We start from the raw sequence: 57671 nt of genomic DNA on the forward strand, positions 1-57671 counted from the left end.
TTGGTTCGCCGAAGGGGTTTTCTACAAAAAAGCGGATGACGGGTTCGAAGTGGTGCCCACCCCGGTGGGCGCTGTGGTTCCCGAGCTCCCGGAAGAGGCTGAGGCCATTGATATGAATGGCCTTGCCAGCTACGAACTCAACGATGCGATCTACAGAGAGGTTGCCGACGGCTACGAGATCATCGAGTTGCTGGACGAATGAGCGGCTCCATCCCCGCAGGCCTGAAAGAAAGAAAGCCCCTGACAATTGTCGGGGGCTTTTTCCGTAGCTGGCAGACCAGCCAATGGTAAGATTTGGGACTGACAATATGGGGATTCCCTTTGGGCACTGAAAAGAAAAGTTGTCAATTCGCAGAATCTGTATGCTAACTTTCGGCTTTCTGAGGTATGCCCGGCAGGTGGATTCAGAACAAGGCAAAACCACCCTGTTCCGGACAGGGTAGTTCTGTGAAATGATGCTGGGAGAACTAGTTGGAAGTGTCCGGTATCATCACCTGGTTCAGTACGTGGACCACGCCGTTGCCGGCCTGAACGTCCACGGCGATTATACCAATCCCGGAGGTTCCGGACCCGTCGGTGACGTCGGCGATATTGCCGCCTGTACCCGGCAGGTTGATGGTAATGGCATCGCCTTCAAGGGTTGTCGGCATGATGCCGTCCGTTAGATCGCCCGAACGGACGTTTCCGCTTACCACGTGGTGATTCAGGACGGAGGTCAGCAGGGCCTCGTCGATATCGGTCACAGTATCCCAATCCGGGTTGCTGTCCAGCAGGGCCTGGAAAGCGGCATCCGTCGGGGCGAATACGGTAAAGGGGCCGTCACCGCTGAGGACTGTCGGGAAATCCGTGGCCGTTGTGCCATCGGTCAGGGCCGTAACCAGGGGGGCAAACGTCGGGTCTGCCGTGGCAAATGTCACGACGGTGGGGATGTCGATAACCGCGTCCACTATGTGGACAATTCCATTGGACGCCGATACATCGGCCGTACTTACGTTGGAAACGCCGTTGATGGCCACCCCGCCCTCCGTATTGATATACAGGCTGAGGTTTGAAGCATCCGGGCCGGCAGTGGATAATGAGGATATGTAGCCCGTGGAGAGGTCAGTGGAAGCAACCTCCCCGGCCACTACATGATTCAGTAATAACTGTACCAGTACCTCATTGGGAATGTCATCAAGGCTTGTATACCCATTGACGCTGAGGAAAGTGGCAAATGCGTCGTTTGTCGGGGCAAAGACAGTAAAGGGGCCTTCTCCTTCCAGGGTGCTCACCAGATCGGCTTCGATCAGGGCATTCACCAGTGCGGACAGGTCTGCAGTGGCATTGGCAAGCTCCACGATATTCTGATCGGCGGCAGCTTCCTCAAGCGCGTCCAGGACGGCCTGGGGCAGTAAGACCTTATCGATAATGTGGACCACGCCGTTGGAGGCGAGTACATCGGCCGTGGAAACATTGGCCGGGATCCCGGTGGCATCCACGACGGACACGCCCCCGGAGAGGGAAGTGGTCAGCGTTTCACCCTGTACGGTAGTGACGTTGGCTCCGTCCGTAAGGTCGCCGGATTGGGCGGCTACCCCGGCTACTACATGGTAGGTCAGGATGGAAGCAAGCAGCTCTTTTTCTGCGTCCGTGTCAAAATCATCCAGACTGTCATAACCGTCCAGGGAGTTGAAGAGCTGGCCGAAAGCGGCGTTGGAGGGGGCAAAGACTGTGAAGGGCCCCGGGCCGCTGAGGATGCCGATCAGATCGGTGTTGTCGAGCTCATCAGCGGTTGAGAGGGCAGCCACCAGGCTGCTCAGGTCGGCAGTTGCCTGTGCGGTCGCCACAATATCTGCTTCCACTTCCGGCATTCCGTTGCCGTCGTCGTCGCTTGAACAGGCCGCCAGGCCCAGCAGGACGACTCCTCCAAGGAGGAATAATAGATTGTACGCAAACTTTTTCATAGCAGGATTTTTAGGAATAACAAATTGTTTAACCAAACCTACAAAACACTAAACAAAAATATCACCAGCTTAATAAAAGTTTAACAGGCATTCCGCTTTTGGGCGCTATTTAATGACATTTGCGCCCGTAGGTTGGCCCCCGCTTCGGACCCGGGAATATTTTGTAATTTTGCCGCGTTATGGGAACGACCAGGAAAGTAGTTGTCGGATTATCAGGGGGCGTAGACAGCAGCGTGACGGCGCTGCTGCTCAAGCAACAAGGCTACGAGGTGATCGGATTATTCATGAAGAATTGGCACGATGACTCCGTGACGATCTCCAGGGAATGCCCCTGGCTGGACGACAGCAACGACGCTCTCATAGTAGCGGAAAAGCTCGGCATCCCTTTCCAGACCGTCGACCTGAGTGCTGCTTACAAGGAGCGGATCGTAAATTATATGTTCCGCGAGTATCAGCAGGGCCGTACCCCGAACCCGGACGTATTGTGCAATCGGGAGATCAAGTTCGACCTGTTCCTCAAGATTGCAATGGACCTCGGGGCGGATTTTGTGGCTACCGGCCATTATTGCCGGAAGGACGAAGCCACAGGCCCCGACGGTCAGGTTCGCTACCGGCTTCTCGCCGGGGCGGACGCCAATAAGGACCAATCGTATTTCCTTTGCCAGCTCAACCAGGAGCAACTCTCCCGGGCCCTTTTTCCGATCGGCCACCTCCAGAAATCCGAGGTGCGCGCCCTGGCTGCCGAAAACGGCCTGGTTACCGCCGATAAAAAGGACTCCCAGGGCCTGTGTTTTATCGGAAAAGTCCGCTTGCCCGAGTTTCTGCAACAGCAGTTGGAGCCGCGGGAAGGCCGCATTGTGGAAATCCCCGCCACGGCACCCCAGTACCTCAGGGAAGTCCCTGAATTTTCGAACCGCCGTGAGGAGCTCGCATTCTATTCGGAGAAGCCGGTGTATGACCCGTCCGACGGCCGGGATGTTGGCCTCCACCAGGGCGCCCACTATTTTACAATCGGCCAGCGCAAAGGACTGGATGTAGGGGGGACCCCGGACCCGCTCTTCGTAATCCAGACGGACGTGGCGAAAAACATTATCTATACCGGACAGGGCAAATCGCATCCGGGCTTGTATCGCCGGACGCTGTTTGTGGCAGATGACGAATTGCACTGGGTGCGCCCCGACCTGTCGCTCAACCCCGACCAGACCATGGAGGTGCAGGCGCGGATTCGCTACCGGCAGGCACTTCAGCAGGCCACATTATACAAAATAGAAGGGGGGTTGTACGTCGATTTCAGGGAACCGCAGTCTGCTATTACCGAGGGGCAGTTTGTAGCCTGGTACCTCGGTGACGAACTTATCGGTTCCGGGGTGATTGCCTGACGGGATACCCCGAATAATACGCCTTGCAGAATGCCCCGGCTGGGAGCATATCGCCTTCTGGCGGCACGAATAATAATTGTACTATGCCACACAATCGAATTACCCGCCTATTCAATATCCGATACCCGCTTATCCAGGCCGGGATGGTCTGGGCCAGTGGCTGGCGGCTGGCCGCCGCCGTTTCGGATGCCGGGGGGCTGGGGCTGATCGGGGCCGGCAGTATGTACCCGGACATCCTGAGGGAACACATCCGCAAGTGCCAGGCCGCTACCGATCAACCCTTTGGGGTGAATGTCCCGATGCTCTACCCGGACATTGACAAGGTGATGGATATCATCCGGGATGAAGGGGTGCCGATTGTTTTCACCTCTGCGGGAAACCCCAAAACCTGGACAGCTGCGCTGAAGCGCTCGGGGATCACCGTGGTCCACGTGGTCAGTAGCGTAAAATTTGCCCTCAAGGCACAGGAGGCGGGGGTGGATGCAGTGGTTGCCGAGGGATTTGAGGCAGGCGGGCACAACGGCCGGGATGAAACCACCACCATGGCATTGATCCCTTCGGTCCGGGAAAAAGTGGATCTTCCGCTGCTGGCGGCCGGCGGCATTGCCACCGGGCGGGCCATGCTGGCAGCCATGGTCCTGGGGGCCGACGGGGTTCAGGTTGGCAGCCGGTTTGTCGCCAGCGAGGAAGCTTCCTCCCACCCGGCCTTCAAACAACGCGTGGTGGAGGCCGAAGAAGGGGATACCCGGTTGACCCTGAAGGAACTGGCCCCGGTCCGCTTGTTGAAGAACAAGTTTTACTCGGATATCGAATCGGCCTATGCCAACTGCGCCACTCCGGAAGATTTGAAAACCCTGCTGGGCCGGGCTCGTGCCAAACGCGGCATGTTTGAGGGGGACCTGGAGGAAGGGGAGCTAGAAATCGGCCAGGTTTCCGCAATTATCCGGGACATCCTGCCTGCAGCGGAAATTGTGAGGCAAATGATGTCCGAATTCGAGGCGGCGCGGAAACAGGTGCCGGACTTATTCTGAATAACCCCGGGCTCTCCCAGCATTTAAAGTACCGACCGGCTGATCGTCAGGTCCGCGGATTGCCAAACCGAGTCGAATTCCCGCTGAATGGCCCGGGCTGCTTCTTTCTTCCCCTGGGCCTCGAGCGCCTGTGTCAACCCGTAAAGCGACCAGCCATTTTGCCGCAGTTTTTCAAGATCGGAACGGTACACCGCTTCCGCGCGGTCAAAGTCCCCGGCTAACATCAGGACGGCGCCCAGGTTTTGGCGGGGCGGGATATGCCAGGCAGAAGGCTCCGTATAGGTGAGGTCGTCCTCCAGTGCCACCGCCTGTTCCAGGTGGGCCACCGCCTGTTCGTAATCCCCTTCCAATGCTGCCAGTTCCCCGGCTACCACGGCACGGGCCACCCCCGCTATCCGATCCGAAGAATTGTTGGCAGTCGCAACGATTTCCGCGAGTTCCGGCTCCCGGATTAAGGCATCGATGGCCTCGAGCTCCTCCCGGGCTTCCTTAGCATTCCCTTTCCGGATAAACGCAATCCCCCGGGCATAATGCCGCATCAGGCTGAGGTGCAGGTTTCCGGGGCCCGGTGCCGGAAAGGTCAGGATATCGTTCCATTTCCCGAACCGGGTATACGCCAATAAAGGGGTGGAGGCAAAATCCTGCAGGAAATGCAATTGCCCCATTTGCCCAACGGGTACTTTCTCTGCAGTTTTCTTTGCCGCATCTATGGCTGTGACGCTCTCCCCGATAAGGCTTGCCGCCGACCAGAGGAAGTGGATATTGTGGGGGTAGTATCCAAGCGGATAGATGCCCTGGGAATAACATTGCGAAATATAATCCTCGTCGGCCAGGATGGCCAGTTTGTTCACCCGTACGGCATCTTGATACCTGCCGACCCGGATATAAATATGGGAGGGCATGTGAACGATATGTCCGGCGGCTGGCATCAGCCCCTCCAGGCTCTCGGCACTGCTTACTGCGCGGTCCGGGTCCGGCAGCTCCATCAGATGGATATAGTAGTGATGGGCCCCGGGGTGGTCCGGTTGCAACTGTATTGCTTTTTCCAGTGCAGCCTTTGCCGCCAGGGTGTTCGGAGCCGGCTTGCCGTCCATATCCCAATAGGACCAGGGCATGGTATTCATGATCGAGGCAGCGTAAAGTGTCAATACGTCCGGGTGGTCCGGGTGTCGGAGGGCAACCTCCCGCATGGCATCCATATACGCACTATTCAACAGCGAGGTTTCAACCAATGTATCCGGGCTGTAACGCGCATTGAGGGCCCGGATCAAATCCCGTTCAAGGTCACTGGCTTGCGGCGCATGAAGATTCGCTTTTTCGAGTGCCTCCCAGGCCCTGGTTTTTCGCTCCGGATCGGGAGCCGGATCGTTGATGTTCGGGCCGAGGTCATAGGCCTGTCCCCAGTAGGCCATGGCCGTAGCCGGAGCGAGCCTGGCCGCTTCCATAAACGAACGGTGTCCTTCGGCATGATTGAATGCATAGGTCAGCCGCAGACCCTGGTCAAAAAAAGCCTGGGCCCGGGGCGGCGCATTGTATACGGGCATAGAGTGGGTCCCGAGATTTTCGAACAAAGGTGCAATTTGACGTGAACTGTCCACCGGTTCGAGCATAAATCGGGCTACCGTACATTTCAGGGCGCCGATGGAAGCTGCCGATCGCTTGGGCAATACGTTTGATTTTTCAGTTTGGCGGATCAGGAAGGCAGCCAGAAGGACGAGGCAGGCAAAAATACCCGGATACAGCTTGTTTTTCATCGGAAGGCGAATTAGGCGGTTGCAGAAGCATTTCTTGTCGCAGCCTGGGGAACCGAAGGGCTGTAAGGGTCTGTATCGCATGAAGATACATAAAAGCAATCAGCTGGTCAATAAAAATAGTACCCGCCAAGGGGTGCCTGGCCGGGAAGCCCGGTCTATTCCGCTTTTAAATCCAATTTGAGCAGGTAGGAATCTGCCGTTATAAACAAGGCGCTCTGGTCGGCATTCAGGGCGCAATTAGAGGTTTTTTCCCCGGTAAATATTTTCCCGAGTATAGTACCCTGCGGCCCAAAAACCAATACGCCTCCTGGGCCGGTGGCAAAGACATGGCCCGAAGGGTGCACCTTCAGCCCGTCCGGATTGCCGGTTTCTGCAGGATTCTGGTCGGTTGCGTCGAAGAAGATTCGCCCATTTGACAACGAGCCATTTTCGGAAAGCTCATAGACCATCCAGATTGCATGGTCGGGATCGGAATTGGAAACGTACAGCCGCGACCCGTCCGGGGAAAGCCCGATTCCGTTCGGGCGGCTCAGGGCATCGGTCAACAATTCCGGTTCCCCTCCGGGTTCGAGCCTGAAAACGCCCTGGAAATTCAACTCCTTCCCGGGGTCATCCACAAGCCCCGGCAGGCCGTAAGGGGGGTCGGTGAAATAGAGTACGCCTTTTGAATCGTAGACGGCATCGTTTGGGCTGTTCAGCCGGGCACCCCGGTAAGTTTCCGCGAGGGTTTCGAAGGTATCCGCCGGACGGTCCAGGGGAGCTGTCATGCGGGCAATTCTACGGTCGCCGTGCTGACAGAGTACCAGGTTGCCGGATGGATCCAGCAACAATCCGTTCGAACCCGGTTCGGATCCTCTGAAATCCTCCCCTGTAAATCCCGAGGGCTCCAGGTAGGTGCGGCTGCCGGTCTCCGGGTCCCACCGGTAAATGGCATTCCGCGGGATGTCGGAATACAGCAGGTAGCCCCCGCCATCCACCCATAGCGGGCCCTCCGTCCAGTCGTGTCCCTCCGCCAGGATTTCCAGCCGGCTCCCCCTGGGGACAATCTCGAAAAATGCCTCGTCATACGCTGCCAATTTCCCCGCTTCCAGATAGCGGCTTTCGGCAGGCACGGCAACCGAGGTTTCGGCCTGTGGCTCTTTACGGCCCCGGCAGGCGCCCAGGCATAGCGCCAGGGCAAGGGGGAGCCATATAGCAGGCCGGGTGGCCGGATGACTTTCCAGGGTCTTCATCAGGTGCCGCTGCGATTTTCTTTAAGCGAGGCCAGGTATTCGATCAGGTCGCGGAGCTCCCGCTTGCTGATCACCCGCCCCATGGGCGGCATGGAGGAAGGCAGGTTTGTACGCCTTGAAATCCTCGCCAGCGGGATTTCGATAGGTTCCGGTTCGGCACCCCTGAGGAGCAGGTGGTCGCTGTGTTCTTCAAGCAGCAACCCGGTGATGTTCTGCCCATCCGTCAGGGTCAGGGAGACCGAGCCGTAGCCCGGGGCAATCCGCTTCCCGGGTTCGATAAGGGATTCCAGGATCTGTTCCCGCGTCAGGATTGCCCCGATATTGTCCAGGGGAGGGCCCACCTGCCCACCGGCCCCGTCAACGGCATGGCAGCGCACGCACTGGGCGGCAGGGTTGCTGGTGAAGACGGTACGGCCGGCCCACCAGCTGCCTCCTTCCAGGGTGGCCCGGTAGGCATCCGAACTGTACCCCTGTCGCTTGAGATTTTCCAGGGAGGCAACGAGGGGCTCGGACCCGGTAGATTCCACGGCTTCAATAAGATCCAGGATCACACCCGCATCCAGGCGGTCGGCTGCGGCCTGGGCCACCAGGTTTTCCAGCACCGGCCCGCTTTTGCCGATTGGCATCTCCGCCAGGGACCCCAGGATCGTCTGCTGTTCCCGGATCGTCCCGCTGCGGAATATGGGCCAGACGATGTCCGGGAGTTCATTTCGGGGCAGGTCGAGCAGGGGCAATAGCGCAATCGCGGTAGTCCGTACCCCGGCCTCGGCATCCCGCATGCCCTTTTTCAAATAACTCCCCATTTCCGGGTCGCCTACTGAGCCAAGGGCCTGCAGGACAGCAGTCCGGACCCCCGGGTTGCCATGCCGGTCGTATAGCGACTTCAGCCGTTGGTTGTAGCTGCTGATCCCCAGGTTGGAGAGTACCTGGGTGACCCCGATTAACAACTGCGGGTCATCGTTGGCCAGAAAAGTTGGCAATTCCTTTTCAATCCTGGAAATCACCAGCAGGGAATCCCGTTTAACCTCGCCGCGAAGGCGTCCGTCTACCCGATCCAGGACGGAAGGATGCGCCCAGGTTCCCACGGCTGCGAGGGCCTCTCCCCTCAGGACAGGCGCAACCCCATCCCGCCGTGCAAACCGGATCAGCCGGTCCAGGTCTGTGGTATCTCCCGTGCGCTGGGCGGCGCTGATAGCCCGTCTCAGCAAGGGTTCCGACTGCAGCCCCTCCCGGTCGAGCAGGGCGGCCAGGTCGGGGAGGGCTTCCTCTATGGACCAGTCGTCGTGGATTGCACGGGCCGCTTCTGCCAGGATGTATTCGTCGGAATCTTCCAGAAATCGTGCGATGCCCGGATGCTGCATGCGCCTGAGGGCCAGCACGGCAGCCAGACGGAGGGTCGGGTCCTGGTGACCGGCCAGTTCCAGCAGGGGTTCGGCCTGCCCGATCCGGGCAAGGGCAAGCACCCCGGCATGCCGCAGGTAAACATCCCGGTCGTCGTTTTCCGCCAGAAATTCCAACAGGGGCTCTATGGCAGGTTTATGGCCGATTCGCCCCAGGGCCTGTGCGGCAAAGAAACGCACCCGCGGAACACTGTCCTTCAACAGCGGCACCAGTACTTCGCCCGCTTCTTCGTACCGGATATCCCCCAGGACTTTGGCCGCCTGGGCGATGATTTCAGGATCGGTATCGCCGAGGAGTTCCAGCAACGGCTCGGCCCGGTCGTCGTCCCGGGCCGCCAGTTGCCCCAGGCCCCAAATGGCATGGATCCTTCGGAACTGGTTCGCGGAGTCGGCCAGGGCATCCCGGAAAGTCCGGAAGCCGCTTCGGCCCCGGTCGGCGAGTTCAAACTGGGCTTTCTTCCGGATGCGCATATCTGCGTGCCCGAGTAAAACCGAGAGCGAATCCTCCGAAGCCTTCGGATAATCCATCACCATGAGATTTTGGGTTTCGGCGCGCTGGGCCGCCAGGTCGTTTTCGGAAGCTTTGACATCCAGCTTCCAGACCCTCCCGGCATCCTTGGTGTTCCAACCGTTGATCCAGTCTGCGAGGTACAGGGCCCCGTCGGGCCCGAACCGGATACCCGTCGGCAGGATGCCGCTCAACACGTCCTGTTCGGACTTTAAGCGGAAGCCGGCGCCGTCCGGTTCCAGGTCGAATGCCCAGATGTGCGAACGGGCCGGGTCGCCGATAAATTCGACGAGGAAGAATTTGTCGCGCCATTTGCTGCCCAGGGCGGTTCCCGGGTTAAATTGCATCCCGGTGGGGCCGTTGTGGAAATTCTGGATGGGGGGCAGGATATAAGCTGCCTGCCCCTCCCAGCGGGGGAGGTAGAGCTTCTCGTCCATCCATACTTTGTAGGTATTGTTTTTAGGGTCGGTGTATTTGCCGAATTGCCAGTTGGTCCGCCATCCGGAATCCGACCCGTCCACCAGGTAAACCAGGCGTTCGCTTTCGCCCTGGTGGTCCCCGTCATTATCGGAGGTGATCAGGTTCCCGTACGCATCGAATACGAATTCGTGTGTGTTGCGGAGCCCGCGGGCAAACACTTCAAAATCGCTCCCATCCCGGTTGCAGCGCACAATGACGCCCTGGTTCGGGTAATGGTGTTTGGACCCGTCTTTAGCCGTTATGCTGGCGCCGATATCGCCGATCCCCCAGTAGAGTTTGCCGTCAGGCCCGATCACGGCCCCGGACATCCCGTGGCCCCCAAAGCCGATATGCACCTGGAACCCATGGGCCAGGGATTCCCGGGTATCCAGGACCTCGTCCCCGTTTTCATCGGTCAGCCGCCACATATCCGGGGCAACGCCTACGTAGACCTCCTCGCCGTCCACGAGTAACGCGCCGGCTACATCTGTGACTTCCTCGTTGAAATCGTGAAGGATCCGGGTGGAAATATCCGCCGTACCGTTGCCGGTGGTATCTTCCAGCCTCCAGATTTCTTCCTGTTCCACGGTCAGGTCGCGCCAGTCGTGGATGGTATCGTTGTTCAGGTCCTTGAGCCAGGAGTTTTCCTCGCTGCGCTCCGGGGCGAATTCCGCGCGGAGGAAGGCCCGCCGGTCCTCCACGGATTGAAGGCTGATGGACCGCTCTATCCAGTCCCGGTGTCCCCGGATATCGAACTCCGAATTTTTCTGCCGGCTGGTACGGGTGAGATATACCCGTCCGCGGTCGTCAATGTCCATGGCCACCGGGTCGGGGGCCAGGGAATCCGTGGCCCAGAGGCTGAGTTCGAGCCCCTCAGCAACCTTGGCCGCCACTGCTGCCCGGCCGCTCTCGGCCAGGGCTTCGGCTACCTGGTCGCCCTGGCTCCGGACGACGGCTTCTTCCACAGGGATATCCCGCCCAAAGTCACAGGATACCTGCAATACGCCTGCCAGGATCCATGCACCCAGGACCCGGCGCCTTGCGCACGCAAATTGAAGGGGAGCGAACTCCCGAAAAAGAGAAATCATAGTTGTTTAGTTTAGTTTGGATTCATTCAGGGAGCCAGGTCATGGATTTGCTGCAGGTACGCCTTCATGCCGTCCAGGGTCCCGGCCAGCCGGTTTATCTGTTCCCGGGCTTCGTCCCATTTTTTCTGTTCGATGGCCTCCCGCACGCCGGGGAGGGTTTTTACCCCGTAACCCGTATAGAATCCGGGAGCGTAAATCTGATGTTTGTACCAGGACCTCCGGGGCAGGCCTTCCGCATCCGTCAATTGTTGTTCGGCATGCATCAAAAGGTCGTTCAGGCGTTTCCGGCCCGCCGGTGCGAGCTTGGTAAAATCCTTCCCGGACAAACCGGAAACCGTTTCTTTCAAGCCGGCCAGGGCATTCTGCAAGGGGGAGAAGTCCAGGTAGGGGACCGCGGCTTTGAGTTCGGGGTCTGCTGTCGGCTCAGTTGGGTCGGCCGCGAGGCGGTACGCGTTGCGCTCCACGAGACTGTTGTGTTTTTCTACTTCTGCCCGGAGGTTATCGGCTGTTTGCATTACCTCCTCGAGGTATTCGTTGACGGTGGCATGCCAGGGTTTGAAGTCGAACGGCAGGATTTCGGCATTGGCCAGCCGGAGGACAATCCGGCCAGCGGTTTTTGCCAGGGCCACCCCGTAGCGGAACCCGGGGTCTTTAAACCGGGTGTAATGCGCATAGGTATCGTAGATGGTGTGGTACTCCCCCCCGGCATTTTCACCTCCGAAACCGAGGTTCAGGGATGCGATTCCGGCATGCTGGATAAACGGGGTATAATCGGAACCCGACCCCAGGGCGGAAAGGGCGAATTCGGCATCGCCACCCCGGGTAAGCTGGGCTGCTATCCGCCGTTCTTTTACCGAAACATCCGTTTGCGGGTCCGGGACATCCCCGGCCACCTGCGTCACCAGGGTTTGCAGCGAATGGGATCCGCCGGCTCCCAGGAAACCCCGGCCGTTGCCGTCGGTGTTGATATAGGCCACTGCTTTTTCGCGCAGTTCGGCCAGGTGGTCTTCCACCCATTCCGTGGAGCCAATCAACCCGGGCTCTTCAGCGTCCCAGGCGCAATAGACCACCGTACGGCGAGGGCGTTTGCCATCTTTGGCGAGCTCCCCGATAGCCCGGGCTTCTTCCATCAGGGCCACCATCCCGCTAACCGGGTCTGCGGCGCCGTGGACCCAGGCGTCGTGGTGGTTGCCCCGGATGACCCATTGGTCTGGGAATTCGCTCCCCTTGAGCGTGGCAATAACGTTGTGGGCGGGTTGCAGCGACCATTCAAATTCCAGCTTGAGGCGAACTTTTGCCGGACCGGGCCCGATGTGGTAGGTTAGTGGGAGGGCGCCCCTCCAGGAATCCGGGGCTACGGGTCCGCCCAGGGCTTTCAGCAGGGGCTCTGCATCCGCGTAGGAAATAGGCAGTACCGGGATCTTTGTGATGGTCGGCGCTTCTTCTTTGTCGAGCCGTTCGGCATCTTCGGTAGCCCCGTAGCCAGGCGTGAGTACGTCCCCGGGGTAGAGCGGCATATCCATGACGGAACCCCGCTGCACACCCGTGGCATTTTTAAAAGGACCTTTTGGGTAGACGTCGCCTCGGTAATACCCGTCGTCTTTCGGATCGGAATAGATGATGCAGCCAATGGCGCCTTTCTCAGCGGCCAGTTTCGGTTTGATCCCCCGCCAGGATCCGTAGTATTTTGCGATGACGATCTTCCCCTTCACGTCGATCCCGAGTTTTTCCAGTTCCTCGTAGTCGGCCGGTACCCCGTAATTGACAAATACGAGTTCCGCTTCCACGTCCCCGTCCGTGGAAAAAGCGTTGTAGGAGGGGAGGAGGGCATCCCCCTGGGCCGTATACGGATCCCCTTCAACGGCCACCGCTTCCAGGGCAGCGGTAAAAGGTTCCGGGGCGGTCATCTCCAGGAGGCGAACCCGGGGGTAGGGAAAGAGGACCTGGTAAGTATCGATCCGTGCATCATACCCCCAGGATTCAAATTGTTTTTTCATCCAACGGGCATTCTCGGCCCCGGCCTCGGTTCCCACCCAGTGGGGCCGGTCGGCCATCCGTTTCATCCAGTCGTCCAGGTTTGCTACCCGAAGCTCGGCGTCAAAAGCCGCTTCAATTTGCTGCTGTTTTCTGGCAGCTTCCGGGCTGAAACCAACCATGTCCTGGGCGTGCGATCCCGTGGCGGCCATCAGGAACAGGCCGGCGATAATCCAAATTCTCATAAAATACGTGTAAATGATACGCGTAAAGATAACTGATTTTTTCAGGGCGGGCCAACCCGTTCGGATAGTCCTCGTCCAACGCTTTTGGCAGGTCGGGTTCCCGGCAATAGGACTGGGAATCATTGGTTTTTAGTTGTCTTGCTGGTCCAGTTTCAGCAGCGTGTGCATCAGTACGTTGGCGCCGTTGGCCATATCGGCAGCCGAGGTGAATTCGTCCGGGGAATGACTGATACCCCCCTGGCTCGGGACAAAGATCATGCCCACGGGTGCGATCAGGGCAATATCCTGGGCGTCGTGCCCGGCCCCGCTCCGCATTTTCCGACTGCTCAGGCCCAGCTGGCCGGCGGCCCCGGAGATTGCCTGCTGGATGGCGGGTGCTGTCAGCGCGGGTTTCCCGGTGGTGTCCAGGGCTTCAAATTCAAATGACGTCCCCGACGAGGCCGCAATGCCGATGGCCCGATCCCGGATTTTCCGATAGAGTTCCTGGATGACGTCGGTAGACAGGTCCCGGATCTCCAGGCTGAGCACCACCCGTCCGGGGATGACGTTCGGAGCCCCGGGGTAGGCCCGGATGCGACCCACGGTTGCCACCTGTTGGCCGTCCATGGCCAGGGCTTCCTCATTGACCGCCTGGATAAACCGGGCGGCGGCGAGCAGGGCATCCCTGCGCAGGTCCATCGGGGTGGTCCCGGCGTGGTTTGCCATTCCGCGCACAGTGACGTCCCACCAGTTTAACCCGACGATTCCTTCGACGATTCCGATATCCTCTCCTTCCCGGTCCAGGATTCCCCCCTGTTCTATGTGCAGTTCCAGGAAAGCCGCCAGGCTTCCCTTTTCACGGCGAGCCTCGTCCAGCCTGAGCGTGTCACCGCCCAGGCGCTGGATGCCTTCGCCCATGGTGTAGCCGGTACTGTTCGCCACGGCGAGCGCCCCGGGAGATAATTCCCCGACCATGGCCCGGCTACCCATCACCCCTCCTTCCTCGTTGGAAAAGACGATGACCTCCAGGGGGTGGCGGGTAAGCCGGTTGTTTTCGTGAAGCGTACGCGCTACCTCGATGGCTGCCAGGGACCCCACGCAACCGTCGTAATTGCCCCCATTGGGGACCATGTCGATATGCGACCCCATCGCCAGGGGTTTAAGGCCCGGTTCTGTTCCCGGGCGGGTTCCGATCAGGTTCCCGGCTGCGTCTGTACGTACGGTTAACCCGGCTTCGCGCATCAGTCCCCGGACATACTCGCGCCCGGCAAGGTCGCCGTCGCTGAAAGCCACCCGGTTGGGTTGTCCGTCGGCATCCCGACCGTATGTGGCGAGCTGCATGAGCGTCGCCTCCAGGCGGTTGGCATCGATGCGCAGGTTTTCCTGAGCGTGCAGGGTGCACGCCAGGAGTAATAGTATTGTAAGGGCAAGGATTTTCGGATGTCGGGTCATCGGTAGTAGTCGTTGGGAAGTAAATTTTTTGCCTAAACGGCACTTAGCAATCGGAGCCAGGATTCGATCTGGCTGAAAAGGGTAAATCGTTCCACCACCCGGGTCTGGGCATTGAAGCCCCATTTATCGAGCTCTTTCTGGTGGCTGAGCATGTATTCCATGGCGGCGGCGAGACGCGGGATATCGGTTGGGTCCGGGTTGATGGACCCGGTTTCCCCGTGATTTACCTGGAATTTCAGGCCCGCGGCCCCGGAAACGAGCACGGGCGTGCGTTTCCACATGGCTTCCGTGGCTGTCAGCCCGAAACCTTCCTGGATGGAATTCTGTACTACGATGACAGAATACCGCTGCAGCGCATTCACGATCAGGGCATTTTCCTTTGGGTTGTCCAGGGGGAGGAGCATCAGGGCGATATCCTTTTGGATCTCCCCGTCCAGCGACTGGTAGTATTCGATAAGTTCCTTGAGGACTTCGGCCCCTTCGGGGTCGTCCGTCACAAAAAGCGGGTCCGGCCCGCCCAGTACCAGGCGAGACATATGAATCCGCTTGTAGTCCAGCGCATCCTTATCCGTGCGGCGGGCATTGGTTTCCTTCATATAGACAAAGGCTTCCATGAGTTGCTTAAAGCCCTTCAGCCGGTCCCAACGGGAAATTTCCGTAATTATCGGGCGGTAGATAAGCTGAAAATCGTCCGGGTGGTTGACCTGCCCGAAACTTCCGTCTGGCATCACCCGCCGAACCTGGTGTTTGTAGGCGTTGTAAAGGCGTGGTTCCCTGGATTCAATCAGGCCGGCCTGCACCAGGATGCTCAGGCATTTGTGCATCTGGAGCATGCGGTTTTTATGGCTCAGCGGGTCGATGGCCGGGGGAATCAGTGCGGTTCTCCCGGAAATTTCGGGGAGTACGTACTCCTGCAGGCTGAACACAAAATGGTCGTAATCGCCAAAATAGGGCTGCAGGAAACTCCATACGGCCCGGGTAACCTCATTGGATTCGTCCAGCCCGATATGGCACCTCCAGACGCAGCGGACATCCCGGTGTTTTTTGAGCATGCCCGCCAGCGGCATGGGCTGGGGATCGTGGATCACCACCACATCCCCGTCCTGTATGACGTCCAGGGCCTGTTGGAGGTTGTGCCGGTTTACCCGCTCATAGGGGTCCCGGTCGGATTCACTGAATTTTCCGTCCCCGCTGCCGTGGATGGCATTGTGGATGCGTTTGGTGATATTGAAGAATTCCACATCGTCCGTCTCAATCACCATCCATTCGATGGAAACGCCCATGGCGCGCATGATGCGCATTTGACTCGGGACCATTTCTGCCACCCCGCCGCCGGTGGCGGTGGAATTGATCATCCAGATGGTTTTTCCTTTGAGTTTTTCTACATATTGGGGGACGGTTTCCAAAAAGGAGTCCACAGTGCCCCTCAAACTGCTGTAAGCCTGGTAGTCTTCGAGTTTGGGGCCTGTCTTGATTTCGATCTTTCGCATAGTTGGTATTTGGTGTCGGTTTAAAAGGTACAAAACTCCATCGAATCCTGCGCCTCTGTCGAATTTCCTTAATTTGCCGCCAAAAGATCACGATGCTCTATACGACGGTTGATATGCTCGGGGTGATTGCCTTTGCGATATCCGGGGTGCTGGTAGCCATGGAAAAGCGCCTGGACCTTTTCGGGGTCGGAATCATCGCCATGGTTACCGCCATCGGGGGCGGGACCATCCGGGACCTGCTCGTCGGCGAAGTCCCGGTAGACTGGATGCGCCACGCCTATATCGTTTACGTCATCCTCCTGACCACCGTCCTGGCGGTGCTTTTCCAGAACCGCCTGAAGAACCTGCGCAAATCGCTCTTCCTGTTCGATACGATCGGGATTGGACTCTACACGCTCGTGGGGATTGAAAAGGGCCTGGCAGCCGGGTTGTCGCCGGTCATTTGCATTGCCCTGGGTACCATTACGGCCTGCTTCGGCGGGGTGCTCCGCGACATCCTCTGCAATGAAATCCCGGTCATCTTCCGCAGGGAAATCTACGCCTCGGCCTGTATTGCCGGGGGCATCCTGTTCTTTGTCCTCCTGGCCGGGGGGATCGATCCGGGTTATTGCAACATCGCGGGTATCCTGACGGTCATCCTCATCCGGCTGCTCGCGGTACGCTTCCATATCGGGATGCCGAATATCTACCGGGACCGCGGTCCGGCAGGTTAATCAATCCAGCACTTCCGCCTTGCGGATGTAGATGTTTTTCATCGGCCAGTCGCCGTCGTCCGTTTCCACCTGGTTGATAGCGTCCACCACATCCATGCCTTCGACCACCCGGCCAAAGGGCGTGTATTCCCCATCCAAATGGTAGGAGCCCGGATCCGTCACCACGATAAAAAACTCGTAAGGCGAAGCGAGCATGTGCGGGTTATCGATTTCGCTGGACGGCATGGAGACGGTTCCCCGGTGGTGCCGATGGCCCTTCCGCGTATCCGGGGGCAGCAGGTACCGGCCGATATCCGAGCGTTTCCGGGCGGTTTTGACATTGTCCGCATTGCCCCCCTGGATGATGAAATCCTTTACGACCCGGTGGAACATTGTACTGTCGAAGTACTTTTTCCGGGTCAGGTAGATGAAATTGGCTTTGTGGTAGGGGACGTTGTCGAACAGTTCGATGGTAAAACTCCCGAGGTCCGTGGTCAACCGGACCCGGCTTGCTTGCAGGTCTTTCTGGTAGTCGAAAAAGAAATCGATGGCATTCTCCTCGGTAAGCTCAAAGGCGTCGGCGGAATCCGCCACCTGCTGCCCGGCAGTACCGACGGGATTTTCGCCGGTCGTATCCCGGGCTGCACTATCTGTCGATACCGTTCCCGGATCGGGCGATTCGGGCTTATTTTGTTTACTTTGTTCCCTGCAGCCGGCCAGGAGGGCCAAAAGCACAAGTGCCCGGACGGCTGTTTTGAGTAAAGTCATGAATTTCGAGGATTTTTCCAGTTCGCTTTCAAAAATAGAAAATCTTCCCCTACCGGGCAGCAGGGCGCATCTTGCCATGGCCCCGGAATTGCGGATCCGCGAACTCGCGGGGTTGGATTCACAGCGAAAATCGCCCCGCAGAGCAGGGGTACTCGTGCTATTCTACCCGGGGCATGATTCGGGAACCCGCCTGTTGCTCATAAGGAGGCCGTCCTACCCGGGGGTCCACTCCAACCAGATTGCCCTGCCCGGCGGCAAGGAGGAGGCAGACGACCCGGACCTGCAGCATACCGCCCTGCGGGAAGCCCGGGAGGAAGTGGGGGTACCCCCCCGGCAGGTCCGCGTAGTGCGCGCGCTGAGTCCGGTATATATTCCTCCCAGCAATTTTGAGGTCAGCCCGTTTGTGGGACTGAGTGCCGGGCGGCCGGATTTCCGACGGCAGGAGTCCGAGGTGGCCGAGCTGATCGAAGTCCCTGTGACCCAGTTGCTTTCCAGGGAATTCCTGGAGGTGCGACGGATGACAACCTCGTACGCAACGGACATTGAGGTACCCGCCTTTCTGCTGAACGGCCATGTGGTATGGGGGGCGACAGCCATGATGCTCAATGAGCTGAAAAGCCTCCTGGAGGAGGTGCTCTGAACCTATTTTTGTATTTTAGCCTTCCTATGGGATTATTTAAAAAGAATCCATTCGGACATATCCTGTTCCTGAAAAAGTGGTTGATCCGCGTCATGGGGCTGTTTACGCACCAGCGGTACAAAGGCTTCAACAAACTGGAGATCGAGGGGTCGGACGTCATTCGCTCCCTTCCGGAGACCGGGGTGCTTTTTGTCAGCAACCACCAGACCTACTTTGCGGACGTGGTGGCCATGTTCCACGTCTTTAATGCGAGCCTCAGCGGGCGGGAGGACTCCATCAAGAACATCGGCTATCTCTGGAACCCGAAACTCAATATTTACTATGTGGCCGCCAAGGAGACCATGGGAAAGAGTCTGCTGACCAAAATACTCGCCTATGCGGGTTCAATCAGCATTGAGCGGACCTGGCGGGCGGAGGGCAAAAACGTCAAGCGGCAGGTAAAGATGAGCGATATCACCAACATCGGCACCGCCCTTAAGGACGGCTGGGTGATCACCTTCCCACAGGGCACCACGACCCCGTGGAAACCCCTGCGGAAGGGGACGGCCCACATTATCAAAAAATACAAGCCGGTGGTGGTCCCGGTTGTGATCGACGGGTTTCGTCGCTCCTTCGACAAAAAAGGCCTGTACATCAAAAAGAAGGGGATCCTCCAGTCCATGGTTATCAAACCACCGCTGGAGATCGATTACGAAAATGAATCGGTGGATGCGATTATCGAAAAACTCGAATACGCCATTGAGCAGCACCCGTCTTTCCTGAAGGTGATCCCTATGGAAGAGCTCAAGGCCTATGAGGCGGACCATAAAAACCGCCGGTGGCGCCCGAATAAAGCCAAGACCCCCGTCGGGGAATAGACAGCAACTTTATAAGAGCCCTGCCCCGGTTGGGAATCCCTGCCTCTGTTGGGAACGCCTGCCCCGGATGGAAAACGCCTGTCCCGGTTGGGCTGGTTAACCCTCCATGCGGCGGAGATCTTTGTAATTGCGGTACAACTTCCGGGTGAGCAGCCCGTAGAGCAAAAAGTAAATCCCGCCCATTACCGCCGTAAATACTATGCCGGCCACCGACATGATGCCCACCACAATCCATTTCAGGCGATCCGGGTCTACCTGGCCGTCCGGATGCAGGTGGAGCGCTTCAATCAGATCGTCGCTTAAGACCATCCCCCAGATAAACACGCCGAAGAATACCAGGATCATGCTCAGGCAGAATACCACGTAATTCCGAACGGTTTTCCGGGTGCGGATAATGCGGTTCATCAACTTGCCTGCGCTGTCGAGCACGGAAATTTCCCGGTAGCGCTTATAAAATTGCAGAATAAAATAGAGGGCCACCCCGTACTGGATGACCGTTAGTACAATCAGCGGGATCCGGATCCCCAGGCTGCCGGCCACGTCGTAATTCATCCCGCTGCGGAAGGAAGGCAGGAGATAGAGCAGGTGGGGGACAATAAATTCGATGATGCTGATGTAGAAAATCCAGCGGACCACCGACGAGGATTTTTTCCAGATCATCCGGTGGATCTCGTCATAGGTCAGGCGGGGCATTTCCTTCTCCCGCTTCTGCCAGTCCTGTTTCAGTAATTCCAGTTCATCCATCATAGCTTCAGGGGTTGAGAATGGTTCGAAGTTTGGTTTTGATCCGGCTCATCTTTACGCGCGCATTTACCTCGCTGATGCCCAGGGTATCCGAAATCTCGGCGTAGTTTTTATCCTCCAGGTACAGGAATACCAGGGCCTTGTCAATATCCCCCAGTTCCCGGATGGCGCTGTACATCAGGTTGAGCTGCCGTTCCTGTGTGGGGTCGTATTCCTCGGCTTTCACCTTGTAGAGCACCGTATCAAAGGCCTGCGTTTTAGGCTGTTTCCTGGATTTTCGGTACAGCGTGATGGCCGTATTCAGCGCCACGCGGTACATCCAGGTGCTGAACTTGGAGTCTCCCCGGAATTTCGGGTAAGCCTTCCAGAGCTGGATGGTGATCTCCTGAAACAGGTCGTTGTGGGCCTCCCGGTTATCCGTGTACAGGCTGCAGACCTTGTGCACGATATTTTGGTTGGCTTCCAGTTCGGAAACAAATTGATGTTCCAGTTCTTTCGTCACGCGGGTTGGTTATCGTAAAGATTGGTAGCCCAATTGGGCGAAATGTTACATCCGGAAACTAAAAAAAGGGATCCCGGGGGATCCCTTCAGCCCGGAAGTATCGCGTTAGTCCCGGTAATTCAGCGCGGGTTCCCGGTCTCCCAGGAGCGGGACATATTTAAAGTCGGAGCCCCGGCGTTCCAGGAATTCCGCCCGGGCGGCCTGGAGGGTTTCCGGGTCTTCGTACAGGTCGATGGCGGTTTTTGCCAGGGTCTTGGCGGCGATCATCATGCCTTTCAGCCCAATCGAGGTTCCGCCGGCAGCTACTGCCTGCCAGGAATGGGCCGGGGTGCCGGGGACCCATGTGGCTGTGCTGAGCCCCACGGTTGGTACGGCAAAACTCACATCCCCCACATCCGTGGAACCATAGGCCCGGGCCGTTTCGCGGAACGGCATCACGGTGGCGGCTGTCTCGGCATCCAGGGACTCCTGTCCCAGGGAGGCGGCGATCTGCTCGGCAAAGGCTTTTTCCTCGGGCGTATAGGTCATCCCGCCGATCTCCACCAGGTTCTCGTACATCACGCGTTGCAGGGCCAGGTTCGGCAAGAGCTCGTGGGTGCCCCCGATCATTTCATAATCCATGGTGGTGCCTGTGCCCAGGGCAGCCCCTTCCGCAGCTTTCACGATCCGGTCGAATACCTCGACAACCACGTCCCGGGTGTTGTGGCGGGCGTAGTAGTAAACCTCTGCGAAGTCCGGCACCACGTTGGGGGCCTTGCCGCCGTCGGTGATCACATAGTGGATCCGGGTCTCCTGGGGAATGTGTTCGCGCATCATGTTCACCATCATGTTCATCGCCTCCACCCCGTCCAGGGCGGAACGGCCGCGTTCCGGAGACCCGGCTGCGTGGGCCGAAACCCCGTGGAAGCGGAATTTGGCCGATTTGTTGGCCAGGGCGGCACCCGCATTGGCGGCATTCATGGAACCGGGGTGCCAGTGCAGGGCGGCATCCAGGTCATCGAATAGCCCGGCTCGCGTCATGTACACCTTCCCGGACCCGCCTTCTTCGGCAGGACACCCGTAAAAACGAATGGTCCCCTGGCCCCCGTTAGCCCGGATCCAGTCTTTGACGGCAATGGCTGCGGCTGCAGACGCCGTTCCGAATAGATGGTGGCCACAGGCATGGCCTGCAACCCCGCCGGCCGGTTCCTTTTTCGGGACGGCCTTCTGGGATAACCCGGGCAATGCATCGTATTCGCCCAGGATTCCGATAACCGGCGACCCGCTCCCGTATTCGGCTACAAATGCCGTCGGGATGCCGGCCACGCCTTTGCGAATGCTGAACCCGGCGTCCTCCAGGGTCTCCTGGAGCAGGGCGGCGCTCTGTTCTTCCTGATAGCCCATCTCGGCCCAGTCCCATATCTGCAGGGCGATGTCGGCATACTCCCCGGAACGGGCATCCAGTTGGTTCATAACGTCTTCCTGGGCGGTAGCCACCAGGGAGGCAGCCCCCAGGATCAAAGTGTAAATCTTTCTCATCGGTTGTGTTTTGTTGGAATGCCTAAAGATACGAATTCAGCGTTCCTGAGGTAAGGAATTCCCGGGTCCATGTCGCCCTAGCTGAATTTCCGGGGATGGTGCTCCCGGACCACCTCGGCCAGGTGGGTTCGGTCTACGTGCATATAAACCTCTGTGGTGGTGATGCTTTCATGTCCCAGCATTTGCTGGATGGCCCGGATATCCGCCCCATTCTGTAACAAATGGGTGGCAAAGGAATGCCGGAAGGTGTGCGGGCTGACGTTTTTCCGGAGGCCGGCCCGTGCGGCCAGGTCCCGGATTATGGTGAAAATCATGGCCCGGCTGAGCCCCCGGCCCCGTCGATTGAGGAACACGACGTCCTCAAAGCCGGCTTGCGGCTGTTGGTGGGGGCGTACTTCGCGGATATACCGGAGGATACATTCCCGGTTATAGGGCCCAACCGGCACAAACCGGTCTTTGCTGCCCTTGCCGGTTACCTTAATAAAGCCCTCGTCAAAAAATAAATCGCTCAGGCGGAGCCCCAGCAACTCGGAAACGCGCAGCCCGCATCCGTAAAGGGTCTCCAGGATCGCCAGGTTGCGTTCGCCCTCCGGGGCCGACCGGTCGATCTTCGCTACCAGGCGGTCGATTTCTTCCACGGAGAGTGTGTCCGGAAGCTTTCTTCCCAGTTTGGGCGCCTCGATGAGGTCCATGGGGTTGTCCTTGCGATACCCTTCAAAAATCAGGTAGCCGAAGAAGCCCTTGAGCCCCGAGATCAGCCGGGCCTGCGAACGGGCCTTCAGGTCGGTGCCAACATGGTGGATAAAGGCCTCGATATCTTTTCGGTCGATGGATTTGGGTGTGATACCCGGTTCATTTTCCGCGAGGTATCCGGCCAGTTTGCGGACATCCCTGCGGTAGCTCCGAACGGAATTCTCGGAAAGCCCCCTTTCCAGCCGAAGGTAGTGCAGGTAATCCGTTATGGCCTCTTCCCAGTTCACCTCCCAAAGATAACGGTTACCCTCCCAAAGACAACGGCTCCGCGCAGGTCCCGTTCCATTTTGGCTATTTCGCGCTGGCTCCGGCTTTGTTTGATGCATCCACTTCGAATGCTGCTGCCCGGGCCGCTTGTGGTTTTTTGCTACATTTACCCCATGAAGCTCATCATCATCAACGGACCCAACCTGAACCTGCTGGGCAAGCGGGAACCGGAGGTCTACGGCAACACCACCTTTGAAGCGTATTTCAGCGAATTGCAGTTTCGGTTCAAAGACGTGCAGCTCGAATACTTCCAGTCGAATATCGAAGGGGAAATTATCGGCAAGATCCAGGAAACGGGATTTGATTACGACGGCATCATCCTGAACGCCGCCGCCTATACCCATACCTCAGTCGGGATTGGCGACGCCGTCAGGGCTGTGGAAACCCCGGTGGTGGAAGTCCATATTTCCAACGTAGCGGAAAGGGAGTCCTTCAGGCACGCATCCTATGTCTCTCCCGGAGCCAAAGGGGTCATCTTTGGATTCGGGCTCAAAGGCTACGACCTGGCTATCCGGAGTTTCCTCCCGGATTAGACCTTGCCGAGAAAGCGGCTGTCCAGGTAAAACGTGCCAAAGGGCAGGAGGGAGGCCAGCAGAAGCCAGGCGAGGATCTTCCACCCCCATCCCTGTTCCTTCCACACCACCAGTGCGAGCGCCACATACCCGATAAAAAGGAATCCATGTGCGTACCCTACATATTGGTTGGGCTCACCAATACCCGCCCAGTATTTCAGCGGCATGGTAAGGCCGAAAAGCAGCAGGAAGCTGATGCCTTCCAAAATTGCGAGAATCCTGAAAATCGATAGCATAGGGGCGCGGCCGGACCGGGGTATTACAAGTGGATTACTTCGTCATAGGCATCTGCCACGGCTTCCATGACCGCCTCGCTCATAGTGGGGTGCGGGTGCACCGCTTTGAGGATTTCGTGCCCGGTGGTTTCGAGTTTCCGGCCCACTACGGCTTCGGCAATCATGTCGGTGACCCCGGCCCCAATCATATGGCAACCGAGCCACTCCCCGTATTTTGCATCGAAAATCACCTTGACGAAACCATCCGGGTTTCCGGAGGCCTTCGCCTTGCCGCTGGCTGAAAACGGGAACTTACCCACCTTCACGTCGTATCCCGCTTCCCTTGCCTGGGCCTCCGTCATCCCGACGGACGCCACTTCCGGCATGCAATAGGTACAACCGGGGATGTTGCCGTAGTCCAGGGGTTCTACGTGCATACCTGCAATTTTCTCCACGCACAGGATGCCTTCGGCAGAGGCCACATGCGCCAGGGCAGGCCCCGGGGTGACGTCGCCGATGGCATAGTATCCCGGGATGTTGGTCTGGTAATAGTCATTGACCATGATCTTGTCGCGGTCCGTGGCAATTCCCACGTCCTCGAGCCCGATATTTTCGATATTCGTCTTGATGCCCACAGCCGACAACACGATGTCTGCCTCCAGGGTTTGTTCCCCCTTGGAAGTCTTGACGGTGGCCTTGACCCCGTCCCCGGATGTATCCACCTTGGTGACTTCCGAGGAAGTCATCACCTTGACCCCGGCCTTTTTAAAACTGCGTTCGAGTTGCTTGGAAACTTCTTCGTCCTCAACAGGGACGATATTCGGCAGGAATTCCACCACGGTTACCTCAGTGCCCATCGCGTTGTAGAAGTAGGCAAATTCGATACCGATGGCCCCGCTCCCTACGACGATCATCTTTTTGGGTTGCTTCTCCAGGGTCATCGCTTCGCGGTACCCGATGATTTTCTTCCCGTCCTGGGGGAGGCTCGGGAGTTCACGGCTCTTCGCGCCCGTAGCGATGATGATATGCGAGGCCTCGTAGGTGGTTTCCTTGCCGTCGGCATCTTTGACGCTTACTTTTTTCCCCGGTTTCAGCGTGCCAAAACCTTGGAGCACTTCAATTTTATTCTTCTTCATGAGGAACTGCACGCCTTTGCTCATCCCGTCGGCCACGCTACGGCTCCGCTTTACCACGGCCCCGAAATCCTTATCGGCGCCTTCCACGCTGAGGCCGTAATCGCCTGCATGTTGCAGGTATTCAAACACCTGGGCCGATTTCAGCAGCGCCTTGGTGGGGATACAGCCCCAGTTGAGGCAAACGCCCCCCAGGCTTTCCTTTTCTACAATGGCGGTTTTAAAACCGAGTTGGGATGCGCGGATGGCGGTTACATACCCGCCGGGCCCGCTGCCGAGAACTAGTACGTCAAAGCTGCTCATAGATGAATTGTTTCGCTGATTTTTCACGGGCAAAGGTACGAAACCCATCCGAATGCTACCGGGGGTTTATTGCGCCGGGATAAAGTCCAGGGCGGCACCGTTGATACAATGCCTTTTACCGGTGGTTTGGCGGGGGCCGTCGTCGAAAACATGGCCCAGGTGACCACCGCAGACCGCGCAGTGTTCTTCCGTCCGGGTCATCCCGAAGGCGGTATCCACACTATAGGCCACATTGCCCTCAATTTCCCGGTCGAAACTCGGCCAGCCGGTCCCGGAATCGAATTTGTGTTCGCTCCGGAAAACCGGGGTCTGGCAACCGGCGCAGACGTAGGTCCCGGCCTGTTTGTTATTCAGCAAGTCGCTGGACCCGGGGTTTTCCGTTCCGGCTTTGCGCAGGATGTAGAATTCCAGGTCCGTCAATTCCGCCCGCCACTCGGCTTCGGTTTTCTGTACTTTAAAATTTTCGGCTACGGCCGGCCCGTCCTGGGTCGTTGCAGCGTCTTTTTCCCCGGATTGCCCCCGGCAGCTCGCAAGGAGCAGGGCAGCAATCAGGAAGCAGATGTATTTCAATTTCATAGAGGTGTTTTTTTATTCGACGAAACTGTCGGGCATTCCTTTCAAATATACGCCATAAAAAAACCCCCGGGAATGCCGGGGGGGTGTTTCGTTCATGGTATGGCGCAGTGCCATGGGGCATCCGATTCGCCCTGCCCGCGTCCTGCCCCGGGTTATTTTGGGGAAACCACGGGGATATCCGCTGCCTGTACATTCATGTAGTCCAGGACAGCCTGCATATCGGCCACGTCGATTCCTGCCTGGCTTACCCCGTCGGCGGGGAGGATCGCGATCCGGAAGGTCTGGTTATCCGTATCCGCAGGCGGCAGGGTGCCCAGGTCAAAATCGGCTTCCATGAAAATACTCACATCCAGGAAGGTGTGGTCGTAATTGTACTGCAGGATACCCTGGTCCAGCAGGCGGGTCTGGGGCAGGAGGCGCCACAGGTCAATCGGGGCGCCGCCGTCCGGGTCGTCGAGTTGGTCCCAGAGGATATAGACCAGTACCACATCCGTTTCAAAGACTTCCACCGACGGCGCATCCACTGCGAATTCAGAGAAGAGACTGTAGTCGTTTCCGGGGGTGAAATCACCGGTGATATCGTAAACCTGGCCCAGGATGTTGACACCGTCCAGGCCGTCGAGCCCGTCTACCCCATCAAAACCGGGGGGGCCGGGAGGGCCGGCAGGACCCTCACAGGAACTGATTACAAGGACCAGTATAAGACTGAGAAGTGCGTTGATTTTTTGCATAATGATCGATTTTTTTGGTTTTGACGGAACTGGAAAGGTCCCGTTTTCACAAGGTAAAGACAAAAAGCGTTCCAAAAATGTTATTTAAGGACGTCGTATACCGGGATTGGTGGATTCCAACGGGTTTGGAAAAAGTAAAAAAACCGGGGAGACGGCGTCCCCGAATACCCCCGGAAGGAGGTTGCCGCCTATCGCAGCCGGGGTTATTTCCGCTGGGATTTTCCCTATATTTAAGTCCCGCACACGCCAAACGGCAAGGCGGCCAGCCAATTGAATCGAGAACGACTCGCCCATGAAGAAAAAACGCCTGAGTTTCTGGGAAATCTGGAATATGAGTTTCGGATTCCTGGGTATCCAATTCGGATTCGCCCTGCAAAATGCCAATACCTCCCGGATATTTGAAACCCTCGGGGCGGAAATAGACCAGATCCCCATCCTCTGGATAGCAGCGCCGGTTACCGGCCTGGTGGTGCAGCCTATCATCGGGTATTTCAGCGACCGCACCTGGACGCGGCTGGGCCGCAGGCGCCCCTATTTTCTGGCCGGGGCCATCCTGGCCTCTATCGCCCTGTGCATCATGCCGAATTCACCTGCCCTGTGGGTGGCAGCGGGAATGCTTTGGATCATGGATGCCTCCATCAACGTCGCCATGGAGCCGTTCCGGGCCTTTGTAGGGGACAACCTTCCCGGAGACCAGCGAACCCTGGGCTTTGCCATGCAGAGTTTCTTTATCGGTTTGGGCGCCGTGGTGGGCTCCGTGATGCCCTATGTGTTTACCAATTGGCTGGGGATCAGCAATACGGCACCGGAAGGGGTGATCCCGGATTCGGTAAAATGGTCGTTTTATGTCGGGGGGGGCGTCTTCCTGACTGCGGTTCTCTGGACCGTCTGGCGATCCCGCGAATACAGTCCGGAAGAATTGGAGCAATTCGAGGAGAACCGGGATTTCCCCACCCCCGACCTGTCTCCGGAGGAAAACGAGCGGCGGATTGCCCGGTTGCGGCAGTATGGTATCATGTTCCTGGCCGCGGGGTTGCTCGCTACGGCCATCCCGTATTATTACAATTTGCAAAAAGAACTCTATGTCCTCACCGTGGGCTTTGCCCTGGTTGGCATCCTCTTCCTGGCGGCGTCTGCTATTCGGCGCCGGAAGGGCCGCAATGGTTTTGTGACCATCATGTCCGACCTGCTCAATATGCCGGACACCATGAAACAACTTGCCTGGGTCCAGTTTTTTTCCTGGTTCGCACTTTTTTCCATGTGGATCTATACCACCCAGGCGGTTACCGGACATGTCTACGGCACCCGGGATACGACCTCCGAACTTTACAATGACGGGGCAGACTGGGTAACTGTGCTTTTCGGGGTGTATAACGGGGTGGCCGCTGTAGTGGCGTTCCTCCTGCCGGTCCTGGCCAAGAAGACGAGCCGGAAGATCACCCATCTGATCGCCCTCACCCTGGGCGGGTTGGGCCTGATGTCCGTGTATTTCATCACCGACCCGGACTGGCTGCTCCTGTCCATGGTCGGAGTGGGAATTGCCTGGGCCAGTATCCTTTCGGTGCCTTACGCGATGCTCGCCGGCGCCCTGCCCCCGAAAAAAATGGGATACTACATGGGGGTGTTCAATTTTTTTATCGTTATCCCGCAAATGGTGGCTGCCACGATCCTTGGGTTCCTGGTCAGCGGCCTGTTCGGAGGAGAGCCCGTGTATGCCCTGGTTGTGGGCGGCTTGGCGATGATCCTGTCGGGATTGCTGACGCTCAGGGTACGCGACCGGCGCGCCATCGATTTGGCCGGGATGACCAAAAGCTGATCGCCCGGTGCTTTGTGGCAAGGGTACTGGGGGTTTCCGCACGGAGCCGCCGCCAGGGGCGGTGACGCGAGATCAACCCGATGAAAAGAACTGCCAACACATGGAAGACGCTTCAAATACTGCCATAGACACCCCGGTACCCGATTGGTTGCGGTGGTCGAACCTCTACGAGGTGAACCTGAGGCAATATACGCCGGAGGGTACATTTGCCGCATTCCGGAACCACTTACCGCGGCTGCGGGATATGGGGGTCGATATCCTTTGGTTTATGCCGGTGCAACCCGTTAGCCGGGAACGAAGGAAAGGCCCGATGGGCAGCCCCTATGCACTTTCAGATTACCTGGCTACAAACCCGGATTTCGGGTCTTTCGAGGAGTTTTGCCAGCTCGTGGAGGAGATCCACCGCCTCGGTATGCGCGTGATCCTGGACTGGGTGCCAAACCACACGGGTTGGGACCACAGCTGGATCCGGGAGCACCCGGATTGGTATATCCGGGGGGATAGTGGTAAAATAATCGACCCGGTGAACCCGGGCACGGGGAAATCCTGGGGATGGACGGACGTGGCGGCCCTGGACTATGGCAACCCGGAGATGCGCCAGGCGATGATAGACGCCATGACCTATTGGGTCCGGGAATCCGGGATCGACGGGTTCCGGGCGGACGTGGCCCATGGTGTCCCGGTCGATTTCTGGGAGGAGTGTACGCGGACCCTGTATGCGATCAGGCCGCTTTTTATGCTGGCGGAAGCCGAGGACTCCGAATTGGTGAATTCCGGGTATTTCACCGCAGATTACGGCTGGGACATGCACCACCTGTTCAACGAAATAGCCAAAAGCCTGGGGGGCGCAGCAGGGGGAAGGCAACTCGATCAGGGGAATATAGCGGCATCGCCCGTGGAGGACTCAACAGCCACAGCGGATGCCCTGGAAATCGACCGGCAACTCAGCCGGCAGGCGGAAAGGTACCGGCGCGGCCTGAAGATGTATTTTACTTCCAACCACGATGAAAACGCCTGGGCGGGAACGGAGTTCCGGCGTATGGGCGCTGCCCACCTTGTCTTTGCCGTCCTTGCCGCCACGCTTCGGGGGATCCCCCTGGTTTATTCCGGGCAGGAAGCCGCCATGGACCGCCAACTGGCTTTTTTTGAGAAAGACGAAATCTCCTGGGGGGACTACCCGTATACTGATTTTTACAAGGCGTTGAATGAATTGCGGCACCGCAACCGGGCCCTCTGGAATACGGAGGGAGGGGGCCGCGTGGTTAAAATCCCGACGGGGGTGGACCGTTGGGTCTATGCCTTTACAAGGGGTTTTGAAACAGACCGGGTGGTCGTCGTCTTAAACCTTTCGACCCACCCGAGGGAGGCCGTATTGGGCGGGCTGGGCTATTCCGGGGAGTACAAGCGGATATTCGGTGGGCAAAGCGGATTTCTGGGGCCCGGGGATACACTGGTACTGGAGCCGCTGGAATACCGGGTGTATTCAAACAGGTAAAGCCGTGGCGTTGCGTTTAACGGCTCCGGCTCGCCCGCACCTAATTGGCCCGGGTTCCCGCGGGTTTCGCCAAATCTCAGGAATTGGTTACATTTAAAGACATACCAAGCAGACAAACAAGCAGACAAATATGTTCCGACAAGAACGCGTAGTTATCGATGCCGTGAGGCCCCAGTTGGACTGCGGCAAATTTTTTATCAAACGGGTGGTAGGGGATACCGTGGAGGTATCCGCCGACATCCTTCCGGACGGTCACGACGTAATGCAGGCCGAGGTACTCTACAAACACCAATCGGAGCGGCGTTGGGACAGCGTGCGGATGCTGCCCCTGGAAAACGACCGTTACCAGGCCTCCTTTACCGTTGCCAAACAGGGATTTTATCAGTACAAGGTCCGGGGATGGGTGGATTACGCCCTGAACTGGCAACACGGGATCGGGGCAAAGATCCGGGACGGGCAGCACGTCCGGAGCGAATTGCTCGACGGGGTGCAATACCTGGAACACCTGGCCAAAGATGCCGGAAAAGCCGACAGGGCTTATGCCAGGGACCTGATCCCGGTATTTGAGGATGCAGGGCGGTACGACCAGGCGGTGGAGGCCGCGGTTTCCGACCGCCTGCACGAGCTCTTTATGGAGCACCCGGAGCGCCGGCTGGCAAATACCACGGAACCCCTGGAGGTTTACGTAGACCGGAAGAAGGCGGAGTTCAGTACGTGGTACGAGTTTTTTCCGCGTTCGGCTTCCCCGACCCCCGGAAAACACGGCACCTTCGCGGATTGCGAGCGGTTGCTGCCCCGGATTGCGGAGATGGGTTTCGACACGGTCTATTTCCCCCCGATCCACCCGATCGGGGAAAAGAACCGGAAAGGCAAAAACAATACCACCGAGGCGGAGGATGGGGACTGCGGGGTCCCCTGGGCCATCGGGTCGCGCCACGGCGGGCACCGGGCCATCCACCCGGAACTGGGAACCGAGGAGGATTTCCGGCAGTTGGTCCGGAAAGCCGGGGAACACGGGTTGGAGATCGCCATGGACCTGGCCTTCCAGGCAGCCCCGGACCACCCGTACATTGCGGAGCACCCCGAATGGTTCCGCAAGCGGCCGGACGGCACGATGCAGTACGCGGAAAACCCGCCGAAGAAATACCAGGACATCGTCAACTTTTATTTCGAAACACCCGCATACAAGGCGCTCTGGAAGGAATTGCTGGAAGTAACCCTCCAATGGGTCGGCTTCGGGGTAACGATTTTCAGGGTGGACAACCCGCATACAAAACCCTACTATTTCTGGAACTGGCTGATTGCCGAAGTCAAAAAGAAACACCCGGACGTCCTGTTCCTGGCCGAGGCGTTTTCCCGCCCGAGGATCATGCAGCAACTGGCCAAACAGGGCTTTTCCCAGTCCTACACCTATTTTACGTGGCGGGAGCACAAACAGGAGCTGATCGACTATATGGTGGAGCTCACCCAAACGGATATGCGGGAGTACTACCGGCCGAACTTCTGGCCGAATACCCCGGACATCAACCCGCACCACCTGCAGAACGCGGGGGAAGCGATCCACCTGATCCGCTATGGGCTGGCAGCCACGCTCTCGGGGAATATCGGGATCTACGGCCCCGTTTTTGAGTATATGGCCAATGCCCCGCTGCCCGGCAAGGAGGAGTACCTGGATTGCGAGAAGTACGAGATCCGCCATTGGGACTGGGGGGTGAAAAACAAACTGACGCACGTCATTTCCAAGGTGAATGCCATCCGCCGGGAACACCCGGCCCTGCAACAGACCAACAACATCTATTTCTGCGGCCTGGAAAACCCGCAGATGCTGGCCTATTATAAGTGGGATCACTTGCGCCAGGATGAAATCCTGGTGGTTATCAGCCTGGACCAGTTCGGCAGCCAGAGCGGGTTTGTGCGCATCCCCTGGGAAGCCATGGGGCCGGATTCCGGCGGGGCCCTGGAAGTGGTGGATTTGATGACCCAGACCAGCTATCGATGGGACAAGGAATGGAACTACGCGGAGTTGCATCCCGGCCTTCCTTTCCATATCTTTCATATCAGAAGATAGGTCATGGCGAAAAAAGCAGCAGAAGCAAAGCAGCAGAAAGGGTCCGATAGCGCGGAGGCCCCGGCACAGGAAGCCGTCCAGGTGGAAGGGCTCCAATTTGATATCCCCTGGGAACAGCTCATGGACGACGAGCGGTTCGTGGAGGTCTTCCTTTCGGATGTGCTGGAAAACTACGTGGTGCAGCAACGCTGGTACGGGGGCAAGTCCAGCACGATGAAGTATATCGAACTGCAGGAGTACTTCAGGATTCAGCACAACGAGGAGGTGTATTACGGCCTGCTCCTGGAGGTCAATTTCGAGGAGGCCTTCTACCAGCATTATTTTTTGCCTATTGCATTTGTATCGGATGAGAGCTTTGCGGAAAGAGACCGGATCCTGCCCCTGGCGATCCGCGGCCAGGAGGGCTTTATCATCGATGCAGTCAATTTGGAGGCATTCCGACGGCTGGTCTACGAACGCATCCTGATGGCGGAACCCAACGACACCACCCGCGTGCGGTACCACAAGAGCACGGAATTTCGGGGCACCCCGTACGAGTCATCGAAATTTATGGGGCTCGAACAGAGCAATACCTCGATCATTATCAACGGGAAGTCCGTCATCAAGTTCTTCCGCCGGATTTACGCCGATAAGAACCCGGACTACGAAATGAGCCGGTTCCTGTCCGAACGAAAAGGCTATAAGAACACCCCGGCTTATCAGGGGAGCCTCAGTATCATGGACACGGACAACGTCAATGTGACCATTGCGCTCATGCAGGAACTCGTCCCCAACCAGGGCGATGCCTGGGACTATATGCTCAAAGAGCTGCACAAAATCTTCTGCAACCTCGAATACAAGGGGATACGGGTGGACCGCCTGCCGAAACTCGAGCTTTTCCAGCGGATCAATTCGCGGCAGGTACCTCCGGAAATCATCGACTGGGCCGGTCTCAGCGTTTTTCTGAAACTCCAGAAACTGGCGCAGCGAACGGCGGAAATGCACATTGCCCTGGGTTCAGAATTCGAGGATACAGCATTTACGCCCACCCGTTTTAACGGGGATTATGAAGTATGGTTAAAAAACCGGCTCCTCTACATGTTCCAGAACCGGCTGAACATGGTGGAGAACAACCTGGGACGCCTCGAGGGGCAGGCCCTGGAACTCGCCAATGAATTTTTGGAGCGGAAGAATGAAATCCGGAAGCGGTTTGTCAATTTCGACTGGACCAAACTCAAGGGGGAGCGGTTGCGCGTACACGGCGACTACCACCTGGGCCAAATCCTCGTGCAGGGGGATGATTTTTTCCTGCTCGATTTCGAGGGGGAACCAGAGAGCACCATCCGGGACCGGAAAGTGAAACAACCCCCTTTGAAGGATATTGCCGGAATTTTCCGTTCCTTCCACTACGCAGTGTACGCCACCATTTTCGACAACCCGGGCAAGTATCCGTACCCCCAGGACGAACTTTTTGCCGCGGGCGAGGTGCTATACCGGTATTTTGTGGGGGTTTTCCTGGACACATACGTTCAGATGATCCAGGACCACAACATCAACATCGGCTACAGTGCCGAGCGGATTTTCCTGCTGAAATACTGCATGCTGGAGAAAGCCGTTTACGAACTGGGATACGAAATGAATTCGCGCCCGGACTGGGCTGTAATCCCCCTGGAAGGCATCCGGAGTATCATTAACGATTAACAAAACACAACAACTGACTATGGGCAAAGTTATCCCGCATAGCTTTTTTACGGAATTCGACATCAACCTGTTTAAATCCGGGAAGCACTACCGGCTCTACGAGAAAATGGGGTCCCACCTCACCGAAGTGGATGGTGAAAAAGGCGTGTATTTTGCCGTATGGGCGCCTTCGGCCAAATCGGTTTCCGTGGTCGGCGACTTCAATTACTGGCTGGAAGGAGAGCACCCCCTGAACGTCCGGTGGGATGAAAGTGGCATATGGGAAGGCTTTATCCCTGGCCTGGACCAGGGTACGCTTTATAAATACAAGATCCATTCGCATGTCAATGACGTCAAAACCGAAAAAGCGGATCCCTTTGCGCGGTATTCGGAGCACCCGCCTAAAACAGCCTCCGTTGTTTGGGCGGATGACCACAAATGGAAGGACGGGACCTGGATGAAAAACCGGGCCGGGCACAACGGGCTGGACAAACCGTATTCCGTGTATGAAGTCCATTTGGGTTCCTGGAGGCGAAATGCAGACAACGAATTCCTGACGTATCTGGAATTGGCCGACCAGCTTGTGGAATACGTCAAAGAGATGAACTTTACCCATGTGGAATTTATGCCGGTCATGGAGTTCCCCTACGACCCTTCCTGGGGGTACCAGCTAACGGGGTATTTTGCGCCCACTTCCCGCTTTGGGAAACCGGAGGACTTCAAGGTACTCGTGGATGCCCTGCACCGGGCCGGCATCGGGGTGATCCTGGACTGGGTGCCGTCCCACTTCCCCGAAGATGCCCACGGGCTGGGGAATTTTGACGGGTCGCACCTTTACGAGCACCCGGACCGGCGAAAAGGCTACCACCCGGACTGGAAGAGCCTGATCTTCAATTACGGCCGGAACGAAGTGCGCGCCTTCCTGATCAGCAACGCCCTCTACTGGCTGGACCACTTTCACGTGGACGGGTTGCGGGTGGATGCCGTAGCCTCCATGCTCTACCTGGACTACTCCCGGGAAGAAGGGGAGTGGGAGCCCAATATGTACGGCAATAACGAACACCTGGAAGCCATCTCCTTTATCCGGGAGCTCAATGCGCAGGTCTATGGGAACTACCCGGGGGTGCAAACCATCGCGGAGGAATCCACAGCCTTCTCCAAAGTAACCAAGCCGGTGGATGTCGGCGGATTGGGCTTTGGTATGAAATGGATGATGGGCTGGATGCACGACACCCTGGAATACTTTAAGAAGGAACCCGTTTACCGGAAACACCACCAGAACGATATTACCTTCAGCATGACCTATGCGTTTACCGAAAACTTTATGCTGCCGTTTTCGCACGACGAGGTGGTGTACGGGAAACAATCGCTGCTCTACCGGATGCCCGGGGACGAATGGCAGCGGTTTGCCAACCTGCGGCTGCTGTTCGGCTATATGTTTACCCATCCGGGGTCCAACCTGCTTTTTATGGGGGGGGAATTCGGGCAGTCGTCCGAGTGGAACTTCCAGCAGAGCCTGGACTGGCACCTCTTGCAGTACGATTTTCACAAAGGGGTACAACAGGTGGTCAGGGACCTCAATACGCTCTATCGCGAACAACCCGCCCTGTATGAAAAGCAATACAGCCACGAGGGATTCCGGTGGATCGACTACGGGGATGCGGAGAATTCCGTCCTCACCTATATGCGCATGGGGAACGAGCCCAAAGACAACCTGATCATCGCCTGCAACCTGACGCCGGTGCCCCGGGAAGGGTATCGGATCGGGGTGCCCAAAACCCGGCAGCTGAAGGAATTGTTCAACAGCGACGCCGAGAAATACGGGGGCAGCGGCATGGAAAACGGCGTGGCAAAGATCAGCAAAACCCCCTGGCACGGTTTCGACCGGTCTGTTGAAATTAACCTGCCGCCCCTTTCGGTAGTGGTTTTCCGGTAAATGAATGGTAGAATGTTCCCGGGTGCCAGCCAGCAGATTACAGCAAAACCGGCTTGGGGAACAGTCGCAAACGTTATCGTTCATATTTGACGGGGGAAACATTTCCTATTCTCGCCGTATTGTCTTTTTTTTGTGAGGCTTTAATATAACCGACTATGATCACCAATACGGAACTGGAGTACAAAGGCAATTTGTATCCCAATCAAGTGGTGGACTACCATACGGACTCCGGGAAATTTTATTTTACCACAGACAACGGGGTCGTCCTGGAAATCACCGTTTTACGGAATAGCGCCCTGCGCTTCCGTTATGCCACGGATTATAATTTCGAACCCGATTTTTCCTATGCGATAGCCCCGGATGCCACCGGGGGTTACAACGAATTGCGGGACGAGGAAACAGAATCGGATTACCGGATCTTCACCTCCCGCCTGCAGGTGCTGGTAGACAAGAAGAGCCTCCGGGTGCAAATATCCGACCTGGAGGGCAACATCATCAACGAGGACGAACTGGGATTCCACTGGGAAGAGAATTACGCTTTTGGGGGAAATACCGTAAAAATGAGCAAGATTACCCAGTCTTCGGAGAGCTTTTACGGGATGGGCGACAAGGCGACCCATTCGAACCTCAAGGGACGGCGCGTCAACAACTGGGTTACGGACCAGTACGCATTCGGCAAGGAGCAGGACCCGCTTTACAAGGCAATCCCCTTCTACATTGGCCTGCACAACAACCAGGCCTACGGTATTTTCTTTGACAATTCCTTCTGTACCCATTTTGATTTTTCGCATGAACGCCGCAACGTAACGAGCTTTTGGGCCGACGGGGGGGAGATGAATTATTACTTCTTTTACGGCCCGGCCATATCCAAAGTGGTGCAGTCCTATACGGACCTTACCGGCACCCCGGAACTTCCGCCCCTGTGGGCGCTGGGGTACCACCAGTCCAAGTGGAGCTATTACCCGGAAAAACGCGTTCGGGAACTGGCCAAAAACTTCAGGAAACTGCAAATTCCCTGCGATGCGATCTACCTGGATATCGATTACATGGATGGGTTCCGGTGCTTTACCTGGGATAAGAAGCGCTTCCCGAACCCGAAGAAAATGATTGGCGACCTGGAGAAGGACGGGTTCAAGACCGTGGTGATGATCGACCCGGGGATCAAGGTAGACCGGAACTACTGGGTGTACCAGGAAGGCCTGGAAAACGATTACTTCTGCAAACGCGCGGACGGCCCGATTATGCATGGGAAAGTATGGCCAGGGCCCTGTAGTTTTCCGGATTATACGAATCCGGAAGTCCGGGAATGGTGGGCCGGACTGTACGAGGACTTCATCAAGGAAAGCGGCTTGCACGCCGTGTGGAACGATATGAACGAACCGGCCGTGATGGAAGTCCCCACCAAAACAGCCCCCCTGGATATGCGCCACGACTATGACGGGAACCCCTGCAGCCATCGGAAGGCCCATAATATCTACGGGATGCAGATGGTCCGGGCCACGTACGAGGGGGTCAAGAAATACGTCTTTCCGAAGCGTCCTTTTGTGATTACGCGGGCGGCCTACGCAGGGACCCAGCGCTACGCCTGTACCTGGACCGGGGACAACGTAGCAACCTGGGAACATTTGTGGATTGCCAACGTTCAGGTCCAGCGCATGTGCATGAGCGGCTATTCATTTGTCGGCTCGGATATCGGGGGCTTTGCAGAACAGCCCAACGGGGAACTCTTTGCCCGGTGGGTGCAGCTGGGGATATTCCACCCCTTCTGCCGGGTGCATTCCAGCGGCGACCACGGCGACCAGGAACCCTGGTCGTTTGACGAGGAAGTGACCGGGATAGTCCGGAAATTTATCGAACTCCGGTACCAGTTGCTGCCCTACCTCTACACGAGCTTCTGGAAATACGTCAAGGAAGGCGTCCCGATGCTCAAACCCCTGGTGTATTACGACCAGGAGGATACGCAGACGCATTTCCGCACAGACGAATTCATCTTCGGGGACCAGATCCTGGTCTGCCCGATCCAGGAGCCCAATGCCAAGGGCCGCCGGATGTATATCCCGCGGGGGAAGTGGCACAATTTCTGGACCGGGGAAATCGTGGAAGGCGGGAGCGAAAAATGGGTGGTGGCCGACATCGACAAGATCCCGATCTTTATCCGGGAGGGGGCCATTATCCCGAAATTCCCGGTGCAGCAATACGTGGGGGAGAAGAAGCTCGAACAGATGGAGCTGAATGTCTATTACAAACTGGGGCAGGAGCAATCGACGCTTTACGAGGACGCCCAGGACGGCTACGACTACAAAAAGGGCGGGTACAGCATCCGGAATTTCCGATTCAGCGGAAAGGAAAAGGAGGTAATCCTGCAACAATTCAAGGACGGCTCCTTTATCACCTCCTATGATACCTTTAAGATCAACCTGGTGGGCCTGCCGTTCCGCATCAAAAGCGTCGAGATCGACAATGAAAAGGTCCCGTTGAAAGAGCTTCGCATCAACGGGGACAACACCATTGAAATCAGCAAAAATTTCAGCGTATTGCACATAAGCGGGACTTGATTTTTTCGTAATTTACCCGGTGCACGAATTCAAATTTCCTCATATGAAAAAGGCCTTGCTGGCATGTGTGTTATTCCTTTCGGTAGCCGCGTGCAAAACGAATCCGTTTACCGGAAAAAACACCCTGAACTTCTACCCGAACAGCCAGATATTCCCTATGGCTTTTGCCCAGTACGACCAGTTTCTGGAAGAGAACAACGTTGTAGAAACCGGGGCGGAGGCCAATATGATAACCGCCGTTGGGCAGCGTATTGCCAATGCGGCAGAGCGATGGCTTACCGCCAACGGATACCCGGGCTACCTGAAAGATTACCGTTGGGAATACAACCTGGTCAAAGACGAAACAGTCAATGCCTGGTGCATGCCCGGGGGTAAAATTGTCTTCTATACGGGCATCCTGCCGATCTGCCAGGGAGAAACCGGCGTGGCGGTGGTCATGGGCCATGAAGTGGCGCATGCCCTTGCCGACCACGGGGCACAGCGTATGAGTGCCGGGATGCTGCAACAAATCGGGGCTGTTGGCGTGGCCGTAGCCGTGGACGACCCGGAAAAGCGGAATGCCTATATGCAGGCCTATGGCCTGGGAACCACGGTTGGGGGCATGTTGCCGTTCAGCCGGAGCCACGAAACGGAAGCAGACCGGATCGGACTGCAGATAATGGCGATTGCCGGATACAACCCGGATGAAGCAGCCGAACTCTGGAAGCGGATGAAGGCCCAGGGTGGGCAAGCCCCCCCGGAATTCCTCAGTACGCACCCGTCCAATGAAACCCGGATCGACAACCTGACCGAGTGGGCGCCCCTGGCCAAGGAGGAGGCCCGCAAATTCGGGGTGACCAGTTTTAAGTAGTAACTTCGGGGACGTCTCGCACAATTTGGCCGGTCGGGGGACCAGAGCGCCTAATTATTGTATATTGAAAGCCATTCGGGGAACTGGATGGTTTTTTTTATGGGGAAAGCATTTGCAAACAAAGGCAGCCGCCGGCTGCTCAATGCCTGGGCCTTCTACGACTGGGCGAATTCGGTGTACAGCCTGACGGTCGTCTCGGCCGTATTCCCGCTCTACCTGGGGGCGATTTTCCGGTTGGCCGAAGTGGAACAGGTGACCGTATTTGGGGTGACCCTGGGGCGCACCCCGCTGATCAGCTATACCACCGCAGCCGCTTTTGTAGTCATCGCCCTGATCACACCCTTGCTCTCCGGAATTGCCGATTACCTGGGGAATAAGCGGTTCTTCATGAAATTTTTCTGCTACCTGGGCGGCATCTCATGTATTGGACTCTACTGGTTTACCCTGGATACGCTCCTGGTAGGGCTTGTATTTTATTTCCTGGGCGTTATCGGTTTCTGGGTGAGCTTTGCCATGAACAATTCCTACCTGCCGGACATTGCCTTCCCGGAACAACAGGACCGCCTGAGCGCCAAAGGGTTTTCCCTGGGCTACATCGGCAGTGTGATCCTGTTGTTGGTGAACCTGGCCATGGTACTTTCCCCGGATACCTTCGGGATTGTCGATACAGCCGGGGAACCCGCCGAGATCCTGGCGATGAAGTACTCATTTGTCAGTGTGGGTGTGTGGTGGATCCTGTTCAGCCAGTATACGTTCTACCACCTGCCAAAGGGGTATCGGCGGGAGGGGGAGCGCACCCGTATTATTTTCAACGGATTCCGGGAGTTGCAGGGCGTCTGGCGCCAGTTGCGGGACCTGCCGGTGCTCAAACGGTATCTGGGCGCCTTTTTCGTCTACAGTATGGCGGTGCAAACAGTCATGTTGATCGCGGCGTATTTCGGAGAAGAGGAAATAGCCTGGGGGACGGATTCCGAGCGCACCACCGGGCTGATTGTCAGCATCCTGGTGATCCAGTTGGTGGCAGTGGCCGGTGCCACGCTTACTGCCAGGGCCTCAAAGGCCTTCGGCAATATTCCCACCCTGGGGGTGATCAATGCCCTCTGGGTCGTAATCTGTATCTACGCCTACTTTGTCAGGCAACCGATGGAATTCTATATCGCCGCGGGGTGTGTTGGATTGGTTATGGGCGGCATCCAGGCACTTTCCCGGTCTACCTATTCGAAGCTGATGCCGGAAACCACAGACACGACTTCATTTTTCTCATTTTACGATGTGGCGGAGAAAATCGGCATCGTTATCGGGATGTCCATCTTTGCCCTGGTAGCCCAGATGAACAACAGCATGCGGCCGGCTGCGCTGATGCTCGGTGTTTTCTTTCTCCTGGGGATTTTCCTGCTATTGCGGGTCCGCGTTAAAAAGTAGCCCCGGAAAGGCACGGGGCGCTTTCCGGGGCGGATTGACTGTGACGTCCATTGATTGAAAACCCGTTACTCCTTCACTACATCTCCGGACCCCGAGGTTTTGGAATCCACATGGGCCGGGTTGCCCCGGTAATGGATGTCGCCCGATCCGGAAACCCGCGCCGTAAGGGATTCGCGCACCGTCACCCGGACATCTGCCGATCCGGATACCACCGCCTCCACTTCCCGGGCATCCAGGTCATAGGCCCGGACATCCCCGGACCCCGAAACCCGTATTTCAACAGCTCCTGCCGTTCCGCTCAGGACAATGTCCCCGGACCCGGAGAGGGAGGCATCCAGGTTTTCGGCTTCCACCTCCAGGGAGATATCCCCGCTACCGGACATGGTGGTCCGGAAATGTCCGGCGGCCAGCCGGGTCTTGCCGACAATATCCCCGGAACCCGAAAGGGAAACCTCCCCGATCGATTCGACGGGGACCGTAATCCGGATCCCGCCATTCCTCCAGGAGGAGGGTTGCAGGTTGTATCCTTTCTCCGTTTTGATTTTCAGGGTGCCGTCGCGGTCTACCTCCGTTTCGAGGTGTTCCAGGAGGTTCTCCTCTCCTTCCAGGGTAATGGTGCCCTCTGCACCCGATACGAGTTCAACGTCGAACCAGCCGGAGAGGGAGACCCCCTCGTATCTGCCTACATCCCGGGTTTCCGTGACGGTATTCCCATTTCCTTTGATTTTTTTACCCCATTGCCCGCTGAGGTTGCAGGCGGCCAACAGGCAGCAGATACCGAATAATAATGTGTTTTTCACGATGATAGTTGTTTAAATAATATTTGTTAATGATAATGGGCGCTATGCCCGCCCGGGCTTCAGCCTTTGCGGATATGCCCGGCACCGCTGGCCTTGCTCTCCAGGCGGGGCGGGTCTCCTTTGTACGAGAGCCCCCCGGCACCGGATACGCGGGCTTTCAGGGATTCTTTGGCCGTAACGTCCGCATCGCTGGATCCCGAAAGTCTTGCATCCACATGGCGGGCCGTCAGTCCGTATGCATCCAGGTCGGAAGCGCCGGCTCCTTCAATCTCCAGCGTTTCCGCGGAGCCCTGCAACCTGAGTTCCGATGCGCCGGAGAGTTGGACGCGGAGGAAATCTGCCGCGATATCCAATTCGGCATCGGCGGCGCCGGAGATATTGATCTCGAAACGTTCTGCGGTCAGCGCGGTTTCCCCGATCAGGTCACTGGCCCCGCTGGCCGAAACCTCGTTGACGGACTCCACCGGGACCCAGATCCGGATCCCCTCCTTGCGGAATTCCCGGCTGGGCTGGAGTTGCACGCCCCGTTCCACCCGGATTTTTAACTCGTCCCCGGAAACGTCCGTGTGGATGTACTCCATGAGGTTTTCTTCGGCCTCGATACGGATTGTGCCTTCCGCTCCGGAAACGAGGTACACGGTAAAGATGTGCGATACGGTAATGGCATCATAGGTGCCAACCTCCCGGGTTTCCGTTTGCCGGCTCCCGTTTCCCTTAATTTTTTTGCCCCACTGCCCGTTGAGATTGCAGGCGGTCAGCAGGCAAAATATCCCGATGATCCATGTGTTTTTCATTGTAGCCGATCTAGATTGATTCTGGTTATTGGTAGCCAAACTGCGCTCTTTGTTACTAATTCCGGGTAAACGAAATGCTCCCGTAGTCGCTGGTAATATTTACCATGTTCCCGCTGCCGCTGCTGCCGTGGTACCCCTGGTAAAACCGGCTGCTGTTCTTTTCCCGGCTCACATTGACGTTGAAATCTTCCTTGCCACTCACCCCGGCGTATTCCGTGCTGATTTCGAAATCGAAATGGTAGTCCGGGTCGTACCCGATCTTGATACCCGTATAATCGGTGCGGATGCTGACGTTCCCGGCATCTTCGGCCAACCGGCCGATGCGGATGGAGCCGTAATCTGCGGAAATGTCCACATGGCCGTGCAGGGTGCCCAGCTTCACGTTGATATAGTCACCGTTTCCCTTTACATTTTTCGCTTCACCAACTTCCAGGTTGCCGTAATCGCTGGCGTAGGTGAGGTTTTCCATCGATTCTACCATGGCGTCTGTATAATCCGCCGCAATATCCAGGTTCCCCGCTTTTTCAATGACAAAGCCGGAGTAATCCGCCCGGATTTTACCGGAGTTGATATAGCCGATCCGGGATTTGGAGGTGTAATCGAAATTCAGGTCGTTGTTCCTGCCCCGCAGCTCCCCGAGATCCAGCCGGCCGTAGTCGCATGAAATCCGTGCGTGGCCGTCTACCCGATCCAGGCTGATATTGCCGTAGTCGTTACTCAGGTTCACCGAGTTCTTAACCGGTAGTTTTACCGTGTAGTTGATCTGCATGTTCACATTGTTGTTGTTGCCCCACCAGCCCCAGGAACTTTCTTTCTGGAACTTTGTCCGGGCCGAGACCATGGAGGCGCTCGCCTCGAATTCCACATCGATGTCGTCGAGCTTTTTCTGGACTTTCTCTTCATTGTTGCCATTGGTGGTGATATGCACCTCGATGACCACGCGGTTCTCGTTCCAGGAGGTAAGTACCAGGTTGCCGTAGCTGTTAGCGATCTTCAGCAGGGCATCTGCATTGACCTGGTATTCCTTTTTGATGGTCTTTTCCTTGGTGTGCCTCCCCTTGAGTACCGGGTCATTCGCACGTGCCGTGCCCGCGATCGCAATCACGGCAAGTATAAGGGGGATCAGTTTAGAGGGTATTTGTCTCATCATTCGCATTTTTGAATTGTTTGATTTGTTCTATTTGCTGCATCACCTCCTGGAGGAGGTCGATGCGGGTCTGAAAATTATTGATCATGGCACTGAGGATCAGTTTGCTGTTCCCGCCGCTTACCAGGTCGGATTCCAGCTTGCCGTAATCTGCCTCCAGTTGGCCGAGCTGGCGGAGCGCATCGTCGATCAGCGGCCGGGTTTCCGGGCTGCTGAGGGCTTCCAGTTCACCCACCTGCTGCCGGACCAGGTTCGCAAAATAGTAGGAGGTTCGGGAGGCTTCCGGCGATATTTCAGCCACCTGCTCTTCCATGCTGGCGTCCGGCCGGAACAGGAAAACCGAGGCTGTGATCAGTAAGGCAAACGATGCCGCCAGGGCCAGTGGCCCCCAGAGGTTCTGCCTGCGTGTCTTTGGGGCTGCCGGTTCTCCCAGCCGTTGATTGAATCGCTCCCGGTGGCCTTCCGATGGTTCCATGTGGTCCATGGCGCCGCGGAGTTCCCCGAACAGCGATTCCAATGTGTTGTCTTTCTCTTTCATACGCTTGGTGTTATGGATAGCATCTGACGGAGCCGTTCCTTGGCCCTTGAGATGGTCGTGCGGCAATTGCCGTAACTCATATCCATGATTTCACAGATCTCCTTGTAATCATAACCTTCGATCAAGTGTAAGGTCAAAGAAATTCTGTAGCTGTCTTTTAGCTGCTTCATGGTTTCCAGGACTTTTTGAGCCAGTTGTTCCGTACTCCCGGAATCAGCATCAGCTTCATCCTTGTCTTCGACCTTGTACATGACACTTTCCAACGCCACTTCCCGGTTTTTCTGCTGTTTCCGGTAGTGGTAGATACTGTTGTTGATCACAATGCGCTTCAGCCAGGCCCCGAAGGTCACTTCACCTTTATAGGTGTGCAGCTTCGTAAACGCACTCAGAAAGGATTCCTGCATGATATCCTCGGCCTCTGCGGCATCCTTTACGATCCGGACCGCCGTGTTGTACATGGCGCGGTAGTACCGGTCGTAAATTTTCATCTGTGCGTGATGGTCGCCCTGCAGGCACGCTTGCAACAAAACATCAGTATGTTCCGTTAGTTGGCTCAAAAAGTTGTTCTTTGTCTTATAGATGATTCAATTTACGGATTGTTACAGTTGCGCCACCCAATTTAGCCGCCTTGGCATGGGAATTGTCCCACCCTAGTGATAAAAGCGCCTATAAAATGCGATACGCTCCTGAAATACAGCGCGTTTCGTATTTTATAACGGGCTGTGAAAATGAATGAATCTGTCTCCAGGTGACAGAATGACCGAAAATCGACGCATGTCTGAATCAAAGTTTATATCTCTTGACAAACTGTCGCTCCAGGACCTCGACCAGGATTCTGAGCTGATCCCGCTCCTGACCCCGGAGGACGAACAGGAAATGCACAACGAGGAACTTCCGGAAACCCTTCCGATCCTGCCATTGCGCAATACGGTGCTGTTCCCGGGGGTTGTGATCCCCATCACCGCCGGCCGGGATACCTCCATCAACCTGATCCGGGACGCCAACCAGGGCTCCAAGGTGATCGGGGTGGTGGCCCAGAAAGACGAGGAGGTGGAAAACCCCGGGATTGCCGATATACATACCCTCGGAACCGTGGCCCGCATCCTGCGGGTCCTGCAGATGCCCGATGGGAACACCACGGTAATCATCCAGGGAAAGAAGCGTTTCCGGGTAGCCGAGGTGCTCACCGAGAAGCCCTATCTCACGGCAACCGTCCGGGAAACACGGGAGAAGCGACCCGCACCGGACGACGTGGAATTTTCCACCATCATCGACTCCATCAAAGAGCTCGCACTGCAGATCATCCGGGACAACCCGAATATTCCCAGTGAGGCTTCTTTCGCCATTAAGAATATCCAGAGCGATTCCTTTCTGATCAACTTTGTTTCGTCCAACCTGAACCTGGAAGTGCGCGAAAAGCAGGAGCTCCTGGAGATATCGGATCTGCAGCAGCGGGCACTGGCCACCCTGAAGCACCTGAATACGGAATTCCAGAAACTGGAACTCCGGAACGAACTCCAGTCCAAGGTCCGCAGCGATATGGACCAGCAACAGCGGGAATACTTCCTACACCAGCAGATGAAAACCATCCAGGAGGAACTCGGGGGGCTGTCGTACGACGAGGAGATCGAGGAGATGGAGGCCCGTGCCAAGAAAAAGAAATGGTCCGATGCCGTGGGCGAGCATTTCGGGAAGGAACTGGCCAAGCTGCAGCGGATGAACCCGCAGGTAGCCGAATACTCCATCCAACGGAATTACCTGGACCTGCTGCTGGACCTTCCCTGGGGGGAGTATTCCAAAGACCGGTTCGACCTGAAACGGGCCGAAAAAATATTGGATCGGGACCACTACGGGCTGGAGGACGTGAAGCGCCGGATAGTGGAATACCTGGCAGTCCTCAAATTGAGGAATGACATGAAATCGCCCATCCTCTGTCTGTACGGCCCCCCGGGGGTTGGGAAAACCTCCCTGGGAAAATCCGTCGCCGAGGCTTTGGGGAGGGAATACGTCCGGATGTCCCTGGGCGGGCTGAGGGACGAGGCCGAAATCCGCGGACACCGGAAAACCTACATTGGCGCCATGCCCGGCCGGATTATCCAGAACCTGAAAAAGGCCGGCACATCCAACCCGGTATTTATCCTGGACGAGATCGACAAGCTTTCAAGCAGCGCCCAGGGCGACCCGTCCTCCGCGATGCTCGAGGTCCTGGATCCCGAACAGAATAGCGAATTCTACGACAATTTCCTGGAGATGGGATACGACCTGTCCAAAGTGATGTTTATCGCCACAGCCAACAACCTGGGGACCATCCAGCCGGCCCTCCGGGACCGGATGGAGATTATCAATGTCACCGGATACACCATTGAGGAGAAGGTGGAGATCGCCAAACGCCACCTGCTGCCCAAACAGCTCAAAGAGCACGGGCTGGCCTCGAAAGAACTGAAAATAGGGAAGAAGCAGCTCGAGAAAATCGTGGAGGGGTACACCCGGGAATCCGGGGTGCGGGGCCTGGAAAAACAGATCGCCAAAATGGTGCGCTACGCGGCACGGCACATCGCCACCGATGAAGACTATACCGTTAAAGTCACAAACGCGGTGGTGGAGGAGGTGCTTGGCGCCCCCCGAATGGAACGCGACAAATATGAAAACAACGAAGTGGCCGGGGTGGTTACCGGCCTGGCGTGGACCAGCGTGGGCGGGGATATCCTCTTTATTGAATCCATATTGTCCAGGGGCAAGGGAGCCCTGAACATCACCGGGAACCTGGGGAAAGTGATGAAGGAGTCCGCCACCATCGCCCTGGAATTCATCAAGTCGAATGCGGAGGCCTTTGGCATCGACCCGGAGGTTTTCGGCAGGTACAACGTGCACATCCACGTGCCGGAAGGCGCTACGCCCAAGGACGGCCCGAGCGCCGGAATCGCCATGCTCACCTCCCTGGTGAGCCTGTTCAGCCAGCGCAAGGTTAAAAAGAGCATTGCGATGACCGGGGAAATTACCCTGCGGGGCAAGGTGTTGCCCGTGGGCGGGATCAAGGAGAAAATCCTGGCAGCCAAACGCGCCCGGATCAAGGAGGTGATCCTGTGCGAGGAAAACCGGCGCGACATTGCCGAAATCAAGGAGGATTATCTGAAAGGACTTACCTTCCACTACGTAACTGAAATGAGGGAAGTGATCGAAATTGCCGTCACCAACCGGAAGGTGAAAGGGGCTAAAACGCTGTGATGAAAAAAATCTCCATCGCCATCGACGGGTATTCGTCTACCGGCAAAAGCACCCTGGCCCGGCAACTCGCCCGGGAATTGGGATATATCTATATCGACACCGGCGCCATGTACCGGGCCGTAACCCTTTTCGCCCTCCGGGAAGGCCTGATCGGGGAGGAGCCCGACGAGCCGGCCCTTGAAAAGCGGCTTGCTGCATTGGAGATCGGTTTTGAGCGCAACGATGAAACCGGCCGGTCTGAGGTTACCCTGGAAGGAAAGAATGTGGAGGGGGAGATTCGCAACCTGGATGTATCCCGCTACGTGAGCCAGATTGCAGCCCTGGGCGCTGTACGAGAAAAGCTGGTTGCCCAGCAACAGGCCATGGCAGCCCAGGGGGGCGTGGTTATGGACGGGCGGGATATCGGCACGGTGGTGCTGCCAGAGGCCGATCTGAAAATCTTTATGACAGCAAGCCCGGAAATTCGCGCCAACAGGCGCTACAAGGAACTGTTGGACCGTGGCGAGCAGGTGCGCTATGAGGAGGTGCTTCAGAATGTCCGCGACCGGGATTACATCGATTCAAACCGGGAAATCTCCCCCTTGCGCAAGGCGGCAGACGCCATTGAGTTCGACAACAGCGATATGGGCATGGAAGAGCAATTCGAGCGCATCCACGCCCATGCCTTGCGGGTTATCGACAAAAAAAAAGGCGCTTCCTGAGAAGCACCCTGTAATTCCATTTATGCCCGGTCAGGGGGTTGGGATCACCAGTACCTGGTCCGGGTGGATGATGTCCGGGTTGTTCAGGATATTCCGGTTGGCCTCAAATATCTGTTTGTATTTCATCGGGTCGCCGTAGTAGTGCTTGGCAATTTTGCTCAGGGATTCCCCGCTTTTGACCACATGGCGGTGGTAGACGGAGGCATCCTCCACCTTGATGTTCGCCTTGACATCGCCCGGTTTTTCACCCCCGATTTCCTTGATCTTGTCCCAGAGCAGGTTTTTCTCGTACTGGGTACGGGTAGTGCCTTTGATTTTCAGCACCCCGTCCTCTTCGCTGACGTCCCCGTCTTTAACGCCCAATTGCAGCCCCAGGTCCAGGACGGGCTGATACTTTGATTTTACACTCATAATACGCGATTTTCTATTGAAATTTATCGATAGACAAGATACAAAAACAGGGCGTACAGCGGGGGCTTTCGGGAGAAAATATCCCTCCCATTTTTCCGGCGGCGTGAAAAAGCTTGGTAATAAGCGGTATTCGTTGTATTTTTGCACACCTTTTCCAGCGCGTATTCAGGAGTGGAAAAGGCGAAGAATCAATTGTTAAGAACTACTTCCGGGGCAGGTGCCAGCTCCTGACGGGCCCTGGGATACAAACGAAAATCAGCAAATGGCTGAAGAAAACAAAAAGGAAGAAGCAGTGGAAACTGCTGAAACCCAGGTACAGGAAGCTCCTGCCAAACAAGAAGCTCCTGCCAAACAAGAAGATCCCCAGGAATTCCTCGAAAATTTCGACTGGGATAAGTACGAAGAGGGAATTGAGCGGGTCGAGGACGAGAAGCTCGCGGAGTTTGAGCAACTCGTCAAGGAAAACTTTGTAGATACCGCCGACGAGGAAGTGGTGAAAGGGACCATCACCCACATCACGGATCGGGAGGCGATCATCGATATCAACGCGAAATCCGAGGGGGTAATCTCCCTGAACGAGTTTCGCTACAACCCGGACCTGCAGGTAGGCGACACCGTGGATGTGCTGATCGATATCCGGGAAGACAAGAACGGCCAGCTCGTGCTGTCACACCGGAAGGCGCGCACCATCAAGGCGTGGGAAAATGTCAACGAAGCCCACGATAAGGAAGAGGTAGTTACCGGTTACGTAAAATGCCGTACCAAGGGAGGTATGATTGTGGATGTCTTTGGCATCGAGGCCTTCCTGCCCGGTTCGCAGATCGACGTAAAACCCATCCGGGATTACGACCAGTATGTCGGCAAGACCATGGAATTCAAAGTGGTCAAGATCAACCAGGAATTCAAGAACGTCGTGGTTTCCCACAAGGCGCTCATCGAGGCAGATATCGAGGAGCAGAAGAAGGAGATCATCAGCCAGCTCGAAAAGGGCCAGGTACTGGAAGGTGTGGTGAAAAACATCACCTCCTACGGGGTGTTTATCGACCTGGGCGGCGTAGACGGCCTGGTTCACATTACGGATTTGTCATGGAGCCGGATCAACCACCCGAACGAAGTGGTAGACCTGGACCAGAAGCTCAATGTGGTTATCCTGGATTTCGACGACAACAAGTCCCGGATCCAGCTGGGTATCAAGCAGCTTGAAAAGCACCCGTGGGATGCCCTGGGCGACGAGATCAAGATTGGCGACAAGGTAAAAGGAAAGGTAGTGGTCATTGCCGATTACGGAGCTTTCCTGGAAGTGGCAGAAGGAGTGGAAGGACTGATCCACGTATCCGAAATGTCCTGGTCCACGCACCTGCGCAGTGCTCAGGATTTCGTGAATGTCGGAGACGAACTGGAAGCCGTGGTGCTGACCCTGGATCGGGAAGACCGCAAGATGTCCCTGGGACTCAAGCAACTCACCCCGGACCCGTGGACGGATATCACCAGCAAGTACCCGGTTGGTTCCCGCCACAAGGGAATTGTCCGCAACTACACGAATTTTGGCGTATTTGTGGAACTGGAAGAAGGTATCGACGGCCTGATCTATATTTCCGACCTGTCCTGGACCAAGAAAATCAAGCACCCGTCTGAGTTTGTCAGCGTCGGGGACGAGATGGAGGTAGAGGTACTGGAACTGGATGTGGACGGCCGCAAGCTGAGCCTCGGCCACAAACAAACTCAGGAAAACCCCTGGGACAAGTACGAGGATGAGTTCGGCGAGGGGACAACCCACAAAGCCGCTATCACGGAGATCGTGGACAAGGGAGCTATCATCGAGTTCAACGAGGATATCACCGCCTTTGTGCCCCAGCGGCATATGGAGAAAGAAGACGGCAAAAAACTCCTGCGGGGTGAAGAAGCCGAATTCAAGATCATCGAGTTCAACAAGGACTACAAGCGCGTGGTTGCCAGCCACACGGCAATTTTCAAGGAGGAAGAGCAGCGCAACGTGCGTGCGGCCCGCCGGAAATCTGCCCAGGCTGACGAGAACAAGCCCACCCTGGGAGATGCCAACGAGCAGCTGCAGGCCCTTAAGGACAAGATGGAAGGAAAAGGCAAGAAATAACAGGCCGGTTTCTCCAAGAGGATAGAAAACCCCGGGTTTCCCCGGGGTTTTTTTATGTCCGCCGGGCCCGCGACGGCAACCCCCGGAAACCGCCTCGCCGACTGCACTGCAAACCCCGCCCGCATATTGGGGAGAAATGCCTATTTTTGTCCCTGAAACGATCGAGCCGGCCCGGTATGAGTCAAAAAGTGCTGCTTTCCTCCCAAGAGATCCACATCATCCTGCACCGGCTTGCCTGTCAACTGTTGGAACGCCATTTGGATTTCAGCGACAGCGTCCTGATCGGGTTGCAGCCCCGCGGTACCTTCCTGGCCAAACGGCTTCTGAAATTGCTGGAGACGGATTACAAAGTCACGGGGATCCCGTTCGGGTTGCTCGATATCACCTTTTACCGGGACGATTTCCGCCGGGGCGACAAGACTCTGGCAGCCAGCAGTACGCAAATCGATTTTCTGGTGGAAGGCAAGCGCGTGGTTTTAATCGACGACGTACTGTTTACCGGGCGCAGCATCCGCGCGGCCCTGACGGCTATCCAGTCGTTTGGCCGGCCGGGCGAAGTGGAATTACTCACCCTGATTGACCGGCGATTCAGCCGTCACCTGCCTATTCAGCCCGATTACCGGGGACGCCAGGTGGACGCCATTGGAGGGGAACGCGTAAAGGTCTGCTGGGAGGAAAATGCCGGGGAAGACGCCGTATATCTAATCAGTGATGACGCATGAGTGAGCTAAGTGTACGTCATTTGCTGGGGATCAAGTACCTGAGCCGGGAAGACCTCGACCTGATTTTTGAAACTGCCGACCATTTCAAGGAGGTCCTCAGCCGCTCCATCAAAAAGGTGCCTTCCCTGCGGGACATCACCATCGCGAATATCTTTTTTGAAAACAGCACCCGGACAAAGCTCTCCTTTGAGCTGGCCGAAAAACGGCTTTCGGCGGACGTTATCAACTTTTCGGCAGCCCAGTCTTCCGTGCGGAAAGGGGAAACCCTGATCGATACGGTAAACAACATCCTGTCCATGAAGGTGGACATGGTGGTGATGCGGCACCCGAACCCGGGGGCCGGTATTTTTCTCTCCAGGCACGTAAATGCCTCGATTATCAATGCGGGCGATGGCGCCCACGAACATCCCACCCAGGCCCTGCTGGACTCCTATTCCATTCGGGAGAAGCTCGGGGAGGTGGCCGGAAAAAAAGTGGTTATTGTGGGAGACATCCTCCATTCCCGGGTGGCTCTGTCCAATATTTTTGCCCTGCAACTGCAGGGGGCCGAAGTCCAGGTTTGCGGCCCCAGGACGCTGATCCCCAAGTATGTTGAATCCCTGGGCGTCCGGGTGGAACCCAACCTGCGCAAGGCACTGGAATGGTGCCATGTGGCCAACATGCTTCGCATACAGAACGAGCGGATGGACATGAGTTATTTTCCGTCTACCCGGGAGTATACCCGCCAATACGGTATCGATAAGAAATTGCTCGACAGCCTCGGCAAGGAAATCGTGATCATGCACCCGGGCCCGATCAACCGCGGGGTGGAGATTACCAGCGATGTTGCCGATTCCAGCCAGTCCATCATCCTCAACCAGGTAGAGAATGGGGTGGCCATTCGGATGGCTGTGATTTATTTATTAGCTTCAAGGATCAAATAAGCCGCACATGCTATTCGATACCGACGGGAATATCACCATTGTCCTGCAGGAAAAGGTTTCCCTGCAGACTTTTTTGAAAAACCTCCGGGAAGCCTACCCGAGGTTTAAAAACAACCACCTGATTGTCAACCTGTTCTCACTGGGAAAACTCACCACCGACGATGTCCTGGAATTCCTGGAGATCTCCAACGAGCACCGCGGGGCAGGCAAATCCTTTGTCCTGGTATCCGATGCGCTGTCCTACAACGACCTGCCCGATGAGATCTGTGCGGTCCCGACCCTCCAGGAGGCGCGGGACATGATCGAAATGGAGGAAATCGAACGGGACCTGGACCTTTGAGCGGGAATCCACAATCCATGAAGCTCCGCGTCATTGGCTGTTATGCGGCCACGCCCCGCTACCAAACCCACCCGAGTGCGCAAGTGCTCGAAACCGGCGGCCACCTGTTGCTGATCGATTGCGGGGAGGGCACCCAGATGGAGCTCCGACGCTACCGGATCCGATTGGCGCGCATCGACCATATATTTATCTCCCACCTCCACGGGGACCACTTTTTCGGCCTGCCGGGTCTTATTGCCACCTTCCAGCTACTGGGCCGGGAGCGCCCGCTCCACATCTATGGGCCCAAAGGCATCCGGGAGGCGATTTCGCTCCTGCTGAGGGTTGGGGAAACCCGCACGCGTTTTGCGCTTGAATTCCGGGAGCTGACTTCCCCGCAGCCCGAAACCATCCTGGCCAACGAGAAACTGGAGGTTTCCACCTTGCCGCTGAACCACCGTATTTACGCCAACGGCTTTTTGATTCAAAGGAAGCCTGGCATGCGTAAACTACGGGCAGGGGTAGCCGAATCGCTGGGAGTGGACAAGGCCTATTACCGGAAGATTAAGCAAGGGGCGGATGGGGTAGCCGCCGACGGCCGTACGATCCCCAACCACCGGCTTACCGAGCCCCCGCCCCCTGCTGCGAGTTATGCCTACTGCAGTGATACCGCGTATAAGCCGGAACTGGCCGCGTGGATCCGCGGGGTGGATACGCTCTACCACGAATCCACTTTTTTGGAGACCGAAGCCCGGTTGGCGGCGGAAACCGGCCATTCCACGGCATTACAGGCCGCCCGGATAGCCCGGGACGCCGGGGTGGGCCGTTTGATCCTGGGGCATTATTCCACCCGCTATCGGGACCTGGAAGCCTTTCGGCAGGAAGCCCTGGGCCAATTTCCGAACGTGGAACTTGCCGAGGATGGGAAGGCGTTTGAATGGAGCGCCGGCCAGGATTAAAGCGGTTTACGGGGACCGTCTGCGCCCCGGTTTTATCCAAGTTTGATTATATTGGTATCCCAGAACAATTCCCATGGAAAAAGACCTAGGAGCCTACCGGAAATCCTATGAAAAAAAGCAGTTGGACGAGTCCGGGGTACCGGACCGCCCCCTGGATCTTTTCGGGCAGTGGTTCCGGGATGCGGAGGCCGCTGCCGGGGGTGAGGAACCCAATGCGATGACGCTAGCCACCGTCGGGCCGGACGGATATCCCAGGAGCCGGGTGGTCTTGCTGAAGAAATTCAGTGAAGAAGGTTTTGTGTTCTATACGAATTACGAAAGTGAAAAGGGCCGGGCCATCGCAGCCGATCCCCGGGTATGCCTTTCATTTTTCTGGCCCTACACCGAGCGGCAGGTCATTGTAAAGGGCCGGGCCGAGAAGGTTTCCGCTGCCGAGTCGGATGCGTACTTCCAATCGCGGCCACAGGGCAGCAGGTTGGGGGCGGTGATTTCCGACCAAAGCCGGGTGGTCCCATCCCGGGAGTATCTGGAAGAACGTCTGCTAAAGGCCGAAAAAGAGCTTGGCGGGGGGGAGATTTCCAGGCCGGAACAATGGGGGGGCTACCTGGTCCGCGCCGAATCGGTGGAATTCTGGCAGGGACGCGAAAACCGGTTGCACGACCGGCTGCTGTACCGTATGAATGACCGGGGAGGCTGGAAAATCGAACGCCTGGCGCCTTAAAGAGAAACACATGAAAGAACTGATACTCATTCGTCACGGTAAATCCTCCTGGGATTACGACGTGGCCGATAAAGACCGCCCACTGAAGGAACGCGGGATTCAGGACGGGCACCTGGTTGCCCGGAAAGTCAAACCGGATTTTCCCCGCCCAGATGCCGTATTTTCAAGCCCGGCAAACCGGGCCCTGCACACCTGCATGATCCTGATGCGGGGCCTGGACCTGCCTTTTGAGTTACTCACGGTTACCGATGCTTTGTATGACTTTTCCGGGTCCTCGGTTGCCGGCTTTGTAGCGGGGCTCGACAACCGGTTGCAACGGGTACTGCTATTTGGTCACAATCACGCTTTTACCCACCTTGCAAATACCTGGGGCGACCAGTCCATCGACAACGTCCCGACCACCGGCCTGGTCCACTTGCGGTTCGGGGAATCCCGGTGGGAAGAAGTCGCAACGGGGAAGACACTGTACACGGTTTTCCCGAAACACCTCAAATAATTCTGCATGAATAAACAATATATCAACCGCGAAATCAGCTGGCTCCGATTCAATGAACGCGTCCTCCAGGAAAGTGAGGACCCGGGGGTTCCGCTAATCGAGCGGCTGCGCTTTCTGGGTATCTTCTCCAACAACCTGGATGAATTCTTCAAGGTCCGGTACGCTACCGTCAAACGGATCGTTCAGGCCGGTAAATCCGGGAAAAGTGTCCTGGGGGGCGAAAAGGCCAAGGACCTGCTGGAGGAAATCACCCAGATCGTGATCCGGCAGCAGGAGAAGAGTATCCGGATTCTCCACGAAATTGAACAGCAGCTGGAGGCCGAGAACATTTTTATGATCACCGAGACGGAGATCCAGGAACACCAGGAAGCATTTCTGCGCAACTATTTCATCCAGAACGTCAGTCCCGTACTGATGACGATTATCCTGGACGAGCACACGGATTTTCCCATTTTGAAGGATACCGCTGCCTACCTCGCCGTTAAAATGGCCCTGCTCGACACGGATGCAGATTCCAAGAAAAACGGGGATTACCGTTATGCACTTATCGAAATACCCAAGGGGATCAACCGGTTTATCGAGTTGCCGCGCGAGGGCGACAAGAACTACATCATCCTCCTGGACGACCTGATCCGCTATTCGCTCCGGAGCATTTTCAATATGTTTTCCTATGAGGATATTTCGGCCCACATGATCAAGATTACCCGGGACGCGGAACTGGATATCGACAATGACCTGAGCAAGAGCTTTATCGAAAAAATCTCCGCCAGCGTCGATAACCGCCGCCTCAGCGACCCGGTGCGCTTTGTCTACGACCGGGCCATTGAAGAGGATACGCTCAACTTCCTGAAGGAGCGCATGGGTATTGAGGATACGGACAGCGTAATCCCCGGCGGCCGCTACCACAACCGCCGCGACTATATGGGGTTCCCGAGCCTGGGCCGCCATGACCTGACGTACGACAAGATCAAGCCGTTGCCGGTGGTGGGCCTCAGTATGGAGGGCAGCCTTTTTGAACGTATTGCGCAGAAGGACTACCTCCAGTACGCCCCGTACCACACGTTCACCTATGTGATCAAATTCCTCCGGGAAGCTGCACTGGATCCGAAAGTGCGCAGTATCAAGATTACCATCTACCGCCTGGCCGACCACTCCCAGGTGACCTCCTCCCTGATCAACGCGGTCAAGAACGGCAAACAGGTGACTGTACAGATTGAGCTGCGGGCCCGGTTTGACGAACGGGCGAATATCGAGTACGCCGAACAGTTGCAGGAAGAAGGGGTGAAGCTCATATTTGGCGTGCCCGGTCTGAAAGTCCACAGCAAAATCTGCGTGATCGACCGGGAGGAAGGAGATACCATTAAGCGGTACGGTTTTGTAAGCACCGGGAATTTCAATGAATCCACGGCGCGTATTTACACGGATTACACGTTGTTTACGGCCCATGAACCCATCCTGAAGGAACTCAACAAGGTATTCGACTTTTTCGAAACCACCTACCGGATCGAAAAGTACAAGCACCTGATCGTCTCCCCGCATTACACCCGCAGCCGCTTTAAAAAGCTCATCAAGCAGGAAATCGCCAATGCCCGGGCCGGAAAGGAGGCCTATATCAAGATCAAGATGAACAGCTTCACCTCTTACGACATGGTAGACCTGCTCTACAAGGCGTCCGAGGCCGGGGTTAAGATCCAGCTGATTGTCCGGGGAGTCTGCTGCCTGATTCCCGGAATTCCCGGGATGAGCAGTAATATCGAGGCGATCAGCATCGTGGATAAATTCCTGGAGCACCCGCGCCTGTTTATATTTGGAAATGACGGGGACCCCAAGGTGTATATTTCCTCGGCCGACTGGATGACCCGGAACCTGGACAACCGGGTGGAAGTAGGCTGCCCGATCTACCAGGAAGATATCCGGCAGGAGCTTATCGAAACCTTCGAAATTTGCTGGCGCGATAATGTGAAAGCCCGGGTTTTTGACGCCGAGCAATCCAATACCTACCGACAGGATAGCCGACCGCCTTTCCGTTCTCAGTTTGAGATGTATAACTTCTACCAACGCAAACTGGAAGAGGCCCGTGGAGATTCGTAAACTCGCCGCAATCGACATCGGTTCGAATGCCATCCGCCTGCTGGTACAAAATGTCATTGAGGCCGCCGACCGGCCGGTTCAGTTCAACAAGAGCGCGCTGATCCGCGTCCCCGTGCGACTCGGGGAGGACAGTTTCCGCCTGGGCCGCATTTCAGAGGCAAATGCCGGGCGTATCCGGGATACCCTGAAGGCATTCTCCCTGCTGATGCGCGTAAGCGGGGTAGAGCGCTACAGGGCCTGTGCCACTTCGGCCATGCGGGAGGCGACCAACGGGAAGGATATCCTGGAAAAGGCCCGGCTGGAAACCGGGATGGCGGTGGAATTGATCGACGGACAGCGCGAAGCAGCCATTATCGCTGCCACGGATATCAGCAGGTTGATCCGGCAGGAAGGCACCTACCTCTATATCGATGTGGGCGGGGGCAGTACGGAGTACACGGTATTTTCGGATGGCCAGGCGGTGGCGTCCCGGTCCTTCCGCATCGGCACCGTTCGCCTGCTGGGGGATTCGGTCACCGCGGCCGACTGGCAGGATGTCGAAACCTGGATTCGCGAACAGGTGCGGCGCTTTCCCAGGGTGGAAATTATCGGATCCGGGGGGAATATCAACAAGCTGCACAAGATGTCCGGAAGGAAGCAGGGCGAACCCCTGTCGCAGATCTGGCTCAATGCCCATTTCCACTTTCTCAACAGCATGACCTACGAGGAGCGCATCTCGGAACTCGGCCTGAACCCGGACCGGGCGGACGTGATTATCCCGGCCACCCGGATCTTTTTGATGTCTGCCAAATGGAGCCGCGCCAAACGAATCCACGTACCCCAGATTGGCCTGGCCGACGGGATTATCAGGACCATGTACCATAGCAAAAGCAAGCCGGAATCCGGGTATGCCGTTCCCGGAGGGGAGGGGTTCGATTCCTAATTAACAGCAATTGGCACAGGCAGAGGAGATTTACCGGTTTATAACGGAAGAAGGGGAAGAGCGGTCCTGCAGTGCGATCAGCGAGGTGCACTGCACGGATGTCCCCGGGAATTTCCTGAAGAATGCCCTGAGCGGCTTCAGTTCGAAACTCGCCGAGCAGTTGGTCAGCCCGGGGGTTACCCTGCCCTGGATGATTTCGCTCTTTGGAGGCGGTATGGGAATTTCCGGTATGCTGGTCCCGCTGAAAAACCTCGGCAGCCTCCTGCCGCAATTATTTGTATCCGGCAGGATTCGGAACTACCCCAGGCGAAAGTATTTTTGGGCTTTTCCGGCTTTTTTCCAGGCGTTGGCCATCCTGCTGATCGGGGGTGCCTTCTGGAAACTGGAAGGCGGGATGATGGCGGCGGCTGTAGCCGTACTGCTCCTGGTGTTCAGCATCGCCAGCGGGGTGGCATCGGTTGCCTTTAAGGACGTCATGGGAAAAACGATTCCCAATGGCAGGCGGGGCCGGCTGCTGGCCACGCGGGCAACCGGAGGGGGGGTGCTTACCCTGGCCTTTGGACTCGTCCTGTTTTTCTTTCTCAGGGATATGCAGGCGTCGTGGACGGTGGCCCTGTTGATTGTCGGGGCGTCCCTGCTCTGGGTACTTGCCGGGCTGGCATTTCTGTGGATTGATGAGGCGGCGGGTGCCACGGAAGGCGGGAGAACCCCCTTTCAGGAATTCCGCGCTGGCTGGAAAGTCCTGCGCAAAGACCGGAACCTCGTCAATTTTATCCTCTCGAGGGC

Annotated in this window: 49 protein-coding genes (2 of these 49 cut by a window edge); 27 read left to right on the top strand and 22 right to left on the bottom strand. The window is 56.8% G+C overall.

All coding sequences use genetic code 11. From position 1 onward, the window contains the following. Nucleotides 1–202, top strand: the end of a protein-coding gene (locus AC3DKS_RS00240) for a DUF6515 family protein (protein ID WP_015754477.1). 344 nt of this gene lie to the left of the window's left edge; 202 of the gene's 546 nt are visible here — the last part of the coding sequence; its start codon lies beyond the left edge, outside the window; its stop codon occupies nt 200–202. Between the two features lie 265 nt (nt 203–467). Here AC3DKS_RS00240 and AC3DKS_RS00245 read toward each other — a convergent pair whose 3' ends face one another. Continuing rightward, nucleotides 468–1943, bottom strand: a complete 1476-nt coding sequence (locus AC3DKS_RS00245; RefSeq protein WP_015754478.1) for a fasciclin domain-containing protein — start codon at nt 1941–1943, stop codon at nt 468–470. A 179-nt stretch (nt 1944–2122) separates the two neighbouring features. Here AC3DKS_RS00245 and mnmA point away from each other — a divergent pair, with 179 nt between their 5' ends. Both mnmA and AC3DKS_RS00255 read left to right on the top strand, forming a co-directional pair. Further along, complete coding sequence (gene mnmA, locus AC3DKS_RS00250) at nt 2123–3322, top strand: tRNA 2-thiouridine(34) synthase MnmA (RefSeq protein WP_015754479.1); 1200 nt, start codon at nt 2123–2125, stop codon at nt 3320–3322. A gap of 83 nt (nt 3323–3405) precedes the next feature. Further along, a complete protein-coding gene (locus AC3DKS_RS00255; protein WP_015754480.1) occupies nt 3406–4353 on the top strand; it encodes an NAD(P)H-dependent flavin oxidoreductase in 948 nt (315 codons plus the stop codon). A gap of 23 nt (nt 4354–4376) precedes the next feature. Here the strand turns inward: AC3DKS_RS00255 and AC3DKS_RS00260 are convergent, their stop codons facing one another. The 6 genes from AC3DKS_RS00260 to AC3DKS_RS00285 form a co-directional block, all read right to left on the bottom strand. After that, complete coding sequence (locus AC3DKS_RS00260; RefSeq protein WP_015754481.1) at nt 4377–6107, bottom strand: tetratricopeptide repeat protein; 1731 nt, start codon at nt 6105–6107, stop codon at nt 4377–4379. A gap of 155 nt (nt 6108–6262) precedes the next feature. Next, entirely contained in the window at nt 6263–7339 is a 1077-nt protein-coding gene (locus AC3DKS_RS00265) for an SMP-30/gluconolactonase/LRE family protein (RefSeq protein WP_015754482.1), read from the bottom strand. Then, nucleotides 7339–10794: a HEAT repeat domain-containing protein gene (locus AC3DKS_RS00270; RefSeq protein WP_015754483.1), complete on the bottom strand. Its 3456-nt coding sequence runs from the start codon at nt 10792–10794 to the stop codon at nt 7339–7341. The genes AC3DKS_RS00265 and AC3DKS_RS00270 overlap by 1 nt, the downstream gene beginning before the upstream one ends. Before the next feature lie 26 nt (nt 10795–10820). Further along, nucleotides 10821–13013 carry a M28 family metallopeptidase gene (locus AC3DKS_RS00275; RefSeq protein ID WP_015754484.1) on the bottom strand — a complete coding sequence of 731 codons (2193 nt, stop codon included), beginning with the start codon at nt 13011–13013 and terminating at the stop codon, nt 10821–10823. A 129-nt stretch (nt 13014–13142) separates the two neighbouring features. Continuing rightward, complete coding sequence (locus AC3DKS_RS00280) at nt 13143–14444, bottom strand: Zn-dependent hydrolase (RefSeq protein ID WP_015754485.1); 1302 nt, start codon at nt 14442–14444, stop codon at nt 13143–13145. 32 nt (nt 14445–14476) lie between these two features. After that, nucleotides 14477–15934 (bottom strand): glycosyltransferase, encoded by a 1458-nt coding sequence (locus AC3DKS_RS00285; RefSeq protein ID WP_015754486.1) that lies wholly within the window; start codon nt 15932–15934, stop codon nt 14477–14479. 92 nt (nt 15935–16026) lie between these two features. Here AC3DKS_RS00285 and AC3DKS_RS00290 point away from each other — a divergent pair, with 92 nt between their 5' ends. Continuing rightward, complete coding sequence (locus tag AC3DKS_RS00290; protein WP_015754487.1) at nt 16027–16647, top strand: trimeric intracellular cation channel family protein; 621 nt, start codon at nt 16027–16029, stop codon at nt 16645–16647. Here AC3DKS_RS00290 and AC3DKS_RS00295 read toward each other — a convergent pair whose 3' ends face one another. Beyond that, entirely contained in the window at nt 16648–17394 is a 747-nt protein-coding gene (locus AC3DKS_RS00295) for a peptidylprolyl isomerase (RefSeq protein ID WP_272608094.1), read from the bottom strand. Between AC3DKS_RS00295 and AC3DKS_RS00300 the strand changes: the two genes are divergently transcribed. Together AC3DKS_RS00300 and AC3DKS_RS00305 are read left to right on the top strand one after the other, a co-directional pair. Continuing rightward, the gene (locus AC3DKS_RS00300; RefSeq protein ID WP_272608095.1) at nt 17393–18034 is read left to right on the top strand and encodes an NUDIX hydrolase; all 642 of its coding nucleotides are present in this window, start codon (nt 17393–17395) and stop codon (nt 18032–18034) included. The two genes, AC3DKS_RS00295 and AC3DKS_RS00300, sit on opposite strands and share 2 nt — an antisense overlap. Nucleotides 18035–18060: 26 nt before the next feature. Further along, nucleotides 18061–18891 (top strand): lysophospholipid acyltransferase family protein, encoded by an 831-nt coding sequence (locus AC3DKS_RS00305; protein ID WP_015754490.1) that lies wholly within the window; start codon nt 18061–18063, stop codon nt 18889–18891. A 96-nt stretch (nt 18892–18987) separates the two neighbouring features. Here AC3DKS_RS00305 and AC3DKS_RS00310 read toward each other — a convergent pair whose 3' ends face one another. The 4 genes from AC3DKS_RS00310 to xerD all read right to left on the bottom strand — a co-directional run bounded on the left by AC3DKS_RS00310 (nt 18988) and on the right by xerD (nt 22635). Further along, entirely contained in the window at nt 18988–19638 is a 651-nt protein-coding gene (locus AC3DKS_RS00310; RefSeq protein WP_015754491.1) for a hypothetical protein, read from the bottom strand. A gap of 4 nt (nt 19639–19642) precedes the next feature. Continuing rightward, complete coding sequence (locus AC3DKS_RS00315; RefSeq protein WP_272608096.1) at nt 19643–20137, bottom strand: RNA polymerase sigma factor; 495 nt, start codon at nt 20135–20137, stop codon at nt 19643–19645. Nucleotides 20138–20242: 105 nt separating this feature from the next. Then, nucleotides 20243–21655, bottom strand: a complete 1413-nt coding sequence (locus AC3DKS_RS00320; protein WP_272608097.1) for an amidohydrolase — start codon at nt 21653–21655, stop codon at nt 20243–20245. A 77-nt stretch (nt 21656–21732) separates the two neighbouring features. Further along, complete coding sequence (gene xerD / locus AC3DKS_RS00325) at nt 21733–22635, bottom strand: site-specific tyrosine recombinase XerD (protein WP_272608098.1); 903 nt, start codon at nt 22633–22635, stop codon at nt 21733–21735. Between the two features lie 153 nt (nt 22636–22788). Here xerD and aroQ point away from each other — a divergent pair, with 153 nt between their 5' ends. Next, nucleotides 22789–23208: a type II 3-dehydroquinate dehydratase gene (gene aroQ / locus AC3DKS_RS00330; protein WP_272608099.1), complete on the top strand. Its 420-nt coding sequence runs from the start codon at nt 22789–22791 to the stop codon at nt 23206–23208. Here aroQ and AC3DKS_RS00335 read toward each other — a convergent pair. The 4 genes from AC3DKS_RS00335 to AC3DKS_RS00350 form a co-directional block, all read right to left on the bottom strand. Next, a complete protein-coding gene (locus tag AC3DKS_RS00335) occupies nt 23205–23483 on the bottom strand; it encodes a DUF3817 domain-containing protein (RefSeq protein ID WP_041327144.1) in 279 nt (92 codons plus the stop codon). The genes aroQ and AC3DKS_RS00335 overlap by 4 nt on opposite strands. Before the next feature lie 23 nt (nt 23484–23506). Next, nucleotides 23507–24898, bottom strand: coding sequence for a dihydrolipoyl dehydrogenase (gene lpdA, locus AC3DKS_RS00340; RefSeq protein ID WP_272608100.1), 1392 nt, complete (start codon nt 24896–24898; stop codon nt 23507–23509). A 66-nt stretch (nt 24899–24964) separates the two neighbouring features. Continuing rightward, nucleotides 24965–25474, bottom strand: coding sequence for a peptide-methionine (R)-S-oxide reductase MsrB (msrB, locus tag AC3DKS_RS00345; protein ID WP_272608101.1), 510 nt, complete (start codon nt 25472–25474; stop codon nt 24965–24967). Nucleotides 25475–25626: 152 nt separating this feature from the next. Further along, complete coding sequence (locus tag AC3DKS_RS00350; RefSeq protein WP_015754499.1) at nt 25627–26205, bottom strand: hypothetical protein; 579 nt, start codon at nt 26203–26205, stop codon at nt 25627–25629. A gap of 292 nt (nt 26206–26497) precedes the next feature. On the opposite strand from AC3DKS_RS00350, the gene AC3DKS_RS00355 reads away from it, so the two are divergent. The 8 genes from AC3DKS_RS00355 to AC3DKS_RS00390 all read left to right on the top strand — a co-directional run bounded on the left by AC3DKS_RS00355 (nt 26498) and on the right by AC3DKS_RS00390 (nt 40006). Next, entirely contained in the window at nt 26498–28021 is a 1524-nt protein-coding gene (locus AC3DKS_RS00355; RefSeq protein ID WP_272608102.1) for an MFS transporter, read from the top strand. Nucleotides 28022–28121: 100 nt separating this feature from the next. Continuing rightward, entirely contained in the window at nt 28122–29516 is a 1395-nt protein-coding gene (locus tag AC3DKS_RS00360) for an alpha-amylase family glycosyl hydrolase (protein ID WP_272608103.1), read from the top strand. A gap of 130 nt (nt 29517–29646) precedes the next feature. Continuing rightward, nucleotides 29647–31584, top strand: coding sequence for an alpha-1,4-glucan--maltose-1-phosphate maltosyltransferase (locus tag AC3DKS_RS00365; RefSeq protein WP_272608104.1), 1938 nt, complete (start codon nt 29647–29649; stop codon nt 31582–31584). A gap of 3 nt (nt 31585–31587) precedes the next feature. Then, the gene (locus AC3DKS_RS00370; protein WP_474731744.1) at nt 31588–33264 is read left to right on the top strand and encodes a maltokinase N-terminal cap-like domain-containing protein; all 1677 of its coding nucleotides are present in this window, start codon (nt 31588–31590) and stop codon (nt 33262–33264) included. 19 nt (nt 33265–33283) lie between these two features. Next, the gene (gene glgB, locus AC3DKS_RS00375) at nt 33284–35179 is read left to right on the top strand and encodes a 1,4-alpha-glucan branching protein GlgB (protein ID WP_272608107.1); all 1896 of its coding nucleotides are present in this window, start codon (nt 33284–33286) and stop codon (nt 35177–35179) included. Nucleotides 35180–35334: 155 nt separating this feature from the next. After that, the gene (locus AC3DKS_RS00380) at nt 35335–37734 is read left to right on the top strand and encodes a glycoside hydrolase family 31 protein (protein ID WP_272608109.1); all 2400 of its coding nucleotides are present in this window, start codon (nt 35335–35337) and stop codon (nt 37732–37734) included. A gap of 43 nt (nt 37735–37777) precedes the next feature. Next, nucleotides 37778–38584 carry a M48 family metallopeptidase gene (locus AC3DKS_RS00385; protein ID WP_015754507.1) on the top strand — a complete coding sequence of 269 codons (807 nt, stop codon included), beginning with the start codon at nt 37778–37780 and terminating at the stop codon, nt 38582–38584. Nucleotides 38585–38683: 99 nt separating this feature from the next. Next, nucleotides 38684–40006 carry an MFS transporter gene (locus AC3DKS_RS00390; protein WP_272608111.1) on the top strand — a complete coding sequence of 441 codons (1323 nt, stop codon included), beginning with the start codon at nt 38684–38686 and terminating at the stop codon, nt 40004–40006. Nucleotides 40007–40071: 65 nt separating this feature from the next. On the opposite strand, the gene AC3DKS_RS00395 is transcribed toward AC3DKS_RS00390, so the two are convergent. The 5 genes from AC3DKS_RS00395 to AC3DKS_RS00415 are packed head-to-tail and all read right to left on the bottom strand — an operon-like array spanning nt 40072 to nt 43842. Then, entirely contained in the window at nt 40072–40806 is a 735-nt protein-coding gene (locus AC3DKS_RS00395) for a head GIN domain-containing protein (RefSeq protein ID WP_272608113.1), read from the bottom strand. A gap of 59 nt (nt 40807–40865) precedes the next feature. After that, complete coding sequence (locus AC3DKS_RS00400) at nt 40866–41600, bottom strand: head GIN domain-containing protein (protein WP_272608115.1); 735 nt, start codon at nt 41598–41600, stop codon at nt 40866–40868. A gap of 55 nt (nt 41601–41655) precedes the next feature. Then, complete coding sequence (locus AC3DKS_RS00405; RefSeq protein WP_272608117.1) at nt 41656–42747, bottom strand: DUF4097 family beta strand repeat-containing protein; 1092 nt, start codon at nt 42745–42747, stop codon at nt 41656–41658. Further along, entirely contained in the window at nt 42728–43285 is a 558-nt protein-coding gene (locus tag AC3DKS_RS00410; protein ID WP_272608119.1) for a hypothetical protein, read from the bottom strand. The genes AC3DKS_RS00405 and AC3DKS_RS00410 overlap by 20 nt, the downstream gene beginning before the upstream one ends. Next, nucleotides 43282–43842: an RNA polymerase sigma factor gene (locus AC3DKS_RS00415; RefSeq protein WP_041327146.1), complete on the bottom strand. Its 561-nt coding sequence runs from the start codon at nt 43840–43842 to the stop codon at nt 43282–43284. Before AC3DKS_RS00415 ends, AC3DKS_RS00410 begins: the two co-directional genes overlap by 4 nt. A gap of 217 nt (nt 43843–44059) precedes the next feature. Between AC3DKS_RS00415 and lon the strand changes: the two genes are divergently transcribed. After that, the gene (lon, locus tag AC3DKS_RS00420) at nt 44060–46510 is read left to right on the top strand and encodes an endopeptidase La (RefSeq protein ID WP_272608120.1); all 2451 of its coding nucleotides are present in this window, start codon (nt 44060–44062) and stop codon (nt 46508–46510) included. Next, entirely contained in the window at nt 46510–47211 is a 702-nt protein-coding gene (gene cmk, locus AC3DKS_RS00425) for a (d)CMP kinase (protein ID WP_015754515.1), read from the top strand. The genes lon and cmk overlap by 1 nt, the downstream gene beginning before the upstream one ends. A gap of 30 nt (nt 47212–47241) precedes the next feature. On the opposite strand, the gene AC3DKS_RS00430 is transcribed toward cmk, so the two are convergent. Next, nucleotides 47242–47622: a LysM peptidoglycan-binding domain-containing protein gene (locus tag AC3DKS_RS00430; protein ID WP_015754516.1), complete on the bottom strand. Its 381-nt coding sequence runs from the start codon at nt 47620–47622 to the stop codon at nt 47242–47244. A 262-nt stretch (nt 47623–47884) separates the two neighbouring features. Here AC3DKS_RS00430 and rpsA point away from each other — a divergent pair, with 262 nt between their 5' ends. The 10 genes from rpsA to AC3DKS_RS00480 all read left to right on the top strand — a co-directional run. Further along, nucleotides 47885–49732, top strand: a complete 1848-nt coding sequence (gene rpsA / locus AC3DKS_RS00435; RefSeq protein ID WP_272608121.1) for a 30S ribosomal protein S1 — start codon at nt 47885–47887, stop codon at nt 49730–49732. A 176-nt stretch (nt 49733–49908) separates the two neighbouring features. After that, nucleotides 49909–50454 carry a bifunctional pyr operon transcriptional regulator/uracil phosphoribosyltransferase PyrR gene (gene pyrR, locus AC3DKS_RS00440; RefSeq protein ID WP_015754518.1) on the top strand — a complete coding sequence of 182 codons (546 nt, stop codon included), beginning with the start codon at nt 49909–49911 and terminating at the stop codon, nt 50452–50454. Next, the gene (locus AC3DKS_RS00445) at nt 50451–51377 is read left to right on the top strand and encodes an aspartate carbamoyltransferase catalytic subunit (protein WP_272608122.1); all 927 of its coding nucleotides are present in this window, start codon (nt 50451–50453) and stop codon (nt 51375–51377) included. Before pyrR ends, AC3DKS_RS00445 begins: the two co-directional genes overlap by 4 nt. Nucleotides 51378–51384: 7 nt before the next feature. Then, complete coding sequence (locus AC3DKS_RS00450; protein ID WP_015754520.1) at nt 51385–51717, top strand: hypothetical protein; 333 nt, start codon at nt 51385–51387, stop codon at nt 51715–51717. A gap of 17 nt (nt 51718–51734) precedes the next feature. Then, a complete protein-coding gene (locus AC3DKS_RS00455) occupies nt 51735–52655 on the top strand; it encodes a ribonuclease Z (RefSeq protein ID WP_272608123.1) in 921 nt (306 codons plus the stop codon). Nucleotides 52656–52728: 73 nt separating this feature from the next. Next, on the top strand, nt 52729–53376 hold the full coding sequence (gene pdxH / locus AC3DKS_RS00460) for a pyridoxamine 5'-phosphate oxidase (protein WP_272608124.1): 648 nt from the start codon (nt 52729–52731) through the stop codon (nt 53374–53376). 10 nt (nt 53377–53386) lie between these two features. Further along, nucleotides 53387–53872, top strand: coding sequence for a SixA phosphatase family protein (locus AC3DKS_RS00465; RefSeq protein WP_015754523.1), 486 nt, complete (start codon nt 53387–53389; stop codon nt 53870–53872). 6 nt (nt 53873–53878) lie between these two features. Continuing rightward, complete coding sequence (gene ppk1, locus AC3DKS_RS00470) at nt 53879–55963, top strand: polyphosphate kinase 1 (protein WP_272608126.1); 2085 nt, start codon at nt 53879–53881, stop codon at nt 55961–55963. Beyond that, nucleotides 55950–56885 (top strand): Ppx/GppA phosphatase family protein, encoded by a 936-nt coding sequence (locus tag AC3DKS_RS00475; RefSeq protein ID WP_015754525.1) that lies wholly within the window; start codon nt 55950–55952, stop codon nt 56883–56885. The genes ppk1 and AC3DKS_RS00475 overlap by 14 nt, the downstream gene beginning before the upstream one ends. Nucleotides 56886–56895: 10 nt before the next feature. Then, nucleotides 56896–57671: the 5' portion of an MFS transporter gene (locus AC3DKS_RS00480; protein WP_272608127.1), read on the top strand. Its footprint extends 520 nt past the window's final position; 776 of the gene's 1296 nt are visible here — the first part of the coding sequence; its start codon is at nt 56896–56898; its stop codon lies beyond the right edge, outside the window.

Source organism: Robiginitalea sp. (assembly GCF_982776155.1).

Bases quoted from the DNA above. Each gene is read 5' to 3' on its own strand.
- mnmA (WP_015754479.1), top strand. From the start codon at position 2,123: ATGGGAACGACCAGGAAAGTAGTTGTCGGATTATCAGGGGGCGTAGAC.
- AC3DKS_RS00455 (WP_272608123.1), top strand. From the start codon at position 51,735: ATGAAGCTCCGCGTCATTGGCTGTTATGCGGCCACGCCCCGCTACCAA.
- AC3DKS_RS00380 (WP_272608109.1), top strand. From the start codon at position 35,335: ATGATCACCAATACGGAACTGGAGTACAAAGGCAATTTGTATCCCAAT.
- ppk1 (WP_272608126.1), top strand. From the start codon at position 53,879: ATGAATAAACAATATATCAACCGCGAAATCAGCTGGCTCCGATTCAAT.
- AC3DKS_RS00320 (WP_272608097.1), bottom strand. From the start codon at position 21,655: ATGAGAAAGATTTACACTTTGATCCTGGGGGCTGCCTCCCTGGTGGCT.
- AC3DKS_RS00385 (WP_015754507.1), top strand. From the start codon at position 37,778: ATGAAAAAGGCCTTGCTGGCATGTGTGTTATTCCTTTCGGTAGCCGCG.
- glgB (WP_272608107.1), top strand. From the start codon at position 33,284: ATGGGCAAAGTTATCCCGCATAGCTTTTTTACGGAATTCGACATCAAC.
- AC3DKS_RS00275 (WP_015754484.1), bottom strand. From the start codon at position 13,013: ATGAGAATTTGGATTATCGCCGGCCTGTTCCTGATGGCCGCCACGGGA.
- msrB (WP_272608101.1), bottom strand. From the start codon at position 25,474: ATGAAATTGAAATACATCTGCTTCCTGATTGCTGCCCTGCTCCTTGCG.
- AC3DKS_RS00255 (WP_015754480.1), top strand. From the start codon at position 3,406: ATGCCACACAATCGAATTACCCGCCTATTCAATATCCGATACCCGCTT.
- lpdA (WP_272608100.1), bottom strand. From the start codon at position 24,898: ATGAGCAGCTTTGACGTACTAGTTCTCGGCAGCGGGCCCGGCGGGTAT.
- AC3DKS_RS00295 (WP_272608094.1), bottom strand. From the start codon at position 17,394: ATGACTTTACTCAAAACAGCCGTCCGGGCACTTGTGCTTTTGGCCCTC.
- AC3DKS_RS00270 (WP_015754483.1), bottom strand. From the start codon at position 10,794: ATGATTTCTCTTTTTCGGGAGTTCGCTCCCCTTCAATTTGCGTGCGCA.
- AC3DKS_RS00335 (WP_041327144.1), bottom strand. From the start codon at position 23,483: ATGCTATCGATTTTCAGGATTCTCGCAATTTTGGAAGGCATCAGCTTC.
- AC3DKS_RS00410 (WP_272608119.1), bottom strand. From the start codon at position 43,285: ATGAAAGAGAAAGACAACACATTGGAATCGCTGTTCGGGGAACTCCGC.
- AC3DKS_RS00290 (WP_015754487.1), top strand. From the start codon at position 16,027: ATGCTCTATACGACGGTTGATATGCTCGGGGTGATTGCCTTTGCGATA.
- AC3DKS_RS00310 (WP_015754491.1), bottom strand. From the start codon at position 19,638: ATGATGGATGAACTGGAATTACTGAAACAGGACTGGCAGAAGCGGGAG.
- AC3DKS_RS00370 (WP_474731744.1), top strand. From the start codon at position 31,588: ATGGCGAAAAAAGCAGCAGAAGCAAAGCAGCAGAAAGGGTCCGATAGC.
- AC3DKS_RS00450 (WP_015754520.1), top strand. From the start codon at position 51,385: ATGCTATTCGATACCGACGGGAATATCACCATTGTCCTGCAGGAAAAG.
- AC3DKS_RS00465 (WP_015754523.1), top strand. From the start codon at position 53,387: ATGAAAGAACTGATACTCATTCGTCACGGTAAATCCTCCTGGGATTAC.
- AC3DKS_RS00360 (WP_272608103.1), top strand. From the start codon at position 28,122: ATGGAAGACGCTTCAAATACTGCCATAGACACCCCGGTACCCGATTGG.
- AC3DKS_RS00430 (WP_015754516.1), bottom strand. From the start codon at position 47,622: ATGAGTGTAAAATCAAAGTATCAGCCCGTCCTGGACCTGGGGCTGCAA.
- AC3DKS_RS00305 (WP_015754490.1), top strand. From the start codon at position 18,061: ATGGGATTATTTAAAAAGAATCCATTCGGACATATCCTGTTCCTGAAA.
- lon (WP_272608120.1), top strand. From the start codon at position 44,060: ATGTCTGAATCAAAGTTTATATCTCTTGACAAACTGTCGCTCCAGGAC.
- AC3DKS_RS00280 (WP_015754485.1), bottom strand. From the start codon at position 14,444: ATGACCCGACATCCGAAAATCCTTGCCCTTACAATACTATTACTCCTG.
- AC3DKS_RS00285 (WP_015754486.1), bottom strand. From the start codon at position 15,934: ATGCGAAAGATCGAAATCAAGACAGGCCCCAAACTCGAAGACTACCAG.
- AC3DKS_RS00405 (WP_272608117.1), bottom strand. From the start codon at position 42,747: ATGAGACAAATACCCTCTAAACTGATCCCCCTTATACTTGCCGTGATT.
- AC3DKS_RS00355 (WP_272608102.1), top strand. From the start codon at position 26,498: ATGAAGAAAAAACGCCTGAGTTTCTGGGAAATCTGGAATATGAGTTTC.
- AC3DKS_RS00350 (WP_015754499.1), bottom strand. From the start codon at position 26,205: ATGCAAAAAATCAACGCACTTCTCAGTCTTATACTGGTCCTTGTAATC.
- cmk (WP_015754515.1), top strand. From the start codon at position 46,510: ATGAAAAAAATCTCCATCGCCATCGACGGGTATTCGTCTACCGGCAAA.
- pdxH (WP_272608124.1), top strand. From the start codon at position 52,729: ATGGAAAAAGACCTAGGAGCCTACCGGAAATCCTATGAAAAAAAGCAG.
- AC3DKS_RS00245 (WP_015754478.1), bottom strand. From the start codon at position 1,943: ATGAAAAAGTTTGCGTACAATCTATTATTCCTCCTTGGAGGAGTCGTC.
- AC3DKS_RS00300 (WP_272608095.1), top strand. From the start codon at position 17,393: ATGAATTTCGAGGATTTTTCCAGTTCGCTTTCAAAAATAGAAAATCTT.
- AC3DKS_RS00400 (WP_272608115.1), bottom strand. From the start codon at position 41,600: ATGAAAAACACATGGATCATCGGGATATTTTGCCTGCTGACCGCCTGC.
- AC3DKS_RS00390 (WP_272608111.1), top strand. From the start codon at position 38,684: ATGGGGAAAGCATTTGCAAACAAAGGCAGCCGCCGGCTGCTCAATGCC.
- AC3DKS_RS00265 (WP_015754482.1), bottom strand. From the start codon at position 7,339: ATGAAGACCCTGGAAAGTCATCCGGCCACCCGGCCTGCTATATGGCTC.
- rpsA (WP_272608121.1), top strand. From the start codon at position 47,885: ATGGCTGAAGAAAACAAAAAGGAAGAAGCAGTGGAAACTGCTGAAACC.
- aroQ (WP_272608099.1), top strand. From the start codon at position 22,789: ATGAAGCTCATCATCATCAACGGACCCAACCTGAACCTGCTGGGCAAG.
- AC3DKS_RS00365 (WP_272608104.1), top strand. From the start codon at position 29,647: ATGTTCCGACAAGAACGCGTAGTTATCGATGCCGTGAGGCCCCAGTTG.
- AC3DKS_RS00260 (WP_015754481.1), bottom strand. From the start codon at position 6,107: ATGAAAAACAAGCTGTATCCGGGTATTTTTGCCTGCCTCGTCCTTCTG.
- AC3DKS_RS00445 (WP_272608122.1), top strand. From the start codon at position 50,451: ATGAGTGAGCTAAGTGTACGTCATTTGCTGGGGATCAAGTACCTGAGC.
- pyrR (WP_015754518.1), top strand. From the start codon at position 49,909: ATGAGTCAAAAAGTGCTGCTTTCCTCCCAAGAGATCCACATCATCCTG.